The organism is Streptomyces venezuelae, assembly GCF_008642355.1.
GTDB lineage: Bacteria > Actinomycetota > Actinomycetes > Streptomycetales > Streptomycetaceae > Streptomyces > Streptomyces venezuelae_B.
Genome location: NZ_CP029193.1, coordinates 801,171 through 857,281, shown reverse-complemented (window position 1 = coordinate 857,281; position 56,111 = coordinate 801,171). Strand labels below are relative to the sequence as shown.

The following is a 56,111-nucleotide window of genomic DNA, read 5'->3' as shown; positions in this document are numbered from 1 at the left end:
ACCGGCCGCCCTGCCGAGGCCCAGGCGGCCGGACGCGACGAGCGCCACCGCGACCGCGAGCGCGGTGGCGAACGCGGTGTGCCCACTCGGGTAGGACAGGTTGTCGGCGCCGTGAATGGTGCGGTCCACCACGGACTTGACCAGCGTCGTCGTCGCCACCGCCAGCCCGGCGCCGACGACCACGAGCACGGCCCCACGACGGTGCCGCAGCAGCAGACAGCCCGCCACCGCCGCCACGACCAGCAGCGCCGCCCCCGCGGGCTCGCCCCAGAAGTCCGTGGCCAGGGCGACGTTCCGCCACGGCCCCCGCACACTGTCCGCCGTCGGGTCGATGAACCACCGGTCGACCCGGCCCGCCTCGCTGTGTCCCGCGTACTGGACTCCGACGACGGCGACCGACGACGCGGCGAGGACCGCGATCAGCCCGAGCCACGCGCGCAGCGCGGCGGGCAGTGACGCGGACGTCGTCGGGCGGCCGGTCACCGGCCTTTCCGTGGCAAGGCGGTCCACCTTCCCCTCCCGTCAGGGCCGTTGACGCCGCTCTGCCCGCCACCCTAACCAACTCGCGACCGGCAGCCGTCAGTTCGAGGCGGGAAAGGTCTGTTCGGTCCAGATGGTCTTGCCGGAGTGGGTGTACCGCGTGCCCCACCGCTGGACGAGCTGCGCGACGATGAGCAGGCCACGCCCGCCCTCGTCCTCCTCGGTGCTGTGGCGCAGATGCGGTGAGGTGTGGCCGGTGTCGGCGACCTCGCACAGCAGGGTGCGGTCACGGATGAGGCGTACCTGGATGGGGCCACCGCCGTAGCGGACCGCGTTGGTCACCAGCTCGCTGACGACGAGTTCCGTGGCGAACGACAGCTCTTCGAGGCCCCATGCGTGCAGCTGCCGGGTGGCCAGCTCCCGGGCCCGACCCGGCGCCACCGGGTCCGCGGGCAGCTCCCACTCGCCGACCCGCGAGGCATCGAGCTCGCGGGTGCGGACGAGGAGCAGCGCGGTGTCGTCGGCCGTGGAGCCGCTCGGCAGGAGCTCCGCCACGGCCCGGTCGCAGAGTTCCTCGAGCGACGCGTCACGGTCGCCGAGCACCCGGCCCAGGGTGTCGAGCCCGTGGTCGATGTCGCGGTCGCGAGCCTCCACCAGGCCATCGGTGAACAGGGCCAGCAGGCTGCCCACCGGCAGCTCGATCTCCATGGACTCGAACGGCAGGCCGCCGAGCCCCAGGGGCGGCCCGGCCGGCAGCTCGGGGAAGGAGACCCGGCCGTCCGGGTCGACGACCGCGGGCGGCAGGTGCCCGGCCCTGGCCATGACGCAGCGCCGCGAGACCGGGTCGTAGACCGCGTACAGGCACGTCGCACCGGTCGTCACGTCGGCGTACGCCCCGCCCGCCGCCAACGGGCCGCCCCACTGCTCCTCCGCCGACTGCGCCACCAGGTCGTCGAGCCGGGCGAGGAGCTCCACGGGGTCCATGTCCAGCTGGGCGAAGGCCCGCACGGTCGTCCGCAGCCGCCCCATGGTGGCCGCCGCCTGCAGCCCGTGGCCGACGACGTCCCCGACCACGAGCCCGACCCGGGTCCCGGACAGCGGGATGACGTCGAACCAGTCGCCGCCGACGCCCGTCACGTCGTCCGTGGGCAGATAACGGTGGGCGAGGTCGACCGCGGACTGTTCCGGCAGCTGCTGGGGGAGCAGCTGCCGCTGGAGGGCGAGGGAGGCGGTGCGCTCGCGGGTGAAGCGGCGGGCGTTGTCGATGGACACGGCGGTACGGGCGACCAGCTCGTCGGCCAGCGCGACCTCCCCGCTGTCGAAGGCGGCCCCACCCGTGCCACGCAGGAACGTGACGAGGCCGAGCACGCTGTTCCCGGCCCGCAACGGCACGACCAGCTCCGACTCGTCGAGCACGAGCCCACCGGAGGAGAGACTGCGGTCCTGCGGAGAACCGGGCGGGTACCGCACGGGGGAGGGCCCGCCGGACTCATGGGCCCGTTCCCCCGGGCAGCAGCGGGCGACCCGCACCAGCGACGCCGCCGCCGCGCCGCTGGTGGCCGGCACCTCGCCGTCGAGGACCGCCTGCGCCAGGTCGACGGTGACCTCGGCGGCGAACTCCGGCACCGCCACCTCGGTGATCTTCTCGGCGGTGACCTGAACGTCGAGGGCGCCGCCGACCTGGCGCCCCGCCTCGACGAGCAGGGCGAGCCTCCGCTGCGCCTTGTAGCGGTCGGAGATGTCGAAGGCGTCCTCGCACACCCCGATCACGCGTCCATCGGCGTCCTGGAGCCGGTAGTAGGCGCAGGACCACAGGTGCTCCGTGTCCGGATCGCTGGGCGGGCGGCCCTGGAAGTGCAGGTCCAGGAAGGGCTCACCGGTGTCGAGGACGTGCCGCATGACCGCGTCGAGCGTCGGCGGGTGGCCCCTGGTCACGAACTTCCCGTCGGAGTACAGCTCGTCGGCGCGCAGCCCGCGGAACTCGTCGAACGGACGCCCTATCTCCCGTTCGTACGCCGTGTTGCACCAGGTCAGACGCAGGTCGGTGTCGTAGATGCCGAGGCCGACGGGGGACTGGGTGGCCAGCCCGTGCAGCAGGGCGAGGCGGGCCTCCCACTGCCGCAGGGCCGTGAGCTCCGCCGCGACGAGGACGCGCACCGCCGGACCCGCACCCGGCAGGGTGCACACCCCGGTGGCGACGACCACGTCGTGCCCGTCGCGGTGCCGGGCGACGCGGATCTCGTTCCCCTGGAACCGGAGCGGCGGGCCGGAGGACGTCGCGCCCGGTGCCAGGAACGTGGCGACCGGCCGCCCGACGATCTCCCCCGGGGCGTAGCCGAGGAGCCGTTCCGCCGCCGGACTCCACCCGATGACCGTGTCGTGGGCGTCGATGACCGCCGTGGCCGCCCTGGTGACGTCGAGGGGACCACGGAAGTCGGCCTGCTCACGGTTCCCCGCCGTCATGGCGCCACACCAGCCCCGTTCATCTTCCCAAGAATCCGCTGTCCGCGGGGCGGGCACAACCGCGGTACGCCCAGTCAGCGGAGGCCCGGCGCCGCTGCCGCCGCCCGGCGGCCCGGTACCAGGAGGCGGCCACCACGGCGGCGAGCGCGGCTTCGACCAGGTCGCCGCCGTAGTACATGAGCTGCGACCCGGCGTGCAGATCACCGGCGGTGAAGGAGGTGCCGGGCGGTGCCGTCGCGTACAGGGTCTTGGCGAGCGCGGCATGCGCGGCGCCCGCGGCCAGCAGGGTCGTGCCGCGCACCGTGAGGCCCCAGCGGCGCCGCACGGGGTCGAGCCGGCAGACGGTGAAGGCGAACAGCAGCCCGGCGGCGAGGACGTGCGCGTGGACCAGCGCGTGCAGCCACGGCTCGTGCCCCATGCCCGCGAAGAGCCGCGTGCGGTACAGCACCCACAGCCCGCCGACATCGAGGAGGGCCGCCAGCGGCGGGAAGACCAGCCATCCGGCGGGCCGGGAGTGGGCGAGGGCGAGCAGCCACCGGCGTGCGGTGCCGGGCGACAGGCTGCGCAGGGCGAGGGTGAGAGGGCGGGCCAGGACGAGCAGCAGCGGGGCGGCCATGCCGACCAGCAGGTGCCGGCCCATGTGGGCGGTGAACGGCCCGCCGGGCAGCGGCCCCACCGCCGCCCAGACGACGCCCGCGGCACCGGTGCCGAACGCGACGTCACGCCACGGGGACCAGGTGTCGCCGCGCCGCCGCAGCCGGCGTGCGGCGAGCAGGTAGCCGCAGGCCACGAGACCCGCGCCGACGACCGCGATCAGCTCCCCGGCACCCGGCCCCATGGCGGCGCCGTGCTGACCGTGCGAGCCCGTCACGCCACGGACCTCGCCCTGCTCCGGCGCGCCGCACGGACGGCCAGCGCCCCGCCGACGCCCAGCAGCACGAGACCGGCGAGGTTCCACGCCCAGTCGTACGGCGTGACGTCCACGCCGTAGCGGACCTGGTGCAGACGCAGCAGCTTGTGGTCCACGATGCCGTCGATCAGCTGGAAGGCACCCGCGCCGAGGAACAGCCCGGCCAGGGCGTGCGCGGGGGCGAGCGCGCGGCGACGGCGCAGATCGGCGTAGAGGAAGAACCCGGCGACCAGGGCGAGCAGTTCGGCGGTGTGCAGCAGTCCGTCCGAGAGCAGCCCCACACCGGGGGTGGAGCGGTCGTAGAAGTGGTGCCAGTGCAGGATCTGGTGGAAGACGATCTCGTCGAGCGCCGCGGTGACCGCCGCGCCGATCACCCCGCACACCACCATCGACCTGCGCGGCTCGCGGCCGGTCCCGGGCGCCGTGTACGGATGGGCCGGTGTGCTCATGGGGCTGCCTTTCTGGAGGGCGGGGTCGGTCTGCTGCCGGGTACGCCTACCCCCGCGCACCGCCCGTGCGCAGGGTCCCGGCGCAATCGGGTTCATGTGGGTGAGCCGTCGCATCCGTGGAACCCACGAGGGATGAGGCGTCCCGCGGTGCGGGCGGGACGCGCCCGACCGCAGGACGGAGCAATGCGATGTCGATCGATCTCGCCGGATTCCTCGGGGTCGTACTGCTGGCCTATCTCGTGCCGGGCCCCGACTTCCTGGTGATCGTGCGGGCGGCCGCGCGGGACGCGTCCCTGGGGCGCGCGGCGGCGCTGGGCGCCCAGACAGGCCTGTGCGTGCACATGTGTGCGGCGGCGCTGGGGCTTTCGGTGATCGCCACGAGATCCGCGGTGGCCTTCACCGTCATCAAGCTGGCCGGTGCGGCGTACCTCATCTATCTGGGCGTGCGAGCCCTGCGGGACGCACGGAAGGCCGACATCCCGGCCCCGGAACTGACGACCCCCGTCGGAGGGCGCCGCAACAGCTTCACGCAGGGCTTCCTCAGCAACGTCCTCAACCCGAAGGCCGCCCTGTTCTTCCTCAGCGTCCTGCCGCAGTTCGTGGACCGGGGCGGCTCCCTGACACAACAGATCTTCCTGCTCGGCGCGGTCGACGTCGTCATCGGCATCGTCTACTGGCTGTCCCTCGTCCGCGTCGCCGTCCGCCTGCGCACGGTCCTGGACCGCCCGGCCTGGCGCCGACGCTGGGAACGGGCGACCGGCGGGCTGTTCATCGCGGTGGGCGTGGGGGTGGCGGCGGTGGAATGACGTCCCCTGGACCGCCCGATGGTCTAGACCGACTGCTAGCGTCTGGCGCACGAGAGGCGTGACGGACGGTGCGCCCGGGTCGAGAGGGGACAAGTCGTGGTCGTCGGCAGACAGGCGGGGCGGGCGTACATCGGATCCTTCACCGCGGCCGGGGGACCGGGTGTCCTCACCGCGGCCGTCGCGCCGGACAGCGGTGCGCTGACCGTGCTCGGCGCCACGGACACGGTCGCCGACCCCTCGTACCTCGCGCTCTCACCCGACGGGGAGACGCTCTACGCGGTCAGCGAGACCTCGGACGGCGGTGTCGCCGCGTTCCGCACCGCGGGGGACAAGGCCGAACTCACGGGGCCGCCCGTGCCGGTCGGTTCCGCGCCGACCCACCTCGCCCTGTACGACGGACACGTGCTCACCGCCAACTACCGGTCGGGCAGCGTCACCGCCGTGCGGGTACGGGCCGACGGCACCCTCGCCCCCACGCCGTCGAGCGAGCTCCGGCACACCGGCTCGGGACCGCATCCGCAGCGACAGCAGAGTCCGCACGCGCACCAGGTCCTCGCGGACCCGAGCGGACGCTGGGCGGTCAGTGTCGACCTCGGCACGGACTCCGTGCGGGTCTGCGCGTTCGGCGAGGGCGGGCTGACCCTGCACCGCGAGGTGGCGCTGCGGCCGGGGTCCGGACCGCGGCACCTCGTGTTCCACCCGCGCGGCGACCGCGCGTACGTCCTGAACGAGCTCAGCCCCACCCTGACCGTCTGCGCCTGGGACGCCGCCGACGGCTCCCTCAAGCCGCTCGGCGAGCTGCCGATCCTGGCGGAGGCCCCGGAGGGCGACACATACCCCTCGGAGGTCGTGATCGCGCCCGACGGGCGGTTCCTGTGGACCGCCACGCGCGGCCCGGACGTCATCTCGGTCATCGCGCTCGATGAGACGGGCGACGTGCCGAGCCTGAAGGCGACCGTGCCGTGCGGCGGGAAGTGGCCGCGCGACCTGGCAATCGACCCGGCGGGACGGCACCTGTACGCGGCCAATGAGCGCTCCGGGGACGTCACCTGGTTCGCGATCGACCAGGAGACGGGCATCCCGGGCCGCACGGGCTCCGTCGCGGCGCCCGCGGCCTCCTGCGTGGTCTTCGGCTGAGCGGGGTCGTGCCACCGTACGACGACGGGCCCGCCCCCACATCGGGGCGGGGCCCGTCGTCGTACGTACGGATCGCTTCAGTGCGCCGGCGCGCCCGAGGGCTGTTGCGGCGTGATGCCGAGCGTCGTCGTGTACTTGGCGAGCGCCAGCTTGCCGATGGCCGGGTAGGGGCCGATCGGCTCGGCGACGGAGAGGCCCGCCTCCTTCGCGGCTGCCTCCAGCAGGGCGCTGTCGAGCTCGGGGCCGATCAGGTACGGCGCGAGGGCCAGCTGCGTCGAGCCGGAACCGCGCAGCTGCTCGGCGGTCGCCGCGATGGCGCCCTCCTCGTCGAGCGCGGCGGCCATCACCGGCACCGCGAGGCGCGCGGCGAGCAGCATGCCGGTGATCCCGGCGGCCTGCACGGCCTCCTCGCCGCCGACGGTGGCCAGCACGATGCCGTCCGCGGCCGTGGCCACGGTGAACAGGCGGGCGCGGTCGGCGCGGGCGAGCCCCGCCTCCGAGAGGCGCACATGGAGGGCCTCGGCGAGCAGCGGGTGCGGGCCGAGGACGTCCGTCAGCTCGGCGGCGGCACGGCTGTCCATGACGGCCTGCCTCAGGCGGCGCATCAGCGCGGCGTCGGGGCCCGCGAGCAGCGGCACGACGACGGCGACCGGACCCTCGGGGTCGGCCACCTCGGCGCCCGCGGCACGCGCACGCTCGACGCGGGCGGTGCGCTCGGCGGCCGCGTGCGCGAGCACGGAGTGCAGCGAGGGGAACTCGGGGAACGACGTGACGGTGGCGTCTTCCTCACCGTCGAGGTAACCGATCCTGGCGTCGAGGCCGGGCAGCTCGGAGCGGGCGATGCTCACGACTTCCTCGGCGAGGCCGCGCATGGTGGTGCTGGGGACGCCCGGCACGGCGAGAACAAGTGCGGGCGCGCCCTCAGGAGCCGCGACGGGCTCCGGACGGCGGTGCCGGCCCGGCTGACGGGGGCGCGGCATTCGTACAGGCAGGCCGGATGCGGGCCCAGTGGGGGAGCTCATGCGCCCGCATGCTACTGGCTTGCGGGCCATCCCTGTTCGGGGAGGGTGCAGGTGGGCGGTATAAGTCCGTTTTTGTCTGATGAATTACGTAGAGGTCAACTGTCGCCTTCTTCATGGTCACCTGCGCCGTGATGCTCCATCCTCCAGGTCACCCCCCTCGTGGACCGAGAGCATGCGCGAGTCGAGCGGCAGCCGCAACCCGCCCCGGGCGATGTCCGCCGCCATGCGCAGTGCGCCGTCGAGCGGGTCGCCTGCCGCGGGAACCGGCCGCGCGTGCGGCAGTTGCTCGGCGAGTTCGGCGAGCAGGGGCGCGAGCAGGGGGTCGCCCAGGTTGAACAGGCCGCCGGTGAAGGCGACTTCGCAGGTGTCCGCGACGGGGCAGACGGCGGCCGCGGACTCGGCGATGTGCCGGGCCGCGGCCCGCAGGATGCCCTCCGCCACCGGGTCGTCCGACGCGCATTCCGCGACGACGGGTGCGAAGGATGCGAGGACGGCGGGCCGGTCGGTGCGCGGATAGAGCTGCCCCGGGAGCTCGGCCAGGGGCCCGAACACCGCTTCGGCACGTTCGAGCAGCGCCCGTGAGGCGCCGCGCCTGCCGTCGTGCGCCCGCATGGCCGCTTCGAGCCCGGCGCGGCCGATCCACGCGCCGCCGCCGCAGTCACCGAGGAGATGCCCCCAGCCGTCGGCGCGGCGCCAAGCGGTCAGGTCCGTGCCGATCGCGATCATTCCGGTGCCCGCGGCGACGACGGCGCCGGGACGGTCACCGAGCGCTCCCGCGTAGGCGGTGACCGCGTCGGCGGCCAGTGCCGTGCGCCGAACGCCCAGCGCGCGGCCGAGCGCCGCGGGGAGTTCGGCGCGGAGGTCGTCACCGAGGGTCGCCATGCCCGCGGCACCGACGGCGACGGCCGCGATCCGGCCGCCGCCCGCCTGCTCCAGCAATTCCCGCGCCATGGGCAGCAGTTGCGCCACGAAGTGCCCGGCGTCGATGCCGCGCGCACCGGTGCGCACCGGCTCCGCGGAACGCACGGGCTCGGGGCGGCGCATGTCCCGCGGCACGTGCAGGGCGGCCCGCAGACCCGAACCGCCCGAATCGACGCCGAGCACGCACTCCGGCCCGTGCCCGCCGGACTGCTGGGGTGTCACGGCAGCCGCCAGTCCACAGGATCCGCCCCCTGCTGGACCAGCAGGTCGTTGGCCCGGCTGAAGGGCCGCGACCCGAAGAAGCCGCGGTCCGCCGACATGGGGGAGGGGTGCGCGGACTCCACCGACGGCAACTGCCCGAGCAGCGGCCGCAGGTTGCGCGCGTCGCGGCCCCACAGGATGGACACCAGCGGCTTGCCGCGCGCCGCGAGCGCCCGTATGGCCTGCTCCGTGACCTCCTCCCACCCCTTGCCCCGGTGCGCGGCGGGCTTGCGCGGTGCGGTGGTGAGCGCCCTGTTGAGCAGCAGGACGCCTTGTCGCGTCCAGGGCGTGAGGTCGCCGTTGGTCGGCGCGGGCAGGCCCAGGTCGCTGTTCATCTCGCGGTAGATGTTGATGAGGCTGCCGGGCAGCGGCCGCACATCGGGCGCGACCGAGAACGACAGGCCCACCGCGTGACCTGGGGTGGGGTAGGGGTCCTGGCCGACGATCAGGACGCGGACGTCGTCGAAGGGCTGCTGGAAGGCGCGCAGGACGTTCGCCCCCGACGGGAGATAGGTGCGTCCCGCGGCGATCTCCGCGCGCAGGAAGTCCCCCATCGAGGCGATCCGTCCGGCCACCGGTTCCAGGGCCTCGGCCCAGCCGGTCTCGACGATTTCATGCAAGGGTCGTGGTGCCACGGCGTCACCCTACTGCCGTAACGGCCGGGGTGATCAACCGATGGCCGCGGCCCGCACGCACAGCACGTCCGGCAGGTGCGAGGCGAGTTGCCGCCAGGTGTCGCCGTCGTCCGCCGACGCGAACACCTCCCCGTTGCGATTGCCGAAGTAGATGCCCGCCGGGTCGCAGTCGTCGCTGCACATGGCGTCGCGCAGCACCGTGCCGTAGTGGTCCTCGTCCGGCAGGCCGGCGCTCAGCGGCTCCCATGTCTCGCCCGCGTCGGTGGTGCGGTAGACGCGACAGCGGTGGTCGGCGGGGACGCGGTCGCTGTCGGCGGTGATGGGGAAGACGTACGCCGTGCCACCGCGGTGGGGGTGCGCGACCACCGAGAAACCGAAGTCGGACGGCAGCCCGCCGCCGATGTCGGTCCAGTGCGCGCCCGCGTCGTCGCTGCGGTACACACCCCAGTGGTTCTGCAGGTACAGGCGGTCCGGGTCGGCCGCGTCCCGCGCCACCTTGTGCACGCACTGCCCGAACTCGGGGTTCGGATCGGGCAGGAACACCGCCGAGACACCGTCGTTCGAAGGGGCCCAGCTGGCGCCGCCGTCCTCGGTGCGGAACACGCCGGCGGTGGACACGGCGACGGTCACCGCGCGCGGATCGCGGGCGTCGGTCAGCACGGTGTGCAGGCCCTCCCCGCCGCCGCCCGGCACCCACTTGGAGCGGGTGGGATGCTCCCACAGGGGGCGTACGAGGGAGAAGGACTCGCCGCGGTCCTCCGAGCGGTACAGCGCGGCGGGCTCCGTGCCCGCGTACACGACGTCCGGCTCGGCGGCCGCCGGGTGCAGCTGCCACACCCGCTCCAGCGAGGCCCCGGTCTCCTTGGGGAACTTCACGGCGGGCTTCGACGGTTCCGTCCACGTCCGCCCGAGGTCGTCGGAGTGGAAGACGGAAGGCCCCCAGTGCGCGCTGTCACCGCCGACGAGCAGGCGTGGGGAGGGGCCGCGGGGGTCGATGGCCACCGAATAGACGGCCTGCGCGTTGAAGTACGGGCTGTCGTCGAACTCCCAGGCACCTCCTCGCCTGCGGCCGATGAAGAGGCCCTTGCGTGTGCCTACGGTCAGAAGTACATCGGCCATCGTGGCCACCTCCGCGACGTCGTTGTCTCAGGTATCCGTCAGTCTGCACCCCACCACTGACAGTCACCCTGCGGCGCGACATTCCCGCAGGTCACCCCCCGTGTCCTAGCCCTTCGCGCCCGGCCCCCAGCTCCCGGGCCACCTCCGCGACCGCAGCGGGCCCCACCCGGCAGCAGCCGCCGATCAGCCGCGCCCCGGCCGCCCGCCACCCCGCGACCTGCCCGGCCGCGAACCGGGTGGGCCCCCGCCAGGACCGGGCGGCCGCGTCCCACGTCTCCCCGCTGTTCGGATAGACGACCACGGGTTTCCCGGTGACCCGCGCGGCGAGCGCCACCGCCGCCTCCGCGTCCCCCGGGTCGCAGCAGTTGACGCCGACCGCGATCACGTCGTCCGCGTCGGCGGCGAGCGCGAAGGCCTCCTCCAGGGGCTGTCCCGCGCGCGTGCGTGTGCCCGCGATGCTGTACGACAGCCAGGCGGGCACCCCGAGGCCGCGCACCGCCCGCAGCAGGGCCCGCGCCTCATCGGTGTCGGGCACGGTCTCCAGAGCGAGGACATCGGGTCCGGCCTCGGCGAGGGTCTCCAGGCGGGGCCGGTGGAACCGCTCCAGCTCGTCCACGGAGAGCCCGTACCGCCCCCGGTACTCCGAGCCGTCGGCGAGCATCGCTCCGTAGGGCCCGGCGGACGCGGCCACCCACACCTCACGCCCGGCGGCCGATCCGGCGCGCCGGGCCAGGTCGACGCTCGAGGTCAGGAGTTCGCGGGTGCGCCCGGCGCCGATGCCGTGCCGTGCGAACCCCTCGTACGTCGCCTGGTAGCTCGCGGTGATCGCGACCTCGGCGCCCGCCTCGTAGTACGCGCGGTGGGCGCCCTCGATCGCGGCGGGCTCGTCGGCGAGGAGCCGCGCGGACCACAGGGCGTCGCTCAGGTCGTGCCCGGCGGCCTCCAACTGGTTGGAGAGGCCGCCGTCGAGCACGAGGGGGCGCTGGGCAAGGGCTTCGACGAGTCTCACACCGTCGACGCTAGCCGAGGCGAGGCGAGCGGGAAGTGGCAGGCCACCCGGTGTCCCGTGCCGTTCGGCGTGCTGACCGGTGGTTCCGTCGTGGCGCACACGTCCTGCGCGAGGGGGCAGCGGGTACGGAAACGGCAGCCCGACGGGGGCTTCGCGGCGGACGGCGTCTCGCCCTCCAGCGGGATGCGCTCCGGGCCCGACCCGGCGGCCGCCGGGTCGGGCAGGTTGACCGTGTCCAGGAGCCCGCGCGTATAGGGGTGCAGCGGATGCGCGTACACCTGCTCGGCCGGGCCCGACTCCACGAGCTTGCCCAGGTACATGACTCCGACGGTGTCCGCCAGATGGCGTACGACCGCGAGGTCGTGCGAGATGAACAGATAGGTGAGACCGCGTTCGCGCTGCAGCTCCCGCATCAGGTTGAGGATCTGCGCCTGCACGGACACGTCGAGAGCGGAGACCGGCTCGTCGGCGACGACCAGATCGGGCGAGAGCGTCAACGCCCGCGCGAGGCCCAGGCGTTGGCGCTGCCCGCCGGAGAACTCGTGGGGGTAGCGGCGCACGGCGCCGCGCGGCAGCCCGACGGCGTCGAGGAGCTCGGCGACGAGGCTCTCCTGCTCGGCGCGGCTGCCCACGCCCTGGATGACGAGCGGTTCGCGCAGGATGTCGCCGACCCGCATGCGCGGGTCCATCGCGGCGGTGGAGTCCTGGAACATCAACTGGACGCGGCGCCGGTGCGCGCGCCGCTCTGCCCGCGACATCCGCGCCGGGTCGGAGCCCTCGAAGCGCACCGCGCCACTGGTCGGCTCCTCCAGGCCCGCGACGATCCGCCCGAGCGTCGTCTTGCCGCAGCCGGACTCGCCGACCATGCCGAACGTCTCGCCCTTGCGGATCGTCAGCGACACCCCGCCGACCGCGCTCACGGTTCCCCGGCTGCGCGCGAACGCGCCGCCCTTGAGAGGGAACTCCTTGACGAGCGCGTCGAGTTCGAGGAGTACGCCACCGGGGGCACCGGTGGCCGGGACGGTCGCCGGGGCCACGGTCTCGTCCTCGGTGGCGGCTTCGGTCGGCACGGGGTGGAAGCACGCGAACCGGTGGCGTGCGCCCAGCGGTTCGTCGTCTGCGAGCGGTGGTTCCGTCGAACGGCACTCGTCCGTCGCGAAGGTGCAGCGCGGCGCGAAGCGGCAGCCCGTGGGGCGCGTCGCGAGGTTCGGCGGGAGCCCGGGGATGGTGTGCAGCGCCGTGCCGCTGCCGGCCGCCCGCTCGGGGAGCGCGGCGAACAGCGCCTCGGTGTAGCGGTGGCGCGGTCGGGCGAACAGGCTGCGGACGTCGGCCTGTTCGGCGACCTTGCCCGCGTACATCACCGCGACCCGGTCCACCCGGTTGGCGATGACGCCCAGGTCGTGGGTGACCAGGATCATGGCCATGCCGAGCCGGGCGCGCAGGTCGTCGACGAGCTCCAGGATCTGGTGCTGCGTCGTCACGTCGAGGGCTGTCGTCGGCTCGTCCGCGATCAGCAGTTTCGGCTCGCACACCAGCGCCATGGCGATGGCGACGCGCTGTCGCATGCCTCCGGACAGCTGGTGCGGGTAGGCCTTCATGCGCTCGGCGGGCTGCGGCATGCCGACGAGCCGCAGCATCTCCCGGGCGCGCGCCCACGCCTCCTTCCTGCCGATGCCGGGGCGGTGCAGGAGCAGCGGCTCCGCCACCTGCGCGCCGATGGTCATCGTCGGGTTGAGGGAGGTCAGCGGGTCCTGGAAGACCATGCCGATGGTGTTGCCGCGGACGTCCTGGAGGACGGGCGCCGGAGCCGCGGCGAGGTCCCGTCCGTCGAACAGGACGCGGCCTCCGGTGATCTCGCCACCGGGCGGCAGCAGGCCGAGCACGCTGAGCGCGGTCATCGTCTTGCCGCAGCCGGACTCGCCGACGATGCCCAGGGCCTCGCCGGGGGCGAGGGACAGGGACACGCCGTCGAGGGCGTGGACGGTGCGGTCGCGCGAGGCGATGTCGACGCGCAGCTCCTCGATGGAGAGGAGGGGATCGGTCGCCGTGGTGCGCTGGGGGTCGGTCATCTTCGGGGCACTCCCTCTTACTTCCGCAGCCGTACTTCGAATGCGTCACGCAGCCCGTCGCCGATGAAGTTGAACGCGGCGACGACCAGCACGATCGCGATGCCCGGCGGGAAGATCAGCCACCAGTAGCCGTTCTGGGTGTAGGTGATGCCGGCCGACAGCATCGATCCCCAGTCGGCCGAGGGCGGTGGAATGCTCAGGCCGAGGAAAGCCAGGTAGCTGACGTAGAGGATGGCGTCGGCGATCTGGAACGTGCAGTTGACGATGACCGTGCCGACGGCGTTCGGCACGATGTGCCGGAAGACGGCGCGCGTGCCGCCGCCGCCCATCATGCGCATCGCCTGCACGTACTCGCGGTTGCGCAGCGACAGGGCCTCGCCGCGCACCAGGCGGGCGGGGGACAGCCATGCGACGCCCGCGATGATCATGATGAGGACGCCCTTGCTCGGCGTGATGATGGCGGCCACCACGACGAGCAGGAACATGGCGGGGATGGCGAGCGCGGCGTCCGTGACCCGCATCATCGCCGCGTCGACCCAGCCGCCGAAGTAGCCGCTGACCGCGCCGTAGACGGTGCCGAAGAGCGTGGCGAGGAGGCCGGCCGCCAGGCCGATCTCCAGGGACGTCTGTCCGGCGACCATCAGGCGGCCGACCATGTCGTAGCCGAGGTCGGTGGTGCCGAGGAGGTGGCCCGAGCCGCCGGGCGGCCGGTTGGCCTGCGACAGGTCGGTGTGGACCTGCTCGGTGTCGTGGACCAGCGGGCCGAGGTAGCTGAACGCGAGCAGCAGGAGCAGCACCACCACGCCCGTCAGGGCGAGCTTGTTGCCGGTGAAGACCCGCAGTGTGCGGCGGGCCAGCGACGGCGTGGCCCGCGCGGCGTCCTCGTGGCCCGGGGCGGTGACAGGGGTGACCGTGGTACTCATGCCAGGCTCCGTATCCGGGGGTCGAGGACGGCGTACAGGACGTCGGTGAGCAGTGAGCCGACGACGGTGGCGACACCGACGACGAGCGTCACGCCGAGCAGGACGGGGAAGTCGGAGCCCTGCGCCGCGTTCCAGAACAGCAGCCCCATGCCGGGGTAGTTGAACATCGACTCGACGACGAGGGCGCCGCTGAACAGCGTCGGCAGATACAGGCCGAGGAGCGTCGCGAGGGGGATCAGCGCGTTGCGCAGGACGTGCCTGACCATGATCCGGCGGTCCGACTGGCCCTTGGCCATCGCCGTACGGACGTAGTCCTCGGTGAGGTTGTCGAGCACCGCCGAGCGCATGTAGCGGCTGAACATCGCGATGATGCCGAAGGCCATGGTGACCACCGGCAGGACGAGGCCCGTGAAGTCGCCGAGGAGTGCGCCGATCGTCTCGCCCTGCGGTGCCTCCGCCGGGAAGACGGGCATGACCTGCGCGAACAGGATGATCATGATGAGGCCGAGGAAGAACACCGGCGTCGCGTACAGCAGGAAGGCGAGGCCCGTCAGCGCGTAGTCCGACGCCTTGCCGCGCCGCACGGCCTGCAGCAGACCGAGCGGGACGGCGATGACGACCGCGAGGACGGTGGACAGGACGGTGAGGAGCAGCGTCTTCGGCAGGCGCTGCTTCAACAGGTCGAGGACGGGCGAGTTGAGTTTGAACGACTCGCCGAGGTCGCCCATGAGCAGCCGCTTCACGTACATCGCGTACTGCATCGGCAGTGAACGGTCGTACCCCTGCTGGTGGTTGAAGTGCTCGATCTGCTGCGGTGTGCCCTTCGGGCCGAGGATGGCGCGGGCGGGGCCGCCCGGCAGCATGTGCAGGAGCACGAAGACGATGACGGACACGAGGAAGAGGACGACGATCGCCTGGAGCAGACGCTTGACCAGAAAGCCGGTGAAGCCGGTCACTTCTCGGCCCCCTTCTTCTTGACGTAGTACCAGTGCTGGGGCGCGAAGGTGACGGTCGGGTTCTGCGAGACGCCGCGCAGGTCGTTGCGGATCACCGACACCTGGTACGCGGGGTTCGGCATCCACATCACGGGCAGCTGCTCGGCGAGGTACTCCCCGTACTCGTGCACGGCCTGCATGTCGGGGGAGTACTGCACGGCCCGGATGATGCGGTCCGCCTTCTTGTCGCTGTAGTTGCCGAAGTTGGCGGACGCGCCCGTGGAGAAGAGCTGCTCGCCGCTGGGGTTGAGCGGGTAGTACCAGCTGCCGGCCGTCCCGAAGAACGACATGTCCCAGTCGCAGCCCGGGTCCTTCGCCGTGCACGGGACGGAGTTGCCGAGCACCGAGTTCAGCGGCTGCTGTCGCACGGTCAGTTCGATGCCGCCCTTGGAGAGCGACGACTTGAGCTCCTGCATCATGTTCGTCGTCTCGGTGGACCCGGACTGGGAGAGCAGGGTGAGTTCGAGGGGCGTGTTCTTCGCGATGCCCTTGCCGCACTCGTCGGGGCCCGTCCCCGGGCGTACGCAGCGCGCCGTGCCGTCCTCCGTGCGCCAGCCGTGCCGCTTCAGCAGCGCCTTGGCCTTGTCTACGGAGAACGGGTACCGGTTCTTCTCCATCTTCTCGGACAGGTACTGGCTCTTCGGCGTGACCGGCACCGGGCCGAGCGTCGGCGTCGCGCTGCCCTGCCAGACGACGTCGCTCATCGCCTTCTGGTCGACGAGGTGCTGCATGGCCTGCCGGATGTACAGCTGGCCCATCATCGGGCCGCCGCGCGTGGAGTTGAAGTTGTAGACGATGTACGTCGCCGCCCAGCCCTCCCACGGATCGACCCGGTACCCCTTGTCCTCGAACTTCTCCTTCTGCGCCATCACCGAGGGCGGGATGTAGCCGTAGTCGACGCCACCCGAACGCAGCACGTTGTACTCGGAGTCCGCCGTCGTGAACGGTTTGAACACCACCTTGTCCAGGCGCGGGCGCTCCGACGCCGGGCCGGTGAACCTCTCGTTCGGCACGATCGTGACCTGCCCGCTGTCACGCCATTCCGCCAGCCTCCAGGGCCCGTTGACCGTCTTCCAGAGCGGGTCCGAACCGTACGAGCCGAGACTCTTCGCGTGTTTCGTCAGGCGCGCGAAGACGGCCTTGGCGCCCTCGCGGGTGCGGTCCCAGTCGCCGATCCTGCCGCCGTCGGTCTTCGCGTCCCAGGCGTGCCGGGGGAGCGCACGCAGCAGGACCAGCTGGTTGGCGGAGAACCAGTCGGGGTTGTAGGCGCGGGTCAGGTGCAGCCGTACGGTGTGGTCGTCGAGCGTCTCGAACCGCTTGACGTTGTCGGGCATCGTGCCGACCGAATAGCTGCCCCAGTCCGCCTTGTTGGCCCTGACCAGGTTGAACCAGAACTCCAGGTCGCGTGCGGTGACCGGCTTGCCGTCGGACCACTCGACGCCTTCGCGCAGCGGCACGGTCACGGTCTTGTTGCCGTCGCTGTACTTCGGCGCCAGGCCCAGCGTGCCGGGGCCGTGTGTCGTCAGCTCGCCCTCCGCCTCGTCCTGCACCGCGTCGTACACCGGCGTGAACAGCAGCGAATTGATCCCGTAGTTGTACGAGGCGCCGTAGCCCGGCGCACCGATCGGGAAGATCCAGTTGGGCGTCGCCGACGGCGGCAGCGCCATCGTCGCGGTACCGCCCTCGACCGGGATGCCGCCGGTGGGGCCCATGTCGATATGGCCGCCCTCGCGGGTGCAGCCCGTGAGGGCGGCCGCCAGGACGAGCAGCGTGGCCGCCGCGGACCTGAGTGAGCGCATGGCGATGGGCCTCCAGGGGGGACGGGGCCGGCCCGTGCCGGAGTACGACGGGGCGGCGCCCGAACGCTAGGCCGACCCCGAAAAACAAGTCAATAGGTTCATTCGGCAAGAAGTGAAAAGGCGGGAACGTCTGGCCAACTTGCTTCGACTCGCCCTAGTGTTCGTCCCGTTGTCGAACAAACGCGTCGAAGCAATGGGTATGCAACTGGGGGCGGCCGTATGACCGGAACACCACTCGGCGAGCCGGGCTCGGGGCAGCACATCCTGCACCTGGTCTCGTCGGGGGCGGCCACGTCCCGCGCCGATCTCGTACGCGAAATGGGACTCGCCCCCTCCACGGTCTCCCTGCGCGTGCAGGAGCTCGTCGACGCGGGCCTGCTCACCGAGTCCGGCGAGGGCGCGTCACGCGGCGGCCGCAGGCCCCGGCTCCTGCGGGTGGCCGCGCAGGGCGGCGTCGCCCTCGCCGCGGACCTCGGCAGCCACCACGCGCGGCTCGGCGCGGTCGACCTCGGCGGCACGGTCAGCGACGCCGTCGACCTGCCGCACGACATCACCGCGGGCCCCGACACCGCCGTCGACTGGCTCTGCGAACAGGCCGACGCGCTCGTCGCCCGGCAGCGCACCGAGGGCCGCACGGTACGCGCGTTCGGCGTCGCCTTCCCCGGGCCCGTACAACCCGGCACCGGACGCGTCCTCAGCCCGTCCCGCATGCCCGGCTGGCACCGCTACCCCCTGCGCGAGGTACTCGCGGAGCGCCTCGGCATCCCCGTCACCGTCGACAACGACGCCACGATGATGGCCGTCGGCGAGCACCGCGCGGCCCGGCCGGAACTGGAGCACCTCGTCGTCGTCAAGGCGGGCCGCGGCATCGGCAGCGGCGTCATCTCCGCGGGCCGCCCGCACGACGGCGCCAACGGCAGCGCGGGCGACATCAGCCACGTCCGCGTCGACGCCGCCGGCGACCGCCCGTGCAGCTGCGGCAACATCGGCTGCCTGGAGACCGTCGCCAGCGGCGCCGCCCTCATCCGCGAACTCGCCCGGCAGGGTGTCGAGGTGTCCGACACCGGCGACCTGCTGCGGCTCGTCGCGGACGGCGACCCCCAGGCCACCACCCTCGTCCGCACCGCCGGACGGCACATCGGCACGGTCCTGTCCGTCGTCGTCAACTTCTTCAACCCGCAGGCCGTGGCACTCGGCGGCGTACTCGCCACCGCGGAACCCCTGGTCGCGGCCGTACGCGGCGTCCTCTACGAACGCTGCCTGCCCCTCGCCACGGCCGACCTGGAGATCACCACCACGGTGACGGGTGTCGACGCGGGCCTGCTCGGCGCGGGCCTCACGGCGCTGAGCAAGCACCTCCCGACCGCGCCCGGCCCCACCCCCGCCCCGCAGGAAGAGAGCGCACCCGCATGACCACCCCCGCACACCCCCGCCGCCTGCGCATCGGCATCGGCGGCATCGGCATCGAGTCGTCCACGTTCTGCCCGCACCGCTCCACGGTCGACGACTTCCGCCGGACGCGCGGCCAGGACCTCCTCGACCGCTACACCTGGACGCAGGCGGACTCCGACCTCGCCGACACCGTGGAGTGGGTGCCCCTGCTGCACGCCACCTCGCTGCCCGGCGGCCCCGTGGAAGCGGAGTCGTACCTGATCCTCAAGGACGAACTCGTCACCCGCATACGCGAGGCAGGCCCCCTCGACGGTCTGGTCCACGACATCCACGGCGCCATGAGCGTCATCGGCCTCACCGACGCGGAGGCCGACCTCACCGAAGCGGTGCGCGCCGTCCTCGACTCCGTGGGCACCCCCGACGGCACCGGCCGCCCGATGATCTCGGCCGCCATGGACCTGCACGGCAACGTCTCACGCCGCTTCGCCGAACCCGTCGACCTCCTCACCGCCCACCGCCTCGCCCCACACGAGGACGCCTGGGAGACCCGCGAACGCGCGGCCCGCAACCTCGTCCGGTGCCTGCGGGAGGGCGTGCGCCCGCACCGCGCATGGGTCCAGGTCCCCGTCCTCCTCCCGGGTGAGAAGACCAGCACCCGCCTGGAGCCCGCCAAGTCCCTCTACGCCTCCCTCGCCGAGATCGAGAAGCTCCCCGGCATCCTCGACGCCGCACTGTGGGTCGGCTACGCCTGGGCCGACGAACCGCGCTGCCGGGCCGCCGTCGTCGTCACCGGCGAGGACGCCGGCCTCGCCGTCTCCGAGGCGGAGAAGCTGGCCCGCCGCTACTGGGACGCGCGCCGCGACTTCGTCTTCGTCGGCCCGACGGGCTCCGCCGAGGAATGCATCGCCGAGGCGGTGGCGTCGGACGCGCGGCCCTTCCTGATCAGCGACTCGGGCGACAACCCGACGGCGGGCGGCGCGGGCGACCTCGCGTACATGCTGGTCAGGCTCCTCGACGACGACGCCATCCGCTCCGGCCGGGTCACCGCGGTCCACCCCGGCATCACCGACCCGGTGGCCGTCGCCCGGTGCTTCGAGGCGGGCATCGGCGCGGAGGTCACGCTGAGCGTCGGCGGCAAGGTCGACGCGCACCACGGCGGCCCCTGCGACCTCACCGGCACCGTCGTCGCGCTGCAGCGCGCCGCCGACCGGAAGGACCGGGCGGAGGGCGGTGCCTACGACCGCGGCGTCGACATGGCGGCCGTCCGCCACGGCGGCCTCACCGTCATCCTCGTCGAGCGCCGCAAGCCGTTCCACACGCTCGCCGACTTCATGGGCCCCGCGGAGGGCGGCCTCGGCATCGACCCCCGCACGTACGACCTCGTCGTCGTGAAGATCGGCTACCTCGAACCCGAACTCCACGACATGGCCGCCGACTGGCTCCTCGCCCTCACCCCGGGAGGCGTCGACCAGGACCTGCCGCGGCTCGGCCACCACCGGGTGGAGCGCCCGCTGTACCCGTTCGACGAGGACGCGTACGACGATGAGGAACCCGACCTGACACCGACCCGACTCGCCCCGCTCGCCCCGCTCTCTCCGTGCGAAGGGGGTTCAGCTGCGAGAACGGGTCTGCGAGGGTGATCCCTTCGAGACGCCCGCAGCGCAGAGGAGCCCCCGTGAAGCGTGCCGCCACCCTGTCCGCCCTGGTCTGCCTGCTGGCCGTCACCGCCGCCGCGCCCGCGGCGCCGGAAACCGCCCCGCGGCCGGGCCGGCACCACGGGACCAAGGCGACCCTCCTCGACTCCATCCCGAAGAGGGGCGTACTGAAGGTCTGCACGACCGGTGACTACGCCCCGTTCACGAAACGGGACACGGCCGACGGCACGTACACCGGCGTGGACATCGACATGGCCCGTGACCTGGCGAAAAGCCTCGACGCGAAGCCGAAGTTCGTGGTGACGACCTGGGCGAACCTGACGAAAGACGTGGCATCGAGGCGCTGCGACATCGGTGTCGGCGGCGTCTCGATCACCTTGCCGCGCGCCCGGCAGGTCTACTTCAGCGAACCGACGCGCGAGGACGGCAAGACGCCCATCGTGCGCTGCGCCGACAAGGACAGGTTCGGGACGGGTGCCCTCGCGGACATCGACAAGCCGGGCACGACCGTGATCGTCAACCCCGGCGGCACGAACGAACAGTTCGCACGCGCCCACATCAAGAAGGCGACGATCAAGCTGCACCCGGAGAACACCACGATCTTCCAGGAGATCATCGACGGCCGCGCGGACGTGATGATGACGGACGCGAGCGAGACGCTCTACCAGTCGAGGATCCACCCCGAACTGTGCGCCCTCCACCCCGAGAAGCCCTTCACCTTCTCCGAGAAGGCGTACGCGACGCCGCGCGGCGACGACGAGTTCCAGGAGTACGTCGACCAGTTCGTGCACCTCGCGACGCACGACGGGACGTATGCGAAGTACGAGGCGGAGTGGATGAAGTGAGCCCTGGCGGCGGCATCCGCTCTCTGTGCGGGCGGGTAGGGGCGGTGGGGCGGGCGCCGCCGTTTGGAAACGACGGCGCGGGAAACCCGGACGGCATGACCGTCCACAAGAACACCGTGCTCGTACTGGACTGTTCCGAGCCCGAGCGGCTCGCCGAGTTCTACGCCGGACTGCTGGGCGCAGAGGTGCAGTTGAGCAAGGACCCCGACTACGTCGAGGTCACGAACGACAGTGGGGTCTGCCTGGCCGTCCACCGGGAGCGGGACTACATCCCGCCGAGCTGGCCCCGTCCCGAGGACTCGCAGCAGGCACACCTGCGGATCATGGTCGCCCGCCACGACATGGACGAGGCGGAGCGCGAGGCGGTCGGTCTCGGTGCGCGGCCCATCGACACGAAGGACAACAACGGCCCCCGGGACACCCGGACCTACTCGGACCCGGCAGGGCACTCCTTCACCCTGGCGGCCATCCCCGAGTGAGCCGGACGGTCCGGTGAGCCGGACGTGCCGCGCCCGGCACCACACGACCGCCGGACCGAGAATCTGTCCGGCGGTCACGGCTCGGTCCACCGGCACAGCAGCCGCACGAAGCCGATCAGCGTGAGCGACCACAGGCCCGCGAAGGCCCAGACCATGCCGGCGCTCGACGTGGTGAGGCCGATGAACAGGAGCGTGCCGGACAGCACGGCGAAGAGGGCCACGGTGAGCGGGTGCGGCCTGTTCGCGAGGGCCCTGCGTGTGCGGGGCCCGAGCCGCAGGAGCCAGAGGCGGAGCGTGAGCTGCCGGTCCCGGCGCAGGACCGACTCCATCTCGTCGAGGATGCGCTGCTCGCGCTCCGGAAGTCGACCTGTCGACATCGTCGCCCCTCTTGCGCAGTCGTCCGTTCTCAGGTCCAGGTGCCCACTATGACCCATCGTGAACGAGATGCGTGAGGTCAGACGGAGCGGTGGTACTGGTCCGGCACGTGTACCTCCGCGCCGAGTTCGCGCGCCGCGCGCCGCGCCCACGAGGGGTCGCGGAGCAGTTCGCGGCCCAGCAGCACGGCGTCCGCCTCGCCGTTGGCGAGGATCTTCTCGGCCTGCTCGATGTCGGTTATCAGGCCGACCGCGGCGACCGGCAGCTCCGTCTCGGCCTTCACCCGCGCGGCGAAGGGGACTTGATAGCCGGGCCCGACGGGAATGCGGACGCCCGCCGCGTTGCCGCCCGTGGACACGTCGAGCAGGTCGACGCCGTGCTCCTTGAGGTCGGCGGCGAAACGGACCGTGTCGTCCGTGGTCCAGCCGCCCTCCTCCAGCCAGTCGGTGGCGGAGATGCGGAAGAACAGCGGCTTGTCCTCGGGCCACACGGCCCGTACGGCGTCGACGACTTCGAGGGCGAAGCGCGTGCGGTTCTCGTACGAGCCGCCGTACGCGTCGGTGCGCTTGTTGCTGTGCGGGGAGAGGAACTCGCCGACCAGGTAGCCGTGGGCGCCGTGGATCTCGGCGATCTCGAAGCCGGCGTCGAGGGAACGCCGGGCGGCGTCGGCGAACTGCCCCACGATCTCGCGGATCCGCTCGACGGTGAGCTCGGTCGGCACGGGGTGCCGCTCGTCGAAGGCGACCGGGCTGGGCGCGACCGGCTGCCACCCGTGCTCGTCCGCGCCCACCGGGGCGCCGCCCTTCCACGGGCGGTCGGTGGACGCCTTGCGGCCCGCGTGGCCGAGCTGGATCGCGGGGACGGTGCCCTGGCTCTTCAGGAAGTCCGTGATGCGGCGGAACGCGACGACCTGGGTGTCGTTCCAGATGCCCAGGTCATACGGGCTGATGCGGCCGTCGGCGCTGACCGCGGTGGCCTCGACGACGATCAGGCCGGTGCCGCCGGTGGCACGCGCGGCGTAGTGCGCGAAGTGCCAGTCACGCGGAGCGCCGGCCTCGGGGCCCTCGGGGACCGCGGAGTACTGGCACATCGGAGGCATCCAGACCCGGTTCGGGATGGTCAGGGATCGCAGGGTGTACGGCTCGAACAGCGCGCTCACGGCGGGCTCCATTCCTCATGGGTTCCTCGGGGGTGATGTGCTACTCGTACGATAGACCTCGTAGTACGGCAGATGTCAAACTACGATGACTCTCGTACAATGAGTCGACATACGCCAAGGACGAAGTGGAGCCGCCATGACGACCGCCGCCGCGACCGGCAGCGCGAGCAGCAGGACGCTCGCCCACCCCGAGCCCGGGGACGTCCGCCTGGAGAACGTGCTGCACGCACTCGCCGACCCGATGCGGATGCGCGTCGTGCGGGAGCTGGCCCGGGAGGAGGGTGCGGCGGGCCTCTCCTGTTCGTACTTCGCGCTGCCCGTCACCAAGTCGACGTGCACGCACCACTTCCGGGTGCTGCGCGAGAGCGGCGTCATCCGGCAGATCTACCGCGGCACGACCAAACTCAACGTGCTGCGCCGCGACGACCTGGACGCGCTCTTCCCCGGCCTCCTCGACAGCGTCCTGGACGCGGCGACCCGCCAGGACACCCGCCTCGGAGGCTCACCGACCGCGTCCTAGCCCTCGTCGGGCAGCAGCACCCCGCGGAACTCGTCCACCAGCCGGTTCCTGGCGTCGCGCAGCGCGTGCACGGACGGATTCAGCCTGGACTGGAAGGACTCCTCCGTGATCGGCAGCGTGCCCGCACGCAATGCGGTGAGGAAGGGGCGCAGTTCCACCTCGAACCGGTCGCACCGGTCGACCACGTCCAGCGCGGCCGCCGCGATGACCGGCGTCCCCAGGAACGACACGGTCCCCGAGCAGGCCCCGGCGAGCTCGCCCACCGCGCGCAGAGCCGCCTCCTCCTGCTCGGGCGTCGGCAGTTCGCCCCGGCAGACGGCCGCGTAGAGGGGATAGAGGCGCACGCCGATCGCCGAGTACGCCGTGCACACCTGGTCGTACGTTCGCGTACGTTCCTGACGCACCCACAGCGCATGGGACTCCGCCGCCGCGATCGTCGCCCCGAGCCGCGTGCCCTCCGTCGCCGCCCGCCCTCCCAGCCAGGCGCCCAGCACCGCCCCGACGAGCCCCGCACCTCCGGCGACCACCGCCGCCACCCCCTCGTCCATGGCGTCAGTGTGACTCGCCGCGCGCCGGGACGGCAGGGGTGCGGCAGGCCCTCGCGCGCGGGAGGCCGTCGCGCGCAGGAGGTCATCAGGCGCGCCCCTATGGGCACCCCGGTCTGCCCGGCCGACTCCTGACGCCCGCCGCCGGCCCGCCTAGCGTCGTGGGGTGAGCCTTTGGACCTCCCTCGAACCCGCCTCCGTGACCGTCGACCCCGGCAGCACCACCACGGTGCAGCTGCGGGTGCGCAACACCGGTGACATCGTCGACGCGTACCGGTTCGACCCGGTCGGCGACCTCGCGTCCTGGACCACCGTGGAACCGCCCGTGCTGCGGCTGTATCCGGGGACGACCGGCACGGTGCAGCTGACCTTCGCACCGCCGCGCACACCGGACGCGAGAGCCGGCGCGCATCCGTACGCGGTGCGCATCACCCCGACGGAGAACGCGGGCGCCGTCGTCGTCACCGAGGGGACCGTCACCGTCAACCCGTTCACCGAGGTGCGCGCCGAGCTGGTGCCGCCGACGGTGAAGGGATGGTTCCGTGGCCGCCCGCAACTGGCGGTGGACAACGCCGGCAACACCACCGTCACCGCGTCGCTCGGCGGCAACGACACCGGCGACACGCTGTCGTACGACATCCAGCCAGGCAACGTACAGATCGAGCCGGGCCGTGCGGCGTTCGTGAAGGCGACGCTGCGGCCCCGGCAGATCATCTGGTTCGGCTCGAAGCAGGAGCAGCCCTACTCGTTGGGCGTGCGCCGCTCCGGCACCGAACCGCTGAACGTCGACGGCACGTTCGTGCAGCGCGGCATCCTGCCGGGCTGGCTGGCCGGCACACTCGGCCTGGTCCTGGCCGTGACCATCGCGTTCGTGACGATCTGGCTGACGTACCGTCCGGAGATGCGGACCGTGGCGAAGGAGAAGCCGCAGGAGTCCGGCGCGATCGCCCCGGCCAGCCCGTCCCCGCCGGCCGAGAAGGCGCCGCCGCCCAAGGAGGACGAGGAGACCGAGCCTCCCGCGGAGTCCGACAAGGGCGGCGCGCAGGAGCCCGAGGGCGACGGAGGAGGCGGCGAGGAGGAGGCGCCCGACGAGAGGACGGCCGCCGACGCGGTGAACGAACTCGGGGAGGGCCGCCACATCTGCTATCGCGCCTATGTGGGCGATGCCTGGCAGGAGCCCGTGTGCGACGGCGCGGAGGCGGGCGCGCCCGGACAGGACACGCCCATCAAGTCGCTCAACATCGCCGTGTCCGGCACGCAGGGCGTCACCGGCACCGGCGCCTTCGTCGGCGAGGGCTGGCGCGAGGGCATCCCGTGGTCGGACGCGGAGGACGGCGAGGACATGTTCTTCGGCAGCACAGAGAGCGCCGACCCCGCCTTGCAGGGCTTCACCTACAAGGTCAACGACGGGTCGGTGTGCAGCGACCCCTTCGTGACGGGCAGGGACTGGATGGGCGAGGTCTGCACCGACCCCGGCCAGTGGAAGTACCACGGGAGCCCGATGGAGCTGAACCAGTCGCTCGAAGGGGTCCGGTTCACCGTCTGAATTCCCACCGGGACCCCGTGACGTCCAAGCACCTCTCAGATGTAGCCCTCACGCAGGGCGTAGGCCACCACGTGCGCGCGGTTGCGCAGGTGCAGGCGCGTGGTGAGGCCGTGCATGACGTTCTTGACGGTGCGTTCGGAGTACGCCAGCTTCTGTGCGATCTCCGAGGTGTCGAACCCCTCGGCCACCAGGCGCACCACGTCCACCTCGCGCTTGGTGAAGCTCAGGATGAACCCCGGCTGATCGGGGCCGCCCTGGTGGAGGCGCCGTACCTGGCCGATGAGCTGGCCGAGCAGGTCCGTGGGCAGGTCGCCGCCGCCCCGGGCGGTCGTCAGGACCGCCTGCGCGAGCCGGTGCGCGGTGGCCTCGCGGCGCCAGACGATGGCTCCGACACCGCATTCGATGACGTCCAGGAGCTCGTGCTCGCGGACCGCTCCGGTGACGAGCACGGCTCGGGCGCCCTCGCCGCGGACGGCGCGCCGCAGCCGGGTGAGCGCCGCCTCGTCGAGGGTGTCCTCGACGAACAGGGTGACCGAGGCGGACGCGGCGTCGCCGCAGACCTCGACGTCGGGGTGGCGGCGCAGTTGGCTGACGACGCCCTCGCGGCTGATGGGGTCGGGGGCGGTGACGGACACGCGGACCCGCCGGTCCTTGGGCACCGGGAGTACGGCGGGTGTGGTGGCGGCGGCGGGGGCGACGGGCGACGGGGTGGCCACGAGGGCCGGGGACGGGCTGGGCACGGGAACTTCCTCATTTCGAGCGGCTGGAGACACCCCGGCCGGGCCGAGGAGCGGCGCCGCCGGCTCGGAGGGGAACCGGCGACGCCCGGAGGTGACGTTCAGGAACCGGTGGTCAGGAGCACGACGTGAAGAAGTGCTTCCAGCCGTCGCCGGGCATGGAGGGCGGCTCGGCCGGGGTGCCCCACGCGCCGTACTTCTCCTCGTGTTCCTGGTTGTAGGCGCCCGGACCGCTGTTCGCCTTCGAGAGGCGTACGTTGCGCTCCCACACGCCGTCACCGGCGTTGCCGAGGATCGCGAGGTCCGGGTACGCGTCGTGGCCGTAGTCGGCGATCCGGAGCTCCTTGGCCTCACTGGCGTCGCCGATGTCCAGGTGGCGGGTGCGCGTGGAGGACAGGCCGGCGCGCTTGAGCGGTCCGGGCCGGTAGTCGGCGACGCGGGCCGTCGCGGGGTCGTCGACGCCGGACGGCTCGACGATGTTGACGACCAGGTCCAGCTTGCCGTCGCCCTGGAAGTCGGCGACCGCCGCGGTCGCGACCTCGCCCCGCTTCACGCCGACCAGCTTGCCGACGTTCTGCTTCGTGCCGAACGTGCCGTCGGCGGCCCCCCATTGGACCGTCGTCTTCGTGCCGTCGAGCCCCGGGTTCGCGATCTTGTCCGGGCGGCCGTCGCCGTCGAGGTCGCCGAGCAGGGTCGTGGCGTCGGAAAGGCAGGGGGCCGCCGCGGCCCGTGTGGTCTTGCCGGCGGACCGGCCCGTTTCGTCCTGGCCCGACGTCCCTGCCGCGTTGGCCTGGTAACCGGCCACGGTGAGGGTCAGGGCGACCGCCGCGACCGGGGCGGCGATCAGACGTGAACGCTTGCGAAGCATGTACGAACTCCCATGTCGTTGCTGCGAGATCCGTGCTCCAGAAGCCGGGAGAGGTCTCCCGGCGAACACGGTCCAACCCTGCGGGGTCACTCGTCCCGGCCGCCAGGAATGCCGGACAGTTGGGGACGCTGGAACGCCGAACACGTCCCTGAGCTGCGCGAACGCGGGCTGCCTGGAACGGGCGACTGGGACGCGGCCGACCGCAGGGGGCAGCCGCGGGACGTTGGAAGGGGGACGGGAGAGGCACACGGGACACCCGAAAGCCTGCCCCTGCGGGCTGCCCCTTCGGGCGGTTGTGCGGTTGCGCGGCGGGCTCGGATGGCCAGGGGGTTGGGACGGCGGGCGGGTGCGGGTGGCAGGTGGGCTCGTACGGCGGGCGGGCTCGTACGGCAGCGGGTACGGATGGCAGCCGGGGTCGTACGGCAGGTGGGCTGGAATGGCGGGCGGGCTCGTCCGGCAGCGAGTACGGGTGGCAGCTGGCTCGTACGGCAGGTGGGCTGGGATGGCAAGCGGACTCGGACGGCAGACGGGTGCACACGGCAAGCGGGCTCGTACGGCAGATGGGCGCGGTACTGCCAGCGGGCTCGGACGGCAGGTCCGCCCGGACGGCAGCCGCCGAAGCCGACGTCGCCGTCCGTCCCCTCGTACACCGTGCGACGCTCGGCCCCGTGCGGAGCGGTCACGTGTGGCCGGTCAACCCCCTCCCCTCGCCCCGAGCCGCCGCCGCCCGCAGCCCCTCCCAGTCCGGGATCTTGGCGATCGTGCGGCCGAGGGAGCGGCCCAGTTCTGCCTCCGCGCTTTCGATGGCAAGCCAGCCCGGCCACTCCACGGGGCGCAGTCCGGCCGCCCGCAGCCCCGCCAGGGGGTCTTCCGGGATCTTCCTCCGCACGAGAGCGGGGGCGTCGTCCAGCAGGGACAGCACCGTCTCCTTGGAGCAGGGGCGGTTCGTGCCGATGACGCCGGTCGGACCGCGTTTGATCCAGCCCGCCACGTACTCGCCGGGCGCCGCCGCCCCGTCGCGCAGCACCCGCCCCGCCGCGTGCGGCACCGTGCCCCGCCCCGCGTCGAACGGCAGGCCCTCGATGGGCACTCCGCGGTAGCCCACCGAACGCAGCACCAGCTGCGCCGGAATGTCCTCGTACCGTCCCGACCCCGTCACGCCGCCCGAGCCGTCCGGCAGGGTCCGCTCGAAGCGGGTCCCTGCGACGTGCCCCGTCGGACCGGCCGTCAGCGACACCGGGCGCAGGAAGAAGCGCAGCCTGATCCGGCGGGCCAGGCCCCGCTCGGGACGCTCGGCCCAGCCGCGCAGCACCTCCACGTTGCGGCGGCTCGCCGGGGGCAGCCCCGACGGGTCGGCGAACGCGGGGTCGAGCGCCAGCTCCGCCGGGTCCACCAGGACCTCCGTGTCCGGCAGCGCACCGAGCTCCCGCAGCTCCTTGGTGGTGAATCGCGCCTGCGAAGGACCGCGCCGGCCCACCATCGACACCTCGCGCACCCGGCTGCCCGCGAGCACCCCGAGCGCCGCGTCCGGCATGTCCGTGGGGAGCAGTTCGGCGGCGCCGCGCACCAGCATGCGGGCGACGTCCACCGCGACGTTGCCGACCCCGACGACGACGGCGGACTCCACGTCCCGCACGAACCCGTCCTGCGCGGACACGTCCGCCAACGCGTCCGGATGCGCGCTGTACCAGGAGACGAACTCGGTCGCCGAGAAGCTGCCCGGCAGGTCCTCGCCGGGCACCCCGAGCCTGCGGTCCGCCGCCGCGCCGACGCAGTAGACGACCGCGTGGTAGAGGCCGAGGAGCCGGGCCGGGGGGAGCGCGCCGGGGCCGATCTCGACGGAGCCGAGGAAGCGTACGCGCTCGTGCTCGAGGACCGTGCGCAGGTTGTTCTGGAGGGACTTGATCTTCTCGTGGTCCGGCGCGACCCCGTACCGCACCAGGCCGTACGGGCAGGGGAGACGGTCGAGCACGTCCACCCGCACGTCCGGCACCCGGTCCTGCTGGACCAGGGACTGCGCGGCGTACACCCCGCTGGGACCCGAACCGACGACGGCGACCTGCAGCACGGCGGTGCTCCTTCCGCGAGACGAGCCCGGGACGCTCTCAGGATCGCACCGGGGGAGCGCGATGTCAGGGGTCCGCGTCCGCCGGTGCGGGCGGCCGTGCGTCCGTCTGTGCGAGTCGCCGTGCGTGCCGTTCGCGGGAGGCCGCGACGGCGCGGATAGCGTGCGCGTGTGCGGAACAGATCATTGGCTGATGTTTCTGATCACTATCGACCGAATGTCGCTGTACCGGAGGGAGAGGCCGGGCCGGGGGCGTCGGCGGACCGGGTGCCCGGCCCTTCGTTCCGCGTCCGGCTGACGTTCAGCGACGGCGCCGACGTCGACGTGACCGCCGTCGTGTCGCACGGCCGCGTCACCATCGAGGACCTGCACGCCCAGCCGCCGCTCTCACCGGACGACTTCGCCGCGCTGGTCGACTGGATCGAGCGGCCCCTGGCGGACGACGCACCGCGGGCCGTCGAGCCGGGCCGCCGCGCCCGCCCCGCGTGGCCGCGCGGTCACGCGGGACGCAGGATCGTCGCCGAGGCGTACCGCACCGCGCAGGGGCAGGGCCGCGACCCCGTGCTCGCCGTGATGGGTGCGACCGGACACGGCCGCCGCAAGGCCCTCAGACTCATCGCGGGAGCACGCGACGCGGGCCTCCTGACGCCCCGCCACCACCGCCGTTGAAAGGTCCGCCGACGCGGACTCGGCCGGCTTCGGCGCCCGCCGCCTCAGTCCATCTCCCGCATCCGCCCGATCTCGCTGGACTGCTGCGCCACCACGTCGTTCGCCATCTCCTCGACCTGGATGTTGTTGCCCTCGGAGAGCACGTCCGCGGCCATCGTGACCGCCCCGCTGTGATGCGTGATCATCAGTTTCAGGAAGAGCTCGTCGAACGCCTTGCCCTTCGCGGCGCGTAGCTGCTTCAACTGCGCCGCGTCGGCCATGCCCGGCATGGTGGCGTGGTCGTGCCCGGCGTGCTCGCGCGGGCCGCCGTGCTTTTTCAGCCAGCCCTTCATCGCGCCGATCTCCGGCCGCTGTGCGGCGGCGATGCGCGACGCGAGCCGCTTGACGCGCTTCGACTCCGCCCGTTTCGGCGCGAGATCGGTCATTTCCAGGGCCTGGCCGTGGTGGACGATCATCATCTGCGTGTAGGTGAAGTCGGCCGAGTTGGGGGAGTCGTCCTCGGATCTCTGCCGCGCGGCGTCCTTCGCGGACATCGTCGCCGCGGTCTCGCCCGGCTTGCCCGGCGCGATCACCGAAGGCCCGGCCGCGGCCTCGGGCCCGGCGCCCGGCCCGCTCCCGCCGCCCCCCTCGGAGTCACAGCCCCCGAGCGTGAGAACGGCTGCCGCCAGGAACGCGGCGACGGCGGATGTACGACGGTTGAGCACAAAGACCTCCTGCGGCACGCGGCGACGAGTTGGGGTCCGTCCTGGCACGCGGATGACGACCCGCGATCGCACACTCTCGTTACGGGTCCGTTTCCCCCTCTGTTGATCTGTGCATGATGAGCACGATACTGCGGGTGTCCGTGAACCGTTCACCTGTGAACGGCGACAAGGGAGGACGCAGTGACCCTGTTGAACAATTCCCGAACTCGACGCAGACGCCTGGGAGTCGGAGCGGCCGCGGCCGGACTGCTCGCCGCGCTGCTGACCGCCGCGCCCGCGGGCGCCGTCCCCGACCCCGGTGACAGCCCCGCCGCCCCGAAGAGCGTCTCCAAGAGCGACGAGGCGCGGACGGAGAAGGCCATCGAACGCGGGGAGATACCCGCGCCCGACGAGGTCGTCCACTCCCGCAACATCGAGCACCTCGCCAACATCCCCAAGGACGCGCTGCCGGGCCTCAACACGGACATCGCGTTCCAGGGCAAGTACGCCTTCGCCGGCAATTACGACGGTTTCCGCATCTACGACATCAGCAACCCGAAGGCACCGAAGACGGTTTCCCAGGTGCTCTGCCCGGGATCGCAGAACGACGTCTCCGTCTCCGGGAACCTGCTCTTCCTGTCCACGGACTCCTCGCGCAGCGACAACTCCTGCAAGAGCACCACGCAGCCCGCCACGGAGAAGTCCTCCTGGGAGGGCATGAAGATCTTCGACATCAGCGACAAGTCGAACCCCAGGTACGTCTCCGCCGTCGAGACGGCCTGCGGCTCGCACACGCACACACTGGTGCCGGAGCGCAGGAACGTCTACGTGTACGTCTCCTCGTACTCCCCGAACGCGACGTTCCCCGACTGCCGGCCGCCGCACGACGGGATCTCGGTCATCAAGGTGCCGCGCAAGGCCCCGGAGAAGGCCGCGGTCGTGAACTTCCCCGTGCTCTTCCCCGGTGAGGGCCCCGACGGCGGCGGAAACCCGGGCGGGCCCACCAACCCGGGCGTCTCCAAGACCACCGGCTGCCACGACATCACCGTGCTGCCCTCCGAGGACCTCGCGGCGGGTGCCTGCATGGGCGACGGCATCCTCTTCTCCATCAAGGATCCGGAGAACCCGAAGGTCATCGACCAGGTCCAGGACAACGCCAACTTCGCGTTCTGGCACTCGGCGACCTTCAACCAGCGGGCGAACAAGGTCGTCTTCACCGACGAGCTCGGCGGCGGCTCCGGCGCCACCTGCAACGCGGCCACCGGGCCCGAGCGCGGCGCCAACGGCATCTATGAGATCAAGGGCAAGGGCGACAAGCGCACGCTGGTCTTCAAGAGCTACTTCAAGATCCCGCGCCACCAGGCCGACACCGAGAACTGCGTGGCCCACAACGGCTCGCTGATCCCGGTCAGGGGCAAGGACCTCATGGTCCAGGCCTGGTACCAGGGCGGCGTCTCCGTCTGGGACTTCACCGACTCGAGCAAGCCGAAGGAGATCGGCTACTTCGAACGCGGCCCGCACACCACCGACAAGATCACCACAGCGGGCTCGTGGTCGGCGTACTACTACAACGGCCGCGTCTACTCGAACGACATCGAGAAGGGCCTCGACGTCCTGAAGATCAATGACAAGCGGACCGACTCCGCCCAGCGGGTCCGTCTGCACGAGCTCAACGTCCAGACGCAGCCGGACTACTTCGACTAGTCCCGTTCGGAGAAATCCCGTCGGGCGGTGCGCCGCCCGGCGGGAAGCCGAGCTTCCAGTCGAGGTCGTACCGCTGGAACAGCTCGGCGCGCAGTGTCGCCAGAGGCATCGGCGCCCCCGGGATGAGCAGCGCGAAGACCGCGCCCATCAGGAGCGCGCGCAGCAGCGGATAGTCCCGGTCGGGGTCCCGCGATCCGTACCGCACGACGGTGTCGCGCAGCAGCTCCGCGAGACGCTGCTGCTCGGGGCATTGCACGAACCCCTCCGCCTGGAGAATCCCCGCCATGTGCGTGCGCATGAGCAGCGGTCTGTGGACGGCGAGGCCCAAAATCGCGTCGACGGCCCGCGCCAGACGCTCGTGCCCGTCCTCCGTGCGCGGCTCCCGCTCCAGCGCTTCGTCGAGCGTGAGATGCATGAGCCGGTGCACCGCGGACTGCAGCAGTTGGCGTTTGCCCGGGAAGTAGTACGACACCAGGCCGCGGGCGGCGCCGGCGCGGTCGGCGATGTGCCCGAGCGTCGTAGCCTCGTACCCGCGCTCGCCGACCAGCTCCACCGTCGCCTGCAGCAGCCGCTCCCGGGAACGTCTGCGCAATTCTTCATTGACCGATGGACTGCGCGGGGACATCCTGTAACTCCTGCGTTGACTGGCTCCGAGCCAATATACTCAGTGCGGGTCCGGGGCAGGCAGCACCGCGGGGGAGTGTTGCCTGCCCCGGACTTCCGCGATCGTCATCCGACGAGTCCGAGCACGGGCCGCAGGCCCGCGGGCCGCTGTTCCACCGGCAGATGCTCGACGAAGTGCACCGCACACCCGATCCCGGCCGCGCCGCCGTCCGCCCGCCGGTCGTCCCCGACCATCAGGGCCTCCCGAGGAGCCACGCCCAGTGCGTCGCAGGCCACGGCGAAGAGCCGCGGGTCGGGCTTCTGGATCTCGTGCTCGTACGACAGGACGTACGCGTCGACATACGCGTCCAGCCCATGGGCGCGGAACACCGGCCGCAGATCCCATCCGACGTTGCTCACCACCGCGACCCCGATGCCGCGCTCCCGCAGCCCGGCCAGGACCTCCGCGGCGTCGGGATAGGGCCGCCACGCGGGTGGGGTCATGTGCCGGGCGTACAGCGCGTCGTAGAGCCGCGGGTCGGGGAGCGGCACCTCACGGGCCAGACCGGTGAACGCGGCGCGATGCAGCTCCGCGGTCCGGTCGCGGGCCGCCCACAACTCGGCGAGGTGGTCCGGTACGTGGGTCGGGTGGGCGCCGCCGGGGAGCGCGCCCGCCCTCGCCAGCGCCTCGGCGGCCAGCGCCGACTCGCCCGCCGACAGCGGCACTTCGAGCTCCGCGAGCACGGCCCGCAGCCAGCACTCGGCCGATTCGACGCGGAACAACGTCCCGGAGAAGTCGAAGAGCACGGCCCTGACGGTCATGGGCGGGCACCTCCAAGGCGCTGGGGCGGGGTCGGGGGGCGCCGCGCGGTCACGTCGCCTCGGGTGTGCGCTTCGCGGGCCCGTACGCGTAGGTCATGATGGCCAGCGCCACCATCAGGGCCCCGAGCAGCCAACCGCCCACGACGTCCGTCGGCCAGTGCACACCGAGCCAGACACGGGTCGCTCCCACGCCGACGACGGAGATCACGGCGAGCGTCAGACAGGCGCGCCACACGGCCGGCCGGGCGCCGTACAGGTGCAGCACCCACAGGAGCAGGCCGCTGACGAGCACCGCCGTCATCGCGTGTCCCGACGGGAACGCCGCGTAGTGCGCGGAGTCCACCGGGTCCGGCCAGACCGGCCGCGGTCGGTCCACCGCGGCCTTCAGGCCCTGCTGCACCGCGGAGCCGACCGCGCAGGTCCCGGTCAGCCAGAGCGCGAGCCACAGCGCCCCGCGCAGCGCGAGCCAGATCACCACGACGGCGCACAGGGCGCGCATCGTCCAGGGGTCCCACACCCAGTCGGTGAGGACGCGGCTGACACGCGTCACGCCGGACTCGTCCACCGCCCAGCGGTGCGTGGTGCGCGAGATGTCTCCGTCGAGTGAGAGCAGCGGTCGCCACTCCAGTGCGACCAGGAGGAGCAGGAGGAGTGAGGGCACGCCGAGAGCCGCGGCGGTGAGCGCGGCCCGGACGCCGGGCGGTCGGGTCGGGGTGTCGATGGGCGCGGAGTACATGAAGTGATCCTCGCCGACGGGGCGCCGCCTATGCCATCCCGGGGCGACAGGGCGTGGCGCGTGCGGCTGCCGGGCGGCCCGTCGGCAGGTCAGCCGAGCGCGCGCAGGCCCGGTACGAACGTGACGAGGACGGGAATCACCGGGACCAGCGCCGCCGTCGCCGTGAGGCGGAGCCTGCGGCCCGCGGTCAGGCGGGGGCGGGCCGCGAGGAGACGGTGCACGCGCTGCGGGACGTGGGCCTGATGGGCCGGGCAGGGGCCGAAGACACCGCGGTCCTCGTTGAGTTCGACCAGCGCGAGAGCGATGGTCAGCCGGCCGAATCGACGCGACGCCACGTCGTCGGCGGCCAGCTCCACCAGGCGGTGCATCTCGTCGCGGAACGCCGCGAACACCCGCACCTGCGGGAACCCGATGGCCAGCGCTCCCGAGCAGTACAGCAGCCAGTCGTGCCTGGCCTGCGCGTGACCCTGCTCGTGGGCGAGCACCGCATCGAGCTGACGCCCCTTCAGGCGCCGCAACGCGGCGGTGGTGATGACCAGTTGAGGAGCCTGCCCCGGCAGCCACCAGGCGTCGGGGCGCTCGCCCTCCAGGACGACGAGCCGGTTGTTGCCCGGCTCCTCGCCCGGCAACAGCGGGGAGCGCACGAGCAGTTCGGCCCTGCTGCCCGCCCGCCGGGCCCTCGCCCGCACGATCTCCCTGGCCAGCATGGCCGCGCTCCATACGCCGCCGCAGGCAAGGAGCACCGCCGTCGCCGCGGCCCAAGGGCCGGGCGCCTGCAGCGCGTACGCCTCGACCACGTCGTGCGGCGCGGGCGCGAAGACGTGACCGCGCACGGCCTGCCAGGCGGCGGCCGCGCTCAGGACCATCGAGAGCGCGCAGCAGAGCAGGACACCCGCCACCACGCACTGCCACGCCCACAGCGCGACCACGGGTTCGCGCTCCGGCCAGTCGGCCCGCGCGAGCATCCGGGGGGCGACGACAGCGGTCAGGGCGCCCAGCAGCAGCAGTGCGACGGGGACCATCATGGCGCCCAGCCTATGAGGGTCGGGCTGCCCGAGGGTATGGGCTGCCACCCCAAGTGACGCACGCCACGGCCGACACGGGTGTATCTCGCGTACGAGTGACGTCCCGGACCGGGCGCCGGGTGGCCGTTAATGTGCGGTTGATGATCGAGACCATCGTGTTCGACGTGGGGGAGACCCTCACCAAGGACGACCGCTACTGGTCGTCGTGGGCGGACTGGCTGCAGGTTCCGCGCCACACCCTGTCCGCGCTCGTCGGAGCCGTCGTCGCCCAGGGCGGCGACAGGGCCGACGCGCTGCGGCTCGTCAGCCCCGACATGGATGTCGCCTCCGCCTGCCGTGCCCGGGAGACGGCGGGCCGGGGCGAGCACCTGGGCGAGGCGGACCTGTACCCGGACGTGCGGCCGGCCCTCGGCGGTCTGCAGAAACTGGGCATTCGCGTCGTCGTCGCCGGGGAGGGTACGGCGCGCACCGGGGAGCTCCTGCGCCGCCTGGACCTGCCCGCCGACCATATCGCCACATCGGGCGACTGGGGCGTGGCCAAGCCGGACCCGGACTTCTTCACGCACGTACTCGAAGCCGCCCAGGCCGACCCGCAGGCCACGCTCTACGTCGGCGACCACCCGGCCCACGACATCTTCCCCGCGCAGCGGGCGGGGCTGCGGACGGCACACATCCGCCGCGGCCCCTGGGGGCACTACTGGGCCGACCATCCCGACGTCGCCGACGCGGCGGACCTGCGGATCGACGGTCTCACGGCACTGGCCGCGCTGACCGGACGCTGACGGGGCGTCTGTCCACTGCCCCTACAGCGTCAACAGCATCGCCACCATCCCGATCCCCATCGACAGCCGGCACGCCAGCGCCAGCTCGGAGCGGTCCGCCCACCCCAGCACCGCCGCGCCGCCCCCCGTCGTGTCGCCCGTCGGCGCGGCGACCGCGCGGGGAGCGAGGCGTGCGCCGGACCACAGGACGTACCCGGCGAAGTACAGCAGGAGCGCGCCGGTCAGCAAGGGGACTCCGGCACCCCCGTGGCCCGCGTGCGCGCCGGGCGCCGTGGCCATCGCCACCGACATGTAGACCATCGCGAAGGCGCCGACGAGGTGATGGAGGTGGTGGGGGTGGGTGCGGGCCGCCCACACGGTGTGCAGCGCGGCCGCGCCGAACACCGCGGCGTAGACCAGCCACGCCCAGCGCGGCGGCGCGAGCACGGCCGCGGGCACCGCCATCACCGCCATCCCGAACCCCATGAGCGCCTCACCGCCCGCCGTGCGGCGCTGCTCCTCGATCCGGCTGCGCATGCGCAGCAGACAGTAGGCCCCGGTGCCCGCGCAGAGCGCGACGAGCAGCCACGCGGCCTGTGCCGGTCCGTGCACGGCACCCTCCCCTGTCGACGGCGTCGACGGCCGATCGGCGGCAACGGCCGATCGGTGGTCGGCTGCCGAACGGTGTCGTCGGTCGTCGGGTCGATGCCCACGCACATGCCGCCGTACGCGAGCGCATGGGGGTGCACGGGGAGCACGGGGGAGCGGGCGCGACGTGGGACGTGCCTCCGGCACCTGTCACCTGGATCACACGAAATCGTTTGCGAGTAAAACACTTGCTAACCTTCTGGGCATGAGCAGTACGCCGCCGTCCCCGCGTCCCGTAGCCGAAGCCGAGGCCGAAGTCGGCACCGAAGCCACACCCCGTCCCGTCCGCGTCCGCAGGCTCCCGCTCGCCGGTGTGCTGCGTCCGGGCAAGCCGTCCGACATCTGGTTCAAGCCCGCGACCAGCGTCGTCGTGGCCACCGCCGTGCCGAACCTGACGCTGCTCGCCCTCGGCCGCCTCGACCTCGTGATGTACACGATGGCCGGATCCTTCTGCGCCCTCTACGCCCACAACTTCCCCTACGCCGCGCGCGCCCGGGTCCTGGCCGGTGTCGTCGCGGGCATGACCGCGAGCATCGCCGTCGCCCTGCTCACCGCCTCCCTCACGAGCTCCGCAGCGGTCCTCGTCGCGGTCGGCGCCCTGCTCGCCGCGGCGCAGAAGACGCTCTGCGACGCCACCCGCGTGGGACCGCCGGGCCACCTGATCTTCACGTTCATCAGCTCGGCGACCCTCTTCGCGCCGCAGACCCTCGGCCAGGTCCCCGGGCACCTCGCCCTCACCCTCGCGGGCGGCGCCGTGGCCTGGCTCGTCGGCATGGCACCCGCCCTCGTGCGCCCGCACGGACCCGAGCGCCGCGCCACCGCACGCGCCCTGCACGCCACCGCCGCCTACGCCGAAGCCGCGCACGCCGACGCCACCGGACCCGGCGCCGAGCGGGCCCGCGCCGCCGCGGCCGGAGCCGTGCACGCCGCCTGGCAGTCGCTGCTCGCCACCGGCACCCGTACCGTGCAGGCCCGGCGCGCCCTGGCCCGCCTCGTCGTCCGCGCCGAGGAGGCCCTCGCCGTGCCCGAGGCCGCCGACCCCGACGCGCTCCGCACCTGGGCGGCAGGACTGCGCGGCACCGGCGCCGTCCCGCGCCCCCGCGGCGTACACCCCGGCGAAGAGGAAGAGCTCCTCGGCGTCGACGCCGAGCTCGCCGGGCCGAAGGTGCCGCTGTGGCGGCGGCTCGCACCCGGCTCCCCGCTCCTGCCCGTGGCGCTGCGCACCGCCCTCGGCTGCGCCCTCGCCGGGTACGCCTCGCTCGCACTCGGCATCGGCCGCCCGTACTGGGCGCTCGTCACGGCCGCCTCCCTCTACCAGGCCAACGTCACCCTCACCTGGAACCGGGGCGTGCAGCGTGTGGTCGGCAACCTCATCGGAGTGCTCGCCTTCGCCGCGATCGCGCCGTTCGCGCACCTCGGCCACGCCGAACTCATCGTCTGCTGCCTCGCCCTCGCCTTCGGAGCGGAGGCGCTGATCACCCGCAACTACTGGCTGGGCAGCGTGTGCGTGACGCCGATGGCGCTGCTCGTCACGGAGTTCGCACGGTTCCAGCAGCCCGGCGAGCTGATCCTCGACCGCGTCGTCGACACCCTCGTCGGCGCCGTGCTCGGCGTCGCGGCGGCCGTCCTCGTCACCAACCGGCGCGCCGCCGACCACATCGAGAAGGCCATCGAGGCCACCGACCGGGCGCGGGAGCAGGCCGAGGCGGGTCTCGCCGGGAGGGGCGCGGTCGAACCCGCGCGGCGCCGCCTCACCGCCGCTCTCGTCGACCTGCGCGCCGCCGCGGACGCGGCCGCCGGAGAATGGTGGCAGCGCGCCCTGCCCGAACAGCGGGTGCTCGCCGCCGAACGCGCCGGACACCGTACGCTCGCGGCGACGGTCCGCAGGCTGCACGGCCACGGCGGAGAGAACGGTCAGGGGACGCGGGCCCGCGCGGGCGCCGCCGACGCCTGGGAGGGCGCACGAGCATGACGACGGAGAACGGCCCGGTGACCGGCCACGGCGGGGACACCGTGGCCGCGGTGGTGCGGCAGTGGCAGACGGTGCGGCCCGACATCGACACCGGACCCATGGAGGTCATCGGCCGCATCAACCGCTGCGCCGCCCTCCTCCAGCAGGCCGAGGACGCGCCGCTGCGCCGGGCGGGCCTGACCCGCGCCGAGTTCGACCTGCTCGGCGCGTTGCGCCGGACCGGACATGAGCTGACCCCCGGTGAGCTGGCCCGGGAGACCTTCTCCTCCGGGGCCGCCGTCACCAAACGGCTCAAGCTGCTGCAGGAGCGGGAGCTCGTCGAGCGGCGCGCCGACGCCCGGGACCGACGGGTCGCGCACGTCGGCCTCACGGACGCGGGACGCGACCTGGTCGACGCGATCCTGCCGGAGCAGCTCGCGTACGAAACGGTCGTCCTGTCCGTGCTCGACGACGCGGGACAGGGGCGACTCAGCGGACTCCTCGGCGAGTTGCTCGCTCAGCTGGAGGGGCGTCTCGGCGTGCGGAGGGGGTGAGGCGTGGGGGGTGCGGGGCCTGGGTTTCCGTCGGTGGTGCGCCCGAACGGATGAGCGGGCGCCCTTCAGGCCGCCCCCACCCGCTTCATGATCTCCTCCTGCGTCAGGTAGGCGTCCGTCATCTCGAAGTCCTTGAGCGTGGCGGGCCGCCGCGCCTGGAAACCGGTGCGTACGTAGTCGTCGCCCGCGAGCGCGTTGAGGCCCCAGTTCGCGGCGGTCCGGAAACGCGCCGTGACCGTGCGCAGCGCGCCCAGGTGGTAGCCGCGCGCCACCACTTGCGCGGGCAACCCCGTCAGCTGCACGCCGAGCGGCTTCGACACCGCCTGGATGCCGCCGAGGTCGACGACCAGCCCCATGTCCTTGTGCCGGTAGTCGGTCAGCGGGAAGCCGCGCAGGGCCGATACGACGTTCTTCCCGGCCGCCCAGCCCTGCCGCATGGCGTGCTGCGCGGTCGGCGGGCAGATCGCGTCGCCGCCCTTGGCGAGGTCCGGGACGGCCGCCGCGTCGCCGAGTGCGAAGACGCCGTCGAGTCCCGGCACCGTCAGATCGGGCCGCACGACGAGCCGGCCGCGGTTCGTCTCCGCGCCCAGCGTCGCGATGAGAGGGCTCGGCGCGACACCCGCGGTCCAGATCAGCGTGCGGCACGGCAGGACACGGTCGTCGGTGAGCGTGACGGTGTCCTCGGTCGCCTTGGCCACGGACACCCCCAGGGAGACATTCACGCCCCGCCGCTGGAGGATCTCCATCGCCTTGTCGCCGAGCCGCGGGCCCAGTTCCGGCATCAGCTTCGGGGCGACGTCCACCACGTGCCACTTGATCTGCGACACGTCGAGCCCCGGATAGCGCTTCACCGCGGCGCACGTCAGCCGCTGGAGGTACGCGGCCGTCTCCACGCCCGCGTAGCCGCCGCCGACCACCACGAACTGGAGCCGCTGCTCGCGTTCCTCACGACTGGAGCTCGCCGAGGCCAGGTCGAGCTGGGAGATGACGTGGTCGCGGATCCACGCGGCCTCGGCGAGCGTCTTGACGCCCACCGCGTACCGGTCGACGCCCGGGATGTCGAACTGCCGCGTGACGCTGCCGGGCGTCAGGACCAGGTAGTCGTAGCGCTCCACGACCTCCTCGCCGTTGATCTTCCGTACGACCACCGCCTTGGCCTTGGGGTCGACGCCGACGGCGCCGCCCGGCACGATCGACGTGCGGCGCAGCATCCTGCGCAGCGGCACGGCCACCGACTGCGGAGTGAGCACTCCGGAGGCGACGTGCGGCAGCAGCGGCAGGTACAGCTGGTGGTCCGTCGGACTGATCAGCCGCAGCTCCGCCTCGTGGGGCGAGAGCTTCTTCTCCAGCTTGTGTGCGCACTCCATGCCGGCGAAACCGCCGCCGACGATGAGGATCCGGGGAGCTGCCATGTGATGTCTCTCCTGAGCTGTTGGAGATCGACTTCAGGGCTGTCGGGCCTGTCGGGACTCTGAATGATCTTCTGCGGACCGTACCCGTGGCCTTGTACCCCTGCATCCTGGATGGATTGCTCGTGTGACGTGCTTCACACGCCTCTGTCCGGTCTGCCCGTCCGCATGTGTGCCGCGTGGCCCGGCGCGGAGGCCTGCGTGGCGCCGATGGTCACGGCCTACCTGGAGAAAGGGTCGCGCGGGATCTGGCGGAACCAGGCGTTCCCCGTACTGCCGCCGCTCGCCCCGTGACAGCGGTGATGGCCGTGATGGCCGATGCTCATGCGGTCAGATCCCGGGCCGGTAGCGGATCGGGTGGTCGTGCGGGACCTCGACGAGAACGATCCTGACGCCGTCCGGATCCTCGATCCACATCTCGATCAGCCCCCACGGCTCCTTGACCGGCGGCCGCACCACATCGACGCCGCGCTCCACCAGCTCCGCGTGGGCCGCCGCGACGTCCGCGACCTGGAGCCAGAGCTGGAGTCCCGGCGCGGGCGGGGCGTCGGAGCGGCCCGACACCTCCAGGAATCCCCCGCCGAGGAAGTAGACCGTGCCGCGCTCGGGGCCGGTGCCGAACTCGCGGTGGACGCCGAGGCCCAGCGTCTCGCCGTAGAAGACGCGGGAGCGCTCCGGGTCGGTGGGGCGCAGAAGTGTTCTGCTGCTCAGTACGTGGACCATGCGGCCGCACCTTAGCGCCCGTGGCGTGGGGTTAGGCTCGACGGCGCCCCAGACATCGCGCCAGAGATTCGGAGAGCCAGGTCCATGGACACCGCCCCGCGCCCCACCCCGGGAGAGCTCACTTTCCGCGCCGCCGAAACCGCCGACGTGGACGCCCTCGTCTCGCTCATAGAGTCGGCGTACCGAGGAGACGCGAGCCGCGTCGGGTGGACGACCGAGGCAGACCTCCTGGAGGGGCAGCGCACCGACCCGCAGGGCGTCGTCGGCGTCATCGAGTCGCCGACGAGCCGGCTGCTCGCCGTCGAGCGGGACGGCGCGCTCATCGCGTGCTGCCAGCTCGAACACCGCGGTGATCACGCTTACTTCGGCATGTTCGCCGTCAGCCCGGCGCTGCAGGGCGCGGGGCTCGGCAAGGTCATCATCGCGGAGGCCGAGCGGACGGCACGCGAGACGTGGGGCGTCCGCGAGATGCACATGACGGTCATCTCGGCCCGGGACGACCTCATCGCCTGGTACGAGCGGCGCGGCTACCGCCGTACGGGAAAGATGACCCCCTTCCCGTACGGCGACGAGCGCTTCGGCATCCCGCAACGCGACGACCTGCAGTTCGAGCTGCTGGTCAAGGACCTGACGCAGGACCGGAGTCCGTCGCCTAGGCGGTGAAGCGCCCCGTCCGCTTGATCTCGGGGTAGTCCGTGGTCGCCCCGTCCAGTTGCAGGGCCCGCACCAGGCGCAGGTCGTCCTGGGTGTTCACGACCCAGCCGATGATCCTCAGGTCCGCCTTCCTGGCGCGCTCGACGATCTCCAGTGTCAGGCGCCGGATGTTGAGGACGAGCGTGGTCGCGCCGACGGCGGTGGCGCGCTCCACGACGTCCGTGCCGTAGCGGCTCGCGACGAGGGCGGTCCTGACGCCCGGGACCAGGCGGGCGATCTCGGCGATCGCCTCGTCGTGGAAGGAGATCACCTCGACGCGCGCGACCAGGTCGCGGCTCAGCATGACCTCGGCGAGGGCGCGTGCTGCCGCGACGTCCTTGATCTCGGCCTGCAGCGGTGCCTTCACCGCGTCCAGGACCTCTTCGAAGACGGGGATGCGCTCGCCGCGGCCCGCGTCGAGCTCCCGCAGCTCGGCGAGGGTCTTCTCGGCGATCGGCCCCTTGCCGTCGGTCGTACGGGCCACGTCGGCGTCGTGCATGACGACGAGCGCGCCGTCCTTGCTCAGATGCAGATCGAGCTCGATGAGGTCGAGGCCCGCCGCTTGCGCGGCGACGAAGGAACGCAGGGTGTTCTCGGGCTCGACGCCCATGACCCCACGGTGACCGATGGTGAGGAAGTTCAAGATCCACTCGCTTCCGTCGACGGAGGCTCGGCGACCGCGCGGCCGGGGAGCCGCGCGCAATGTCGCAGCCTAATGGCCCGCCTCGGCGACGGAACCGTGTGGACGGGGGCCGCTGGGCTCCTCGGATCTGGTCCCCGCGATCCCCAGGAGGAGGCCGGTGATCAGGGCTGCGACAAGGACGGCACGGGTGCTCACGGGTGCGCTGCTCCGAACGGCGGAGGACGACTGACCCGCCCGTCCTACCCCCGGCACCACCGTCACGGCCAGCCGCTTCACCCTGGCGTGGGCGAGTCCTCCACGAGTTGACCTACGGGCAGCGGGAGTTGACGCCGGGCGCGCCGTTTCCCCACCAACGCCCGGCCGCCCGGAGCCACGACGCCCCGCCGACGAGCTTCACCGTCACCGGTCGCCCCCGGCCGCGGGGGTGCATCAGCACGGGCCGCCACGGCGGCGCGCCGGAGCGGATCGCGCCCCCGGCGCGGTCGGCCGGACCACGCCGTCGCCGCCTCGCCGCCCGGCCCCGACGCCTACGGTCCGTCGACGCCGCCGCGTGCTCCCCGAGCCTCCAGCTCGGCCAAGTCGTCGAGCATCGCCTCCGCCAGGCCCACCTCCGCCTCCAGGCGCCGTTCGCTCCAGCGCAGGGCGACCTGTGGGTGCGACCACGACTGCGGTCCGTCCGACCGGTCCACGCGGGCCAGCGCGTCCCTGGCCTCCCTCAGTTCGCCCCGGGTCTGTGCGATGTGTTCGGCCACGAGATCCCGCAGCCGGTCGGGGGCGGTGAGGTGGCCCAGCCAGATGCGCAGGAGCAGCGGGTGCTTGAGGACGGGTGGGCCCACGTCCCGGCCGCCGTCGGCCCACGCGGCCAGCGCGGCACGCCCTTCGTCCGTGATGGCGTACGCCCGCTTCGTACGCGGGGCCTCCGGCCCCGAGCGGCGCGACGTGGCGTACCCGAGCGCTTCGAGGCGGCGCAGCTCGGCGTAGATCTGGCTGATGGCGGGTGACCAGTAGAAGAAGCGGAGGGAGGCGTCCGCCCACTTCTTCAGCTCGTACCCGGTCCGCTCCCCGGGGAAGGACAGGAGCCCGAGCACGGCCCACGCGGTGGGCGGCAGCACGGCGTCCCCGCCCATGGCACCGTCACCGCCGCCGTCCGCGGACGCCGTGCTGCCGTTCTGCCGCTGCGAGGTCGTTCGACGGGCCGCCATAGGGCGCATTGAAGTGAAGGGGGCGGGGCGGGCGCAAGGGATCAGGCGACCGGTCCCCGCCTCGGCTGCCGGTTCGCCGCCAGTGTCAGCGTGCGGGCCCGCTGGGCGATCTCGTCGAGTTGGGCCGCCGGGCTGTACACCGTCAGCGCGGAGCGCAGCTTGTCCAGGACCAGGGCGTCCGGCGTCGGTGCGGTCTCACCGTCATACGCGAGACCCGTCACGTTCTCGAGACCGCTGAGCCGCAACTCCTCGACGCGTTCGGAGCGGAACACCCGCGAACGCCGCAGCGCACCGCCCAGCGCGGAGAGGGCGACGCGCGACCGGGCGAGCGGCGCCTCCGCGTCGACGGTACGGATGTCGAGGAGGCCGTCGTCCAGGCGGGGCCGGTGCGTGAGCGCGAGGCCGTCCGGCACGTACTGCCCGTTGCCCGCGAAGAGCAGCCACAGCACACGGTCGTGGCCGTCGAGCCGGATCCGCAGCGGCGCCGCGGTCCGCAGCACCTCGACGAACGACACGGCGGCAGCCGGCCACTTGCCGATGCGCCCCTCCAACTTCTCGCGCCTGCTGACGAGTTCGGGGTAGATGCCGATGCTGAACGTGTTGACGAACCCCGCGATGTCCCTGCCCTCTCCGTCCCGCACCCGCGCCAGATCGACGCGGACCGCCTCGCCCCGCGCCACGGCGTGCGCGGTGTCCTCGAAGGTGGGCGTGCCCACGTCCAGCGCGAAGTGGTTCAGCGTGCCGCCGGGGAAGACCGCGAGCGCCAGCCCCGCCGCCGCGGCACGCCGGGCCGTGGCGTTCACCGTGCCGTCCCCGCCGCACACACCGAGCACCCCGCCCGCCCCGGTCGCCCGCGCGACCGCCTCGTCCAGGACCGCGTCGAGGTCGTCGCCCGGACCGCACGACAGGATCTCCGCCTTCGGCAGCAGCAGCTCCAGATGCTCGCCCGGGGGCAGACGCCCCGGAACGCCCCTCCCCGAACCGGAGTTGAGAACGACGACGAGCCCCTCGCCCTCAGGCAGCGCCGGCGCCTTCACCCGGGTGCGACGGAACTGGGCGGGCTGGGGGTGCGGCGGCCACCAGTAGCAGGTCACCGCGGCCGCCGCCGCACCGAGCACGCAGCCCGCGAGCACGTCGCCGGGGTAGTGCACCCCCACGTACACCCGGGAGAACGCGACGGCCGCGGCGACCGGCGCGAGCAGCGCGCCGTACCGGGGCGCCTCCAGCGCCACCCCCACCGCGAACGCCGCCGCCGACGCGGCGTGCCCGGACGGGAACGACGACGTCCACGGCGCCTTGGAGAGCCGTCGCATCGCGGGGACGGTGGTGAGGACGGGACGGCGTCGGCGTACGGCGTACTTGGCCACCGCGTTCGTCGTCACCGAGGCGAGCGCCAGGGCGCCCACACCACGCCGCGCGGCACGCTTGGCCGCGGGACCGCCGACGACCGCGAGGGCGGCGGCCGTGCCCAGCCAGAGCCGCCCGTGGTTCGCCGACCTGCTCAGCGGCGGCAGCACCTGCTCCGCGCCGGGCAGCCGCGCCGACGCCACCCGCTCGAACCACCGCCGGTCGACGCCGGCGATCCGTCGCTTCATGGGGTCACTCGCTTCATGGGCTCACTCGAACAGGACGACACGGGGGAGGCCCGTGATGCTCGTCCGAACGGGGTACGTGGTTCAGTCTTGGGAGCGGCCCCCGCCCGCAGGACGGCATCCGACCGGACGGAGAACCGCATGGCGCCGCGACGGGCTGTGGGCCCTCTCCCGCAAGGGGTAGACAGGGAGGGGCAGAGCAGGCAGAGCAGGACAGGAACCCCAGGAGGTACACCCCATGCTCGTCGACCTTTCCGGCAAGACCGCGCTCGTCACCGGTTCGACCCAGGGGATCGGCGCGGCGATCGCCGTCGGCCTGGCGCGGGCGGGCGCCGAGGTCGCGGTGAACGGCCGGTCCCGCGACTCCGTGGACGCCGCCGTCGACCGGCTCAAGGGGGAGTGCGACGGCGCCGGGTTCCTCGCCGCGCCGGGCGACATCTCCACGGACGAGGGCGCGCGGCAGGTGTTCGACGCCGTGCCGCGGGCGGACATCCTCGTGAACAACCTCGGCGTCTTCGGTGCCGAGCCCGCCCTCGACATCACCGACGACGAATGGCGCCGCTACTTCGAGGTCAACGTACTGACCGCCGTGCGCATGATCCGCCACTACCTGCCCGGCATGAAGGACCGCTCCTGGGGCCGCGTCCTGAACATCGCCAGCGACTCGGCGCTCGTCACGCCCGCGGAGATGATCCACTACGGCATGTCGAAGACCGCGCTGCTCGCCGTGTCGCGGGGCTTCGCGAAGGAGGCGGCGGGGTCCGGCGTCACCGTCAACTCCGTGATCGCGGGGCCGACGCACACCGGCGGCGTGGAGGACTTCGTCTACGAACTGGTGGACCGCGCGCTGCCGTGGGACGAGGCGCAGCGGAAGTTCATGACGGAGCACCGCCCCCAGTCCCTGATCCAGCGCCTCATCGAGCCGGAGGAGATCGCGAACATGGTCGTCTACCTCAGCTCCCCCCTGGCGTCCGCGACGACGGGCGGAGCGGTACGGGTGGACGGCGGCTATGTGGACTCGATCGTTCCGTAACGGCTGGTAGCGGCCCCTGTTTGCCGGAACGGCAACGAACATCGTTCCGTCGTGGACGCGCGTCGCATGCTCGGGGCACGTCGTCGCCGGAGCCGAGGAGTGCCCATGTCGTCCGCGCAGCCGCTGACCTGTCCGCCGTCCGCCGGACGTCCGACCCACCGTCTGGTCCCTTCGCCCGCGGGCCGCGTTCACCTCGTGGAGCAGGGTCAGGGGCCCCTCGTGCTGCTGGTGCACGGCTTCCCCGAGTCCTGGTACTCCTGGCGCCATCAGCTGCCCGCCCTGGCCGCGGCCGGATACCGCGCGGTCGCCGTCGACATGCGCGGCTACGGCCGTTCGTCGCGCCCCGCGGACGCCGCCGCGTACCGGATGCTCGACCTGGTCGAGGACGGCGTCGCCGTGGTGCGTGCGCTCGGCGAGGAGACCGCCGTGGTCGTGGGGCACGACTGGGGCGCGACCGTCGCCGCGCACTCCGCGCTCGTCAGGCCCGACGTCTTCCGCGCGGTCGGGCTGCTGAGTGTCCCGTACACCCCACCGGGTGGGCCGCGACCCAGTGAGGTGTTCGCCGGGATGGGCGGGGACGAGGAGTTCTACGTCTCGTACTTCCAGGAGCCCGGCCGCGCCGAGGCGGAGATCGAGCCCGACGTACGGGGCTGGCTCGCCGGTTTCTACGCCGCGCTCTCCGGCGACACGATGCCGGGCCCCGACGCGCCGGACCCGCACTTCGTGAGCCGCGGCGGACGGCTGCGGGACCGGTTCCCGGCCGTGACGGGAGTACCGCCGGTTCCGGGGGCTCCCGGGGCTTCGGGTGCGCGGCTGCCCGCGTGGCTCGACGAGCGCGACCTCGACGTGTACGCCGAGGAGTTCGAACGGACCGGCCTCACCGGCGCCCTCAACCGCTACCGCGCCATGGACCGGGACTGGGAGGACCTCACGCCGCGCTTCGCCGGCGCCCCGGTCCGCCGGCCGTCCCTGTTCGTCGGGGGAGCCCTGGACGCCTCGACCACGTGGCTCGCCGACGCGATCGAGGCGTTCCCCGACACCCTGCCGGGCCTGCGCTCCTCGCACGTCCTCGACGGCTGCGGCCACTGGGTCCAGCAGGAACGCCCCGACGAGGTCAACGGGATCGTGACGGACTGGCTCGGCACCCTGGACGCCTGACCTCCCGGCCCCGGGCCGTCCGTCTCAGGGAAACGTGACCGACGGGTCAACGGGGGTGAGGACCAGCCAGCGCAGCGCCGTGTCGCCGAAGCGCCCGTACGCCGCGACGCGCACGTCGACCGGGTCGGGCGCCACCAGCGGGAAGTACACGGGGAGCGCCGCGTCGTCGTGCGGCGCCCGGACGTCCGCCGTACGTTCCCACAGCTCGGCGACGCCCGGCTCGCGCCGCACGGTCCGCACCACGTCGTCCAGGCGCTCGTTGTCCGGCCAGCGCTGCCAGGCGAGGCGGAGCCGGCCGAGCAGCGGAACCGCCCACTTCGCGTCCCAGTCACGCAGCTGATACCGGGCCTCCGCGGAGAACGCCCAAGTCATGACGTTCGCGTCCGGCCGGGCCAGCCAGGGGCAGTGGCGTGCCGCCACGGCGTTGACGGCGAGCACGTCCCAGGCCTGGTCGCAGATCCAGCTCACCCGGCGCTGCTGGTGCAGCAGATCGAGCATCGCGTCGTCGGGCCGCACGCTCCCCGCCCGGTAGCGGGGCGGCTGGTGGCCGGTGCCGCGGTGGAGGGCGGTCGCCTGGCCGGGGGAGAGGTCCAGGATCCGTACGACGCCGTCGATCATCTCGCGCGCGTACTTGCGGTCCTCGCCCCGCTCCAGGGCGCGGTACCAGCGTTCGGAGACCCCGAGCAGCAATGCCATGTCGAGCTGCGTGAGGTACGAGCGATGGCCGCGGAAGGGGACGGGGCCGGGGAGCAGGGCCGGGTCGCGGGCCATCCGCCACGCACGCAGCATCCGCCCGAGATCCTCGCGTCGCGCGTCCACCAACTGTAAAGACCTCGCAAAGATGAAGCTGTCGTACGGGGGTGCCGCGCGCCCTTCGCCGATCTCGGCCCGGTCCGGGGCACGGTGTCAGCCTCGCACATCGCGGCGGGGACCGGAACGTCGGCGTGCCGGTATCCGGGCGTGCCGACCTTGGCGCGGGGCGCGGAGGCAGGGTGGGCGCCACGCCGCCCGGCATGGTCCGGAACTCCCGGGTTCCGGGTGGAGGACCACAGCCACCGCGTCGCCGACCGGCGAGTCGACCGGCACGGACCAGTGGTCACGGACCAGCCGTCGCGTACGCCACGAGCACACCCTTGGAGAGTTCGACGATGAGCCACTTCCTGCCGGAGACCGATGCCGTGCCGACCGCCGCCCGAGGGCTGGCCCTGGCGCACCCCGGCATGATCGAGGTGAACGAAAGCCCGCTGTACCTGCGGGCCCGCGACGCCGACCCGGCCCGCACGGTCGCCCTGGTCTCCGGCGGCGGCTCCGGCCACGAACCGCTGCACACCGGGCTCCTGGGGCGGGGCGGCCTGGACGCCGTCTGCCCCGGCGAGATCTTCGCCTCCCCGCACAACCGGCAGATCTACGAGGCGAGTGCCGCTGCCGCGAAGAGCGGCGGTGTCCTGCACATTGTCAAGAACTACACCGGCGACGTGATCAACTTCCAGATCGCGGCGGAGCGCCTGCGGCACGACGGCATCCCCGTCGCCACCGTCCTCGTCGACGACGACCTGGCCACCGACAGCGCGGACAGTGCGACCGGCCGCCGGGGCACCGCCGCGACGGTCGTCGTCGAGAAGCTCCTCGGCGCCGCCGCCGACCGGGGCGCCACGCTGGAGGAGCTCACCGACCTCGGCCGGCGCGTCGTCGCCCGCTCCCGCAGCATCGCCGTCGCCGCACGCGCCCAGACCTCGCCCACCACGCTGCACCGCGCGTTCGAGCTGGACGAGGGCACCCTCGACTACGGCGTCGGCATCCACGGCGAGCGCGGCATCCGCACCATCGCGCGGCCCGCCACCGGCGACCTGGTCCGGCGCATGGCCGACGACCTCCTGGACGCGCTGCCCGACGGACCCGACGACGTACTGGCCCTCGTCAACGGCCTCGGCGCCACCACCGAGCTGGAACTCAACGCCATCGCGGTACTCCTGAACGACGAGCTCACCGCCCGCGGCCTCCGCCCCGTCCTCGTCGTCCCCGGCACCTTCACCGCCGCCCTGGACATGGCCGGGTTCTCCCTCACCCTCACGCGGCTCGAAGACGGCTGGGCCGACCTGTGGACCGCCCCCACCCGGACCCCGCTGGTCCTGCCGCGCCCGCTGGAGGGTGCCGTCGGCGGCGAAACCCCCGAGTCGCCCGTACGGAAGCCCGCGAACACCCGCGCGTCCGCGCCGCACGAAACCGGCGACCGCGCCCTCCTCGACCGCTACGCCCGCACCGTCACGCAGGTCCGCGACAACCTCACCAAGCTCGACCAGCTCGTCGGCGACGGCGACTTCGGCGACAACCTCGCCGGAGGCGTGCGCCGCGCGGTGAAGCTGGCCGACGAGACCGGCATGGACGGCACGGCGGCGCTCGCCGACGCCTTCCTCAACGACGTCGGAGGCACCAGCGGCCCCCTGTTCGGCCTCCTCTTCCAGCACCTGGCCGCCGCGTCCCCGGCGGACGGCGGCGCCCCGACGGCGGACGCGCTCGCGGAGGCCGCCGAGGCCGGCCACGCCGCCATCCACCGGGTGGGCGGCGCGGTCCCCGGCGACTGCACGCTGGTCGACGCCCTCGCGCCCGCCGCCGAGTCCCTGACCGCCGCCCGGGGCGCGGACGCCCCCGAGGCGCCGCTGACCGAGGCGGCGCAGGCGGCCATCCGAGGCGCCCTCGCCACCGCGTCGCTCCGCCCCCGACGCGGCCGCGCCAGCTACGTCGGTGACCACGCGCTCGGCGTGCCGGACCCGGGCGCGCTCGCCGTCGCGCTGCTCTTCATGGCTCTCGCGGACATCCACGAACCGGCGACGGCCCCGCGTCTGCCCGCGCCCGGCCACATCACCGTCATCTGACCGAAGGTTCGTCCTTCACCGACGTCCATTCTCTGACTAAGGTCAGAGAATGGACGCCGAGCAGATCAATGCCGAGCAGATCGATCAGGTACGACGCTTCAACCGCACCGTCACCGAACGCGTGGGCGTGCTGCACGACAACTACCTGGGCCGCGACCGCCCCGTCGGCGAGGCCCGGCTCCTCTGGGAGATCGGCGAGCGGGAACAGGACGTGCGCGGACTGCGCGAACGCCTCGGGCTCGACTCCGGCTACGTCAGCCGCCTGCTGCGCGCCCTGGAGGCCGACGGCCTGGTGACGGTGGAACCGCACCCCCGCGACCGGCGGGTCCGCACGGTCCGGCTGACCGGAGCAGGCCGCGCCGAACGCGGCCTGCTCGACGAGCGCAGCGACCGGCTCGCGGGTTCCCTCCTGAAGCCGCTGAACACCGCGCAGCGGGCCCGGCTCGTCGCCGCCATGGCGGAAGTGGACCGGCTGCTCACCGCATCGACGGTCGCCCTGGCCACCGTCGACCCCGGCCACCCCGACGCCGAGTACTGCCTGTGCTCCTACTTCACCGAGCTCCAGGAGCGTTTCGACACCGGCTTCGACCCCGCGCGGAGCCTGCTGCCGGACGCGGGCGGGCTGCGGCCGCCGCGTGGCCTGTTCCTGGTGGCCAGGGTGCACGGTGAGCCCGTCGGCTGCGCCGGGCTCAAGCTGCCGCCCGGCGCCCCGGCCGAGATCAAGCGCATGTGGGTGGCGCCCGCGGCGCGAGGTCTCGGTCTCGGTCGCCGCTTCCTCGCGGAGCTGGAGGAGCTGGCCGCCGGGGAGGGCCGCACCGTCCTGCGCCTCGACACCAACAAGGCGCTCGACGCGGCCATCGGCCTGTACCGCTCCTGCGGCTTCCAGGAAGTGCCCGCGTTCAACGACGAGCCGTACGCGCACCACTGGTTCGAGAAGCGCATCGGGCGCGATGCCTAATGGAGATGACAGTTTGCCTAAGGCCTTTAGGCAGTTCCATAATCGGTTAAGTCGGGGAGGGGTAGGCGAAGGTCGAGGAGAGGAAGGGGTACGCCATGGTTCGCGTGGGGCTGACCGCGGAGCGTCTGGTGCGGGCGGGGGCGGAGCTGGCCGACGAGGCCGGGTTCGACCAGGTGACCGTCTCCGCGCTCGCGCGACGGTTCGACGTCAAGGCCGCGAGCCTGTACTCGCACGTGAAGAACTCACAGGACCTCAAGACCGGCATCGCCCTGCTCGCCCTCGCGGAACTCGCCGACCGGGGCGCCGACGCGCTGGCCGGACGGGCGGGCAAGGACGCGCTGGCCGCGCTGGCGAACGTCTACCGCGACTACGCCCGCGAGCACCCCGGCCGGTACGCCGCCGCCCAGCTCCGGCTCACCCCCGAGGCCGCTGCCGCCGGCGCGGGCGGCCGGCACGCGGAGATGACGCGGGCGATCCTGCGCGGGTACGAGCTGACGGAACCGGACCAGACGCACGCGGTCCGCCTCCTCGGCAGCGTCTTCCACGGCTACGTGAGCCTGGAGCTCGGCGGCGGGTTCAGCCACAGCGCACCGGACTCCGACGAGACGTGGACGCGCGTCATCGACGCTCTTGACGCGCTGCTGCGGAACTGGCCCGAACCGGACGTCTAATCCATACGCTTGATCAACAGGTTGAGGCAATGCACACGGACGACACTCACCCCACCCATCACGACGACCCCTCCTGGACCACCACGGCCATCACCGCGGAGCTCCTGCGAGGTGCTCTCGACGTGGAGCGCACCGAGCACGGCCTGCTGCCGCACCGGCTCCCCGCCGGAGCCCGCGCCCAGAACATCGACGGGCAGCTCGCCATGGCCGAGTCCCAGCCCTCCGGCATACGCCTGGCGTTCCGTACGCGCGCCACCGCGATCGAACTCGACACACTGCCCACCAAGCGGTCGTACGTGGGCGCCCCGCCCCGCCCGGACGGCGTCTACGACCTGCTCGTCGACGGCCGACCGGCCGGCGCGACGACCGTCGAGGCAGGCCACGTCCTGACCATCGACATGACCGCGGGCACCGTCGAGCGCAGCACCGGGGAGCCCGGCACCGCGCGGTTCACCGGACTGCCCGACGGCATGAAGGACATCGAGATCTGGCTGCCGCACAACGAGACCACCGAACTCGTCGCGCTGCGGACCGACGCCCCGGTGGAGCCCGCGCGGGACCCGGGCCGCAAGGTGTGGCTGCACCACGGCAGCTCCATCAGCCACGGCTCCGACGCGGCGAGCCCCACCACGATCTGGCCGGCGCTCGCCGCCTCGCGCGGCGGTGTGGAGCTGATCAACCTGGGTCTCGCGGGCAGCGCCCTGCTCGACCCGTTCACGGCCCGCGCCATGAGGGACACCCCTGCGGACCTGATCAGCGTCAAGCTCGGCATCAATGTGGTCAATGCCGACCTGATGCGGCTGCGCGCCTTCGCGCCCGCGGTGCACGGATTCCTCGACACCATCCGTGACGGCCACCCGGAGACGCCGCTCCTGGTCGTCTCGCCGATCCTGTGCCCCATCCACGAGGACACCCCCGGCCCCAGCGCGCCGGACTTCAGCGACTTCGGGGAGGGGCGCCTCCGGTTCATCGCGATGGGCGACCCGGCGGAGCGGGCGAGCGGCAAGCTCACCCTCAACGTCATCCGCGACGAACTGGCCCGCATCGTGAAGCAGCGCTCGGCCGACGACCCGAACCTGCACCACCTCGACGGCCGTGACTTGTACGGCCCCGCGGACGTGGCGGAGCACCCGCTCCCCGACGACCTCCACCCGGACGCCGACACCCACCGCCTCATCGGCGAGCGCTTCGCGGCGAAGGTCTTCACGGCGGGCGGCGCGTTCGGCGGCTGAACGGACCGAGCCGCCGGACGGAACGCCGGTGCGCCGCCCCTTGCGACTTCGCGACCTGACGGTTAGTCATATGACTAACCGTCATACGCGACTCGCTCTCTGGAGGGCACGTGAAGTTCTCCGTCATATTCGAGGCACAGCTCGCCGATCCGACCGTCGAGCGCGAGCACCAGGTCATCCACGACAGCGTCGAACAGGCCGTGCTCGCCGAGGAGATGGGGTTCGACCGCGTCTGGGCGGTCGAGCACCACTCTCTCAAGTGGTACGCGCACATGAGCGCGCCGGAGATCTTCCTGACCTGGGTCGCCGCCCGCACGAGCACCATCAGGATCGGGCACGGCGTCGTCTGCATGCCGTTCAACTTCAACCACCCGGCGCGGGTCGCCGAACGCGCCGCCATGCTGGACCTGCTCTCCGGTGGACGGCTCGACCTCGGCGCGGGGCGCGGCGGCACGGAACAGGAGACGTCGCTCTGCGGAGTCGACAGGGAACGTACGACCCAGGAGGTCGAGGAAGCGCTCCGGATCATCGGCAAGGCCTGGGAGAAGGAGGAGCTGGAGCACCACGGGGAACTCCTCGACATCGGCCCGCACCCGATCCTCCCGCGGCCGAAGCAGATGCCGCACCCGCCGCTCTTCCTCGCCTGCAGCAGGACCGAGACCCTGGCACAGGCGGCCGAACTCGGCATCGGCGCCCTGGTGATGGGGTTCGCCGGGCCCGAGTCGATCGCCGGGATGCGACAGGCGTACGACGCGGCCGTCGCGGCCCGCACCGGCGCCCGCTTCGTGTCGACTGTCGTCAACGACCACTTCTCCGTGCTCTGCCCGACGATCGTGCTCGACGACCGGGAGGCCGCGCGGCGCGTCGGCATCCGCGGCCAGCGGTTCTTCGCGCAGTCCATCGGCCACTGGTACGGCGGCGCGGGACTCCCCGACGAGGCGGTCGTGGAGGGGCGCGACGAGGCCGCGGAGATGCGCGGAGCCGCGGAACAGGTCGTGGCGCGCCTGCACGAGCAGAACATTCCGGTACGCCCCGCCTCGACGGCGACGTTCAACGCCGACCACGCCTACGGCACCGCGGACGACGCCATCGCCTACGTGTAACGCCTGCGCGACGCGGGAGCCGACGAGATCATGTGCCTCGTCCAGATGGGGACCGTCCCCCAGGAGGCCTGCCTGGAGACGCTGCGGCAGTGGGGCGAGAAGGTCATCCCGCACTTCCGCGCACAGGAGGCGGGGCGAAGCTGATGCGGCGGCCCGCCCCCGACCGCCTCGACCCCCGCGCCCGCCCCCTTGTCGACGCCCTCGCGCGCGCCTTCCCCGACCTGGGCGGGGCCGTCACCGACGCGGTGGAAGCCCGCCGCGTCCTCGCCGCCGCGCCCGCCTCCAGGAAGGCGCCGCCCGCCGTCGGGACCGTCGTGGACCGGACCGTTCCGGGGCCGCCGGGTGCGCCCGAGATTCCCGTACGCCTCTACCTGCCTGACCCGGACCGGCACCCGGTGGAGCTCCGCCCCACCGCCGTCTTCTTCCACGGCGGCGGCTACGTCCTCTGCGGGATCGACTCCCACGACGCCACCGCCCGAGCGCTCGCCGCCCGTTCCGGAGCCGTCGTGGTCTCCGTCGCGTACCGGCTCGCGCCCGAGCACCGGTTCCCCGCGGCCGTCGACGACGCGTACGCGGCGCTCTGCTGGGCGGTGGGGGAGAGCGCCGTGCTCGGAGGCGATCCGAACGCCGTCGTCGTCGCGGGGGACAGCAGCGGGGGCGGGCTCGCCGCCGCGGTCGCGCTGCGCGCCAGGGACGCGGAAGGTCCCGCCGTCGCGCTGCAGGTACTCCTCTACCCCCTGCTGGACGCGGCCCAGGACACGGAGTCGTACCGTGAGAACGCGCACGGCTACTTCCTGACCGCCGCGCACCTGCGCTGGTTCTGGCGGCAATACCTGGGCGCCGACGGCCACAGCGCCCACCCTTACGCCTCGCCGCTGCGCGCCCCCGACCTCCGCGGCCTGCCGCCCGCGTACGTCCTCACGGCCGGCTGCGACCCGCTGCGCGACGAAGGGCTCGCCTACGCGGCCCGCCTGCGCGCGGCCGACGGGCACGTCACCGCCGCCCACTTCCCGCACATGTTCCACGGCTTCCTCGGCTTCCCCGACCTGCTCCCCGACGCGGTGCGGGCGCTGGCCGGTGCGGCAGAAGCCATCGGGTCGACAGGAGGTCGCAGGAAAAACAGCGGCTCAGGTGGGGGTGGCGCAGGATAATTTCCGGAGGCCCCTCTTGTCGCGGAGAACCTCGCCCGCATACGGTGTTCTGACGCGAGGTTCTCCCGTGGAGGATGGGGCATGACGGAAATTCTTGTGCAGTCGGGTGTCGAGGGTGCGGTTCTTTCCGCTGCTGGGCGGGTGGTGGACCACCCCGCGTGGCCGGTGCTCAAGGACGCCGTGGAGACCATCCGGCCCTGGCAGTCGGCGGACGGTTCCATCGACTTCGAGGCGGACGGCGCCCCGGCCAAGGGCATCGCCGAGCTCACCGTGGACCGAGTGATATCCGCGGTCGAGGAGCTCTCCCCGCTCGTCCCGCACGACGCCGCG

Annotated in this window: 54 protein-coding genes and 1 pseudogene (2 of these 55 cut by a window edge); 24 read left to right on the top strand and 31 right to left on the bottom strand. The window is 72.7% G+C overall.

Annotated features, from left to right (window positions below; genetic code table 11):
* From DEJ47_RS03745 to DEJ47_RS03730, 4 genes are all read right to left on the bottom strand, one after another.
* Nucleotides 1–483: the 5' portion of a phosphatase PAP2 family protein gene (locus tag DEJ47_RS03745; RefSeq protein ID WP_150164892.1), read on the bottom strand. Its footprint begins 183 nt before the window's first position; 483 of the gene's 666 nt are visible here — the first part of the coding sequence; the start codon lies at nt 481–483; its stop codon lies off the left edge, out of view.
* Between the two features lie 96 nt (nt 484–579).
* A complete protein-coding gene (locus DEJ47_RS03740; RefSeq protein WP_150164890.1) occupies nt 580–2,943 on the bottom strand; it encodes a SpoIIE family protein phosphatase in 2,364 nt (787 codons plus the stop codon).
* A 19-nt stretch (nt 2,944–2,962) separates the two neighbouring features.
* Nucleotides 2,963–3,814, bottom strand: a complete 852-nt coding sequence (locus DEJ47_RS03735) for a cytochrome c oxidase assembly protein (protein ID WP_223828220.1) — start codon at nt 3,812–3,814, stop codon at nt 2,963–2,965.
* Entirely contained in the window at nt 3,811–4,302 is a 492-nt protein-coding gene (locus tag DEJ47_RS03730) for a DUF2243 domain-containing protein (RefSeq protein ID WP_223828219.1), read from the bottom strand. Before DEJ47_RS03730 ends, DEJ47_RS03735 begins: the two co-directional genes overlap by 4 nt.
* 188 nt (nt 4,303–4,490) lie before the next feature.
* On the opposite strand from DEJ47_RS03730, the gene DEJ47_RS03725 reads away from it, so the two are divergent.
* Both DEJ47_RS03725 and DEJ47_RS03720 read left to right on the top strand, forming a co-directional pair.
* On the top strand, nt 4,491–5,108 hold the full coding sequence (locus tag DEJ47_RS03725) for a LysE family translocator (RefSeq protein WP_150164888.1): 618 nt from the start codon (nt 4,491–4,493) through the stop codon (nt 5,106–5,108).
* A gap of 96 nt (nt 5,109–5,204) precedes the next feature.
* Entirely contained in the window at nt 5,205–6,245 is a 1,041-nt protein-coding gene (locus tag DEJ47_RS03720) for a lactonase family protein (RefSeq protein ID WP_150164886.1), read from the top strand.
* Nucleotides 6,246–6,322: 77 nt separating this feature from the next.
* Here the strand turns inward: DEJ47_RS03720 and DEJ47_RS03715 are convergent, their stop codons facing one another.
* The 9 genes from DEJ47_RS03715 to DEJ47_RS03675 form a co-directional block, all read right to left on the bottom strand.
* Nucleotides 6,323–7,267, bottom strand: a complete 945-nt coding sequence (locus DEJ47_RS03715; RefSeq protein ID WP_150164884.1) for a sirohydrochlorin chelatase — start codon at nt 7,265–7,267, stop codon at nt 6,323–6,325.
* Between the two features lie 117 nt (nt 7,268–7,384).
* Nucleotides 7,385–8,410: an N-acetylglucosamine kinase gene (locus DEJ47_RS03710; RefSeq protein WP_150164882.1), complete on the bottom strand. Its 1,026-nt coding sequence runs from the start codon at nt 8,408–8,410 to the stop codon at nt 7,385–7,387.
* A complete protein-coding gene (locus DEJ47_RS03705) occupies nt 8,407–9,084 on the bottom strand; it encodes a uracil-DNA glycosylase (protein WP_150164880.1) in 678 nt (225 codons plus the stop codon). The genes DEJ47_RS03710 and DEJ47_RS03705 overlap by 4 nt, the downstream gene beginning before the upstream one ends.
* Before the next feature lie 33 nt (nt 9,085–9,117).
* On the bottom strand, nt 9,118–10,203 hold the full coding sequence (locus DEJ47_RS03700; RefSeq protein WP_150164878.1) for a WD40/YVTN/BNR-like repeat-containing protein: 1,086 nt from the start codon (nt 10,201–10,203) through the stop codon (nt 9,118–9,120).
* A gap of 91 nt (nt 10,204–10,294) precedes the next feature.
* A complete protein-coding gene (gene mmuM, locus DEJ47_RS03695; RefSeq protein WP_150164876.1) occupies nt 10,295–11,212 on the bottom strand; it encodes a homocysteine S-methyltransferase in 918 nt (305 codons plus the stop codon).
* Nucleotides 11,209–13,281 carry an ABC transporter ATP-binding protein gene (locus DEJ47_RS03690; protein WP_150164874.1) on the bottom strand — a complete coding sequence of 691 codons (2,073 nt, stop codon included), beginning with the start codon at nt 13,279–13,281 and terminating at the stop codon, nt 11,209–11,211. Before DEJ47_RS03690 ends, mmuM begins: the two co-directional genes overlap by 4 nt.
* A gap of 17 nt (nt 13,282–13,298) precedes the next feature.
* Nucleotides 13,299–14,204 (bottom strand): ABC transporter permease, encoded by a 906-nt coding sequence (locus DEJ47_RS03685; RefSeq protein ID WP_202456861.1) that lies wholly within the window; start codon nt 14,202–14,204, stop codon nt 13,299–13,301.
* On the bottom strand, nt 14,201–15,160 hold the full coding sequence (locus DEJ47_RS03680; protein ID WP_150164872.1) for an ABC transporter permease: 960 nt from the start codon (nt 15,158–15,160) through the stop codon (nt 14,201–14,203). The genes DEJ47_RS03685 and DEJ47_RS03680 overlap by 4 nt, the downstream gene beginning before the upstream one ends.
* On the bottom strand, nt 15,157–16,998 hold the full coding sequence (locus DEJ47_RS03675) for a peptide ABC transporter substrate-binding protein (RefSeq protein WP_150164870.1): 1,842 nt from the start codon (nt 16,996–16,998) through the stop codon (nt 15,157–15,159). Before DEJ47_RS03675 ends, DEJ47_RS03680 begins: the two co-directional genes overlap by 4 nt.
* A gap of 219 nt (nt 16,999–17,217) precedes the next feature.
* Between DEJ47_RS03675 and DEJ47_RS03670 the strand changes: the two genes are divergently transcribed.
* The 4 genes from DEJ47_RS03670 (at nt 17,218) to DEJ47_RS03655 (ending at nt 21,369) form a co-directional block, all read left to right on the top strand.
* Complete coding sequence (locus tag DEJ47_RS03670) at nt 17,218–18,411, top strand: ROK family transcriptional regulator (protein WP_150164868.1); 1,194 nt, start codon at nt 17,218–17,220, stop codon at nt 18,409–18,411.
* Entirely contained in the window at nt 18,408–20,030 is a 1,623-nt protein-coding gene (locus DEJ47_RS03665; protein ID WP_150164866.1) for a M81 family metallopeptidase, read from the top strand. The genes DEJ47_RS03670 and DEJ47_RS03665 overlap by 4 nt, the downstream gene beginning before the upstream one ends.
* Nucleotides 20,031–20,065: 35 nt before the next feature.
* The gene (locus DEJ47_RS03660; RefSeq protein ID WP_150164864.1) at nt 20,066–20,890 is read left to right on the top strand and encodes a transporter substrate-binding domain-containing protein; all 825 of its coding nucleotides are present in this window, start codon (nt 20,066–20,068) and stop codon (nt 20,888–20,890) included.
* A gap of 95 nt (nt 20,891–20,985) precedes the next feature.
* Nucleotides 20,986–21,369 (top strand): VOC family protein, encoded by a 384-nt coding sequence (locus tag DEJ47_RS03655; protein WP_150164862.1) that lies wholly within the window; start codon nt 20,986–20,988, stop codon nt 21,367–21,369.
* A 74-nt stretch (nt 21,370–21,443) separates the two neighbouring features.
* Here DEJ47_RS03655 and DEJ47_RS03650 read toward each other — a convergent pair whose 3' ends face one another.
* Both DEJ47_RS03650 and DEJ47_RS03645 read right to left on the bottom strand, forming a co-directional pair.
* Complete coding sequence (locus tag DEJ47_RS03650; protein WP_150164860.1) at nt 21,444–21,746, bottom strand: DUF3040 domain-containing protein; 303 nt, start codon at nt 21,744–21,746, stop codon at nt 21,444–21,446.
* Nucleotides 21,747–21,823: 77 nt separating this feature from the next.
* Nucleotides 21,824–22,903: an NADH:flavin oxidoreductase/NADH oxidase gene (locus DEJ47_RS03645; RefSeq protein ID WP_150164858.1), complete on the bottom strand. Its 1,080-nt coding sequence runs from the start codon at nt 22,901–22,903 to the stop codon at nt 21,824–21,826.
* Nucleotides 22,904–23,039: 136 nt separating this feature from the next.
* Here DEJ47_RS03645 and DEJ47_RS03640 point away from each other — a divergent pair, with 136 nt between their 5' ends.
* On the top strand, nt 23,040–23,423 hold the full coding sequence (locus tag DEJ47_RS03640) for an ArsR/SmtB family transcription factor (protein ID WP_150164856.1): 384 nt from the start codon (nt 23,040–23,042) through the stop codon (nt 23,421–23,423).
* Here DEJ47_RS03640 and DEJ47_RS03635 read toward each other — a convergent pair.
* Complete coding sequence (locus tag DEJ47_RS03635) at nt 23,420–23,971, bottom strand: hypothetical protein (protein ID WP_150164854.1); 552 nt, start codon at nt 23,969–23,971, stop codon at nt 23,420–23,422. The two genes, DEJ47_RS03640 and DEJ47_RS03635, sit on opposite strands and share 4 nt — an antisense overlap.
* A gap of 163 nt (nt 23,972–24,134) precedes the next feature.
* On the opposite strand from DEJ47_RS03635, the gene DEJ47_RS03630 reads away from it, so the two are divergent.
* Nucleotides 24,135–25,514 (top strand): hydrolase, encoded by a 1,380-nt coding sequence (locus tag DEJ47_RS03630; RefSeq protein WP_150164852.1) that lies wholly within the window; start codon nt 24,135–24,137, stop codon nt 25,512–25,514.
* Nucleotides 25,515–25,549: 35 nt separating this feature from the next.
* Here the strand turns inward: DEJ47_RS03630 and DEJ47_RS03625 are convergent, their stop codons facing one another.
* From DEJ47_RS03625 to DEJ47_RS03615, 3 genes are all read right to left on the bottom strand, one after another.
* Nucleotides 25,550–26,173 (bottom strand): helix-turn-helix transcriptional regulator, encoded by a 624-nt coding sequence (locus DEJ47_RS03625; protein ID WP_150175415.1) that lies wholly within the window; start codon nt 26,171–26,173, stop codon nt 25,550–25,552.
* A 193-nt stretch (nt 26,174–26,366) separates the two neighbouring features.
* Nucleotides 26,367–27,119: an FG-GAP repeat domain-containing protein gene (locus DEJ47_RS03620; RefSeq protein ID WP_150164850.1), complete on the bottom strand. Its 753-nt coding sequence runs from the start codon at nt 27,117–27,119 to the stop codon at nt 26,367–26,369.
* Nucleotides 27,120–27,798: 679 nt separating this feature from the next.
* Complete coding sequence (locus DEJ47_RS03615) at nt 27,799–29,187, bottom strand: FAD-dependent oxidoreductase (protein ID WP_150164848.1); 1,389 nt, start codon at nt 29,185–29,187, stop codon at nt 27,799–27,801.
* A 264-nt stretch (nt 29,188–29,451) separates the two neighbouring features.
* Between DEJ47_RS03615 and DEJ47_RS03610 the strand changes: the two genes are divergently transcribed.
* Entirely contained in the window at nt 29,452–29,853 is a 402-nt protein-coding gene (locus tag DEJ47_RS03610; RefSeq protein WP_150164846.1) for a DUF6214 family protein, read from the top strand.
* A 44-nt stretch (nt 29,854–29,897) separates the two neighbouring features.
* On the opposite strand, the gene DEJ47_RS03605 is transcribed toward DEJ47_RS03610, so the two are convergent.
* Entirely contained in the window at nt 29,898–30,557 is a 660-nt protein-coding gene (locus DEJ47_RS03605; protein ID WP_150164844.1) for a DUF305 domain-containing protein, read from the bottom strand.
* A gap of 180 nt (nt 30,558–30,737) precedes the next feature.
* Here DEJ47_RS03605 and DEJ47_RS03600 point away from each other — a divergent pair, with 180 nt between their 5' ends.
* Entirely contained in the window at nt 30,738–32,240 is a 1,503-nt protein-coding gene (locus DEJ47_RS03600; protein ID WP_150164842.1) for an LVIVD repeat-containing protein, read from the top strand.
* On the opposite strand, the gene DEJ47_RS03595 is transcribed toward DEJ47_RS03600, so the two are convergent.
* The 4 genes from DEJ47_RS03595 to DEJ47_RS03580 form a co-directional block, all read right to left on the bottom strand.
* Nucleotides 32,206–32,865, bottom strand: coding sequence for a TetR/AcrR family transcriptional regulator (locus tag DEJ47_RS03595; protein WP_150164840.1), 660 nt, complete (start codon nt 32,863–32,865; stop codon nt 32,206–32,208). The genes DEJ47_RS03600 and DEJ47_RS03595 overlap by 35 nt on opposite strands.
* 104 nt (nt 32,866–32,969) lie before the next feature.
* The gene (locus DEJ47_RS03590; RefSeq protein WP_150164838.1) at nt 32,970–33,665 is read right to left on the bottom strand and encodes an HAD family hydrolase; all 696 of its coding nucleotides are present in this window, start codon (nt 33,663–33,665) and stop codon (nt 32,970–32,972) included.
* Nucleotides 33,666–33,714: 49 nt separating this feature from the next.
* On the bottom strand, nt 33,715–34,401 hold the full coding sequence (locus DEJ47_RS03585) for a phosphatase PAP2 family protein (RefSeq protein WP_150164836.1): 687 nt from the start codon (nt 34,399–34,401) through the stop codon (nt 33,715–33,717).
* An 89-nt stretch (nt 34,402–34,490) separates the two neighbouring features.
* A complete protein-coding gene (locus DEJ47_RS03580) occupies nt 34,491–35,426 on the bottom strand; it encodes a M56 family metallopeptidase (protein WP_150164834.1) in 936 nt (311 codons plus the stop codon).
* A gap of 140 nt (nt 35,427–35,566) precedes the next feature.
* Here DEJ47_RS03580 and DEJ47_RS03575 point away from each other — a divergent pair, with 140 nt between their 5' ends.
* Complete coding sequence (locus DEJ47_RS03575) at nt 35,567–36,208, top strand: HAD family hydrolase (RefSeq protein WP_202456462.1); 642 nt, start codon at nt 35,567–35,569, stop codon at nt 36,206–36,208.
* Between the two features lie 21 nt (nt 36,209–36,229).
* On the opposite strand, the gene DEJ47_RS03570 is transcribed toward DEJ47_RS03575, so the two are convergent.
* A complete protein-coding gene (locus tag DEJ47_RS03570) occupies nt 36,230–36,799 on the bottom strand; it encodes a DUF5134 domain-containing protein (RefSeq protein ID WP_150164832.1) in 570 nt (189 codons plus the stop codon).
* Nucleotides 36,800–37,040: 241 nt separating this feature from the next.
* On the opposite strand from DEJ47_RS03570, the gene DEJ47_RS03565 reads away from it, so the two are divergent.
* Nucleotides 37,041–38,807: an FUSC family protein gene (locus tag DEJ47_RS03565; protein ID WP_150164830.1), complete on the top strand. Its 1,767-nt coding sequence runs from the start codon at nt 37,041–37,043 to the stop codon at nt 38,805–38,807.
* Complete coding sequence (locus tag DEJ47_RS03560; RefSeq protein WP_150164828.1) at nt 38,804–39,340, top strand: MarR family winged helix-turn-helix transcriptional regulator; 537 nt, start codon at nt 38,804–38,806, stop codon at nt 39,338–39,340. The genes DEJ47_RS03565 and DEJ47_RS03560 overlap by 4 nt, the downstream gene beginning before the upstream one ends.
* Nucleotides 39,341–39,405: 65 nt before the next feature.
* Here the strand turns inward: DEJ47_RS03560 and DEJ47_RS03555 are convergent, their stop codons facing one another.
* A complete protein-coding gene (locus DEJ47_RS03555; protein ID WP_150164826.1) occupies nt 39,406–40,752 on the bottom strand; it encodes an NAD(P)/FAD-dependent oxidoreductase in 1,347 nt (448 codons plus the stop codon).
* Between the two features lie 129 nt (nt 40,753–40,881).
* Here DEJ47_RS03555 and DEJ47_RS36245 point away from each other — a divergent pair, with 129 nt between their 5' ends.
* The gene (locus tag DEJ47_RS36245; RefSeq protein WP_161238003.1) at nt 40,882–41,043 is read left to right on the top strand and encodes a hypothetical protein; all 162 of its coding nucleotides are present in this window, start codon (nt 40,882–40,884) and stop codon (nt 41,041–41,043) included.
* 36 nt (nt 41,044–41,079) lie between these two features.
* On the opposite strand, the gene DEJ47_RS03550 is transcribed toward DEJ47_RS36245, so the two are convergent.
* Entirely contained in the window at nt 41,080–41,472 is a 393-nt protein-coding gene (locus DEJ47_RS03550) for a VOC family protein (RefSeq protein WP_150164824.1), read from the bottom strand.
* Nucleotides 41,473–41,556: 84 nt separating this feature from the next.
* Between DEJ47_RS03550 and DEJ47_RS03545 the strand changes: the two genes are divergently transcribed.
* On the top strand, nt 41,557–42,135 hold the full coding sequence (locus DEJ47_RS03545; RefSeq protein WP_150164822.1) for a GNAT family N-acetyltransferase: 579 nt from the start codon (nt 41,557–41,559) through the stop codon (nt 42,133–42,135).
* Here the strand turns inward: DEJ47_RS03545 and DEJ47_RS03540 are convergent.
* From DEJ47_RS03540 to DEJ47_RS03530, 3 genes are all read right to left on the bottom strand, one after another.
* Nucleotides 42,125–42,808, bottom strand: a complete 684-nt coding sequence (locus DEJ47_RS03540; RefSeq protein WP_150164820.1) for a glycerophosphodiester phosphodiesterase — start codon at nt 42,806–42,808, stop codon at nt 42,125–42,127. The two genes, DEJ47_RS03545 and DEJ47_RS03540, sit on opposite strands and share 11 nt — an antisense overlap.
* A 527-nt stretch (nt 42,809–43,335) precedes the next feature.
* Complete coding sequence (locus DEJ47_RS03535; RefSeq protein WP_317850776.1) at nt 43,336–44,010, bottom strand: PadR family transcriptional regulator; 675 nt, start codon at nt 44,008–44,010, stop codon at nt 43,336–43,338.
* 41 nt (nt 44,011–44,051) lie between these two features.
* Entirely contained in the window at nt 44,052–45,605 is a 1,554-nt protein-coding gene (locus DEJ47_RS03530) for a bifunctional phosphatase PAP2/diacylglycerol kinase family protein (protein WP_150164818.1), read from the bottom strand.
* A gap of 235 nt (nt 45,606–45,840) precedes the next feature.
* Between DEJ47_RS03530 and DEJ47_RS03525 the strand changes: the two genes are divergently transcribed.
* Both DEJ47_RS03525 and DEJ47_RS03520 read left to right on the top strand, forming a co-directional pair.
* Nucleotides 45,841–46,635: an SDR family NAD(P)-dependent oxidoreductase gene (locus DEJ47_RS03525; RefSeq protein WP_150164816.1), complete on the top strand. Its 795-nt coding sequence runs from the start codon at nt 45,841–45,843 to the stop codon at nt 46,633–46,635.
* A 105-nt stretch (nt 46,636–46,740) separates the two neighbouring features.
* Nucleotides 46,741–47,793, top strand: a complete 1,053-nt coding sequence (locus DEJ47_RS03520) for an alpha/beta fold hydrolase (protein WP_190415252.1) — start codon at nt 46,741–46,743, stop codon at nt 47,791–47,793.
* A 24-nt stretch (nt 47,794–47,817) separates the two neighbouring features.
* Here DEJ47_RS03520 and DEJ47_RS03515 read toward each other — a convergent pair whose 3' ends face one another.
* Nucleotides 47,818–48,612, bottom strand: coding sequence for a helix-turn-helix domain-containing protein (locus DEJ47_RS03515; protein WP_150164814.1), 795 nt, complete (start codon nt 48,610–48,612; stop codon nt 47,818–47,820).
* A gap of 329 nt (nt 48,613–48,941) precedes the next feature.
* On the opposite strand from DEJ47_RS03515, the gene DEJ47_RS03510 reads away from it, so the two are divergent.
* From DEJ47_RS03510 to DEJ47_RS03480, 7 genes and pseudogenes are all read left to right on the top strand, one after another.
* The gene (locus DEJ47_RS03510) at nt 48,942–50,666 is read left to right on the top strand and encodes a dihydroxyacetone kinase family protein (RefSeq protein WP_150164812.1); all 1,725 of its coding nucleotides are present in this window, start codon (nt 48,942–48,944) and stop codon (nt 50,664–50,666) included.
* A 64-nt stretch (nt 50,667–50,730) separates the two neighbouring features.
* Nucleotides 50,731–51,624: a helix-turn-helix domain-containing GNAT family N-acetyltransferase gene (locus DEJ47_RS03505; protein WP_150175411.1), complete on the top strand. Its 894-nt coding sequence runs from the start codon at nt 50,731–50,733 to the stop codon at nt 51,622–51,624.
* A gap of 95 nt (nt 51,625–51,719) precedes the next feature.
* On the top strand, nt 51,720–52,295 hold the full coding sequence (locus DEJ47_RS03500; RefSeq protein WP_150164810.1) for a TetR/AcrR family transcriptional regulator: 576 nt from the start codon (nt 51,720–51,722) through the stop codon (nt 52,293–52,295).
* Between the two features lie 29 nt (nt 52,296–52,324).
* Nucleotides 52,325–53,527, top strand: coding sequence for a GDSL-type esterase/lipase family protein (locus tag DEJ47_RS03495; protein ID WP_150164808.1), 1,203 nt, complete (start codon nt 52,325–52,327; stop codon nt 53,525–53,527).
* A 110-nt stretch (nt 53,528–53,637) separates the two neighbouring features.
* Nucleotides 53,638–54,774 (top strand): annotated as a pseudogene (locus tag DEJ47_RS03490) (LLM class flavin-dependent oxidoreductase).
* Nucleotides 54,774–55,781: an alpha/beta hydrolase gene (locus DEJ47_RS03485; RefSeq protein ID WP_150164806.1), complete on the top strand. Its 1,008-nt coding sequence runs from the start codon at nt 54,774–54,776 to the stop codon at nt 55,779–55,781. Before DEJ47_RS03490 ends, DEJ47_RS03485 begins: the two are co-directional and overlap by 1 nt.
* An 81-nt stretch (nt 55,782–55,862) precedes the next feature.
* A protein-coding gene (locus DEJ47_RS03480) for a DUF6421 family protein (RefSeq protein WP_150164804.1) crosses the window boundary here: on the top strand, nt 55,863–56,111 show its beginning. The gene runs 1,155 nt beyond the window's last position; 249 of the gene's 1,404 nt are visible here — the first part of the coding sequence; it begins with the start codon at nt 55,863–55,865; the stop codon falls past the right edge of the window.

Coding starts and splice junctions, on each gene's coding strand:
- DEJ47_RS03585 (WP_150164836.1), bottom strand. CDS start 34,401: ATGTACTCCGCGCCCATCGACACCCCGACCCGACCGCCCGGCGTCCGG.
- DEJ47_RS03550 (WP_150164824.1), bottom strand. CDS start 41,472: ATGGTCCACGTACTGAGCAGCAGAACACTTCTGCGCCCCACCGACCCG.
- DEJ47_RS03495 (WP_150164808.1), top strand. CDS start 52,325: ATGCACACGGACGACACTCACCCCACCCATCACGACGACCCCTCCTGG.
- DEJ47_RS03640 (WP_150164856.1), top strand. CDS start 23,040: ATGACGACCGCCGCCGCGACCGGCAGCGCGAGCAGCAGGACGCTCGCC.
- DEJ47_RS03580 (WP_150164834.1), bottom strand. CDS start 35,426: ATGATGGTCCCCGTCGCACTGCTGCTGCTGGGCGCCCTGACCGCTGTC.
- DEJ47_RS03690 (WP_150164874.1), bottom strand. CDS start 13,281: ATGACCGACCCCCAGCGCACCACGGCGACCGATCCCCTCCTCTCCATC.
- DEJ47_RS03725 (WP_150164888.1), top strand. CDS start 4,491: ATGTCGATCGATCTCGCCGGATTCCTCGGGGTCGTACTGCTGGCCTAT.
- DEJ47_RS03670 (WP_150164868.1), top strand. CDS start 17,218: ATGACCGGAACACCACTCGGCGAGCCGGGCTCGGGGCAGCACATCCTG.
- DEJ47_RS03665 (WP_150164866.1), top strand. CDS start 18,408: ATGACCACCCCCGCACACCCCCGCCGCCTGCGCATCGGCATCGGCGGC.
- DEJ47_RS03595 (WP_150164840.1), bottom strand. CDS start 32,865: ATGTCCCCGCGCAGTCCATCGGTCAATGAAGAATTGCGCAGACGTTCC.
- DEJ47_RS03520 (WP_190415252.1), top strand. CDS start 46,741: ATGTCGTCCGCGCAGCCGCTGACCTGTCCGCCGTCCGCCGGACGTCCG.
- DEJ47_RS03740 (WP_150164890.1), bottom strand. CDS start 2,943: ATGACGGCGGGGAACCGTGAGCAGGCCGACTTCCGTGGTCCCCTCGAC.
- DEJ47_RS03700 (WP_150164878.1), bottom strand. CDS start 10,203: ATGGCCGATGTACTTCTGACCGTAGGCACACGCAAGGGCCTCTTCATC.
- DEJ47_RS03560 (WP_150164828.1), top strand. CDS start 38,804: ATGACGACGGAGAACGGCCCGGTGACCGGCCACGGCGGGGACACCGTG.
- DEJ47_RS03650 (WP_150164860.1), bottom strand. CDS start 21,746: ATGTCGACAGGTCGACTTCCGGAGCGCGAGCAGCGCATCCTCGACGAG.
- DEJ47_RS03565 (WP_150164830.1), top strand. CDS start 37,041: ATGAGCAGTACGCCGCCGTCCCCGCGTCCCGTAGCCGAAGCCGAGGCC.
- DEJ47_RS03555 (WP_150164826.1), bottom strand. CDS start 40,752: ATGGCAGCTCCCCGGATCCTCATCGTCGGCGGCGGTTTCGCCGGCATG.
- DEJ47_RS03485 (WP_150164806.1), top strand. CDS start 54,774: ATGCGGCGGCCCGCCCCCGACCGCCTCGACCCCCGCGCCCGCCCCCTT.
- DEJ47_RS03535 (WP_317850776.1), bottom strand. CDS start 44,010: ATGGCGGCCCGTCGAACGACCTCGCAGCGGCAGAACGGCAGCACGGCG.
- DEJ47_RS03620 (WP_150164850.1), bottom strand. CDS start 27,119: ATGCTTCGCAAGCGTTCACGTCTGATCGCCGCCCCGGTCGCGGCGGTC.
- DEJ47_RS03500 (WP_150164810.1), top strand. CDS start 51,720: ATGGTTCGCGTGGGGCTGACCGCGGAGCGTCTGGTGCGGGCGGGGGCG.
- DEJ47_RS03715 (WP_150164884.1), bottom strand. CDS start 7,267: ATGAGCTCCCCCACTGGGCCCGCATCCGGCCTGCCTGTACGAATGCCG.
- DEJ47_RS03675 (WP_150164870.1), bottom strand. CDS start 16,998: ATGCGCTCACTCAGGTCCGCGGCGGCCACGCTGCTCGTCCTGGCGGCC.
- DEJ47_RS03545 (WP_150164822.1), top strand. CDS start 41,557: ATGGACACCGCCCCGCGCCCCACCCCGGGAGAGCTCACTTTCCGCGCC.
- DEJ47_RS03685 (WP_202456861.1), bottom strand. CDS start 14,204: ATGAGTACCACGGTCACCCCTGTCACCGCCCCGGGCCACGAGGACGCC.
- DEJ47_RS03655 (WP_150164862.1), top strand. CDS start 20,986: ATGACCGTCCACAAGAACACCGTGCTCGTACTGGACTGTTCCGAGCCC.
- DEJ47_RS03525 (WP_150164816.1), top strand. CDS start 45,841: ATGCTCGTCGACCTTTCCGGCAAGACCGCGCTCGTCACCGGTTCGACC.
- DEJ47_RS03590 (WP_150164838.1), bottom strand. CDS start 33,665: ATGACCGTCAGGGCCGTGCTCTTCGACTTCTCCGGGACGTTGTTCCGC.
- DEJ47_RS03575 (WP_202456462.1), top strand. CDS start 35,567: ATGATCGAGACCATCGTGTTCGACGTGGGGGAGACCCTCACCAAGGAC.
- DEJ47_RS03730 (WP_223828219.1), bottom strand. CDS start 4,302: ATGAGCACACCGGCCCATCCGTACACGGCGCCCGGGACCGGCCGCGAG.
- DEJ47_RS03635 (WP_150164854.1), bottom strand. CDS start 23,971: ATGGACGAGGGGGTGGCGGCGGTGGTCGCCGGAGGTGCGGGGCTCGTC.
- DEJ47_RS03530 (WP_150164818.1), bottom strand. CDS start 45,605: ATGAAGCGACGGATCGCCGGCGTCGACCGGCGGTGGTTCGAGCGGGTG.
- DEJ47_RS03510 (WP_150164812.1), top strand. CDS start 48,942: ATGAGCCACTTCCTGCCGGAGACCGATGCCGTGCCGACCGCCGCCCGA.